The 57671-nt window shown below is 34.8% G+C and carries 57 protein-coding genes (1 of these 57 running past the window's edge); 53 read left to right on the top strand and 4 right to left on the bottom strand.

What is annotated here, in order from left to right:
- From LJ207_RS06835 to LJ207_RS06695, 29 genes are all read left to right on the top strand, one after another.
- Positions 1–949, top strand: partial view of an IGHMBP2 family helicase gene (locus LJ207_RS06835; RefSeq protein WP_229345472.1) — the end only. It extends 1301 nt beyond the left edge of the window; 949 of the gene's 2250 nt are visible here — the last part of the coding sequence; its start codon lies off the left edge, out of view; it ends in the stop codon at positions 947–949.
- Between the two features lie 103 nt (positions 950–1052).
- Positions 1053–1199 (top strand): hypothetical protein, encoded by a 147-nt coding sequence (locus tag LJ207_RS06830; RefSeq protein ID WP_229345470.1) that lies wholly within the window; start codon positions 1053–1055, stop codon positions 1197–1199.
- A gap of 41 nt (positions 1200–1240) precedes the next feature.
- Entirely contained in the window at positions 1241–1537 is a 297-nt protein-coding gene (locus tag LJ207_RS06825) for a CopG family transcriptional regulator (RefSeq protein ID WP_229345468.1), read from the top strand.
- Positions 1518–1868 carry a type II toxin-antitoxin system PemK/MazF family toxin gene (locus LJ207_RS06820; RefSeq protein WP_013406361.1) on the top strand — a complete coding sequence of 117 codons (351 nt, stop codon included), beginning with the start codon at positions 1518–1520 and terminating at the stop codon, positions 1866–1868. Before LJ207_RS06825 ends, LJ207_RS06820 begins: the two co-directional genes overlap by 20 nt.
- A gap of 159 nt (positions 1869–2027) precedes the next feature.
- Positions 2028–2390, top strand: a complete 363-nt coding sequence (locus tag LJ207_RS06815) for a hypothetical protein (protein ID WP_229345466.1) — start codon at positions 2028–2030, stop codon at positions 2388–2390.
- Between the two features lie 42 nt (positions 2391–2432).
- Positions 2433–2858, top strand: a complete 426-nt coding sequence (locus tag LJ207_RS06810; protein WP_229345464.1) for an ATP-binding protein — start codon at positions 2433–2435, stop codon at positions 2856–2858.
- Between the two features lie 19 nt (positions 2859–2877).
- Complete coding sequence (locus LJ207_RS06805) at positions 2878–3627, top strand: [Fe-Fe] hydrogenase large subunit C-terminal domain-containing protein (RefSeq protein WP_229345462.1); 750 nt, start codon at positions 2878–2880, stop codon at positions 3625–3627.
- 345 nt (positions 3628–3972) lie between these two features.
- Positions 3973–4215, top strand: a complete 243-nt coding sequence (locus tag LJ207_RS06800; RefSeq protein WP_229345460.1) for a (Fe-S)-binding protein — start codon at positions 3973–3975, stop codon at positions 4213–4215.
- The gene (locus LJ207_RS06795; protein WP_229345458.1) at positions 4205–4534 is read left to right on the top strand and encodes a DRTGG domain-containing protein; all 330 of its coding nucleotides are present in this window, start codon (positions 4205–4207) and stop codon (positions 4532–4534) included. The genes LJ207_RS06800 and LJ207_RS06795 overlap by 11 nt, the downstream gene beginning before the upstream one ends.
- On the top strand, positions 4535–5275 hold the full coding sequence (locus tag LJ207_RS06790) for a PHP domain-containing protein (RefSeq protein WP_229345456.1): 741 nt from the start codon (positions 4535–4537) through the stop codon (positions 5273–5275). It abuts the gene before it with no gap.
- A 21-nt stretch (positions 5276–5296) separates the two neighbouring features.
- The gene (gene nuoE / locus LJ207_RS06785) at positions 5297–5779 is read left to right on the top strand and encodes an NADH-quinone oxidoreductase subunit NuoE (RefSeq protein WP_229345454.1); all 483 of its coding nucleotides are present in this window, start codon (positions 5297–5299) and stop codon (positions 5777–5779) included.
- A 1-nt stretch (position 5780) separates the two neighbouring features.
- A complete protein-coding gene (locus tag LJ207_RS06780; RefSeq protein ID WP_229345452.1) occupies positions 5781–6338 on the top strand; it encodes an ATP-binding protein in 558 nt (185 codons plus the stop codon).
- Entirely contained in the window at positions 6338–6703 is a 366-nt protein-coding gene (locus tag LJ207_RS06775; RefSeq protein ID WP_229345450.1) for a (2Fe-2S) ferredoxin domain-containing protein, read from the top strand. Before LJ207_RS06780 ends, LJ207_RS06775 begins: the two co-directional genes overlap by 1 nt.
- A 22-nt stretch (positions 6704–6725) precedes the next feature.
- Positions 6726–8528 (top strand): NADH-quinone oxidoreductase subunit NuoF, encoded by a 1803-nt coding sequence (nuoF, locus tag LJ207_RS06770; RefSeq protein ID WP_229345448.1) that lies wholly within the window; start codon positions 6726–6728, stop codon positions 8526–8528.
- A gap of 27 nt (positions 8529–8555) precedes the next feature.
- A complete protein-coding gene (locus LJ207_RS06765) occupies positions 8556–10280 on the top strand; it encodes an NADH-dependent [FeFe] hydrogenase, group A6 (protein WP_229345446.1) in 1725 nt (574 codons plus the stop codon).
- A gap of 176 nt (positions 10281–10456) precedes the next feature.
- Complete coding sequence (locus tag LJ207_RS06760; protein WP_229345437.1) at positions 10457–10936, top strand: PTS sugar transporter subunit IIA; 480 nt, start codon at positions 10457–10459, stop codon at positions 10934–10936.
- 81 nt (positions 10937–11017) lie between these two features.
- Complete coding sequence (proB, locus tag LJ207_RS06755; protein ID WP_229345435.1) at positions 11018–12154, top strand: glutamate 5-kinase; 1137 nt, start codon at positions 11018–11020, stop codon at positions 12152–12154.
- Positions 12144–13400: a glutamate-5-semialdehyde dehydrogenase gene (locus tag LJ207_RS06750; protein ID WP_229345434.1), complete on the top strand. Its 1257-nt coding sequence runs from the start codon at positions 12144–12146 to the stop codon at positions 13398–13400. Before proB ends, LJ207_RS06750 begins: the two co-directional genes overlap by 11 nt.
- 18 nt (positions 13401–13418) lie before the next feature.
- On the top strand, positions 13419–14222 hold the full coding sequence (proC, locus tag LJ207_RS06745; protein WP_229345432.1) for a pyrroline-5-carboxylate reductase: 804 nt from the start codon (positions 13419–13421) through the stop codon (positions 14220–14222).
- Positions 14223–14708, top strand: coding sequence for a tRNA (adenosine(37)-N6)-threonylcarbamoyltransferase complex ATPase subunit type 1 TsaE (gene tsaE, locus LJ207_RS06740; RefSeq protein WP_229345430.1), 486 nt, complete (start codon positions 14223–14225; stop codon positions 14706–14708).
- On the top strand, positions 14689–15417 hold the full coding sequence (gene tsaB, locus LJ207_RS06735; protein ID WP_229345428.1) for a tRNA (adenosine(37)-N6)-threonylcarbamoyltransferase complex dimerization subunit type 1 TsaB: 729 nt from the start codon (positions 14689–14691) through the stop codon (positions 15415–15417). The genes tsaE and tsaB overlap by 20 nt, the downstream gene beginning before the upstream one ends.
- A gap of 4 nt (positions 15418–15421) precedes the next feature.
- Positions 15422–16462, top strand: a complete 1041-nt coding sequence (tsaD, locus tag LJ207_RS06730; protein ID WP_229345427.1) for a tRNA (adenosine(37)-N6)-threonylcarbamoyltransferase complex transferase subunit TsaD — start codon at positions 15422–15424, stop codon at positions 16460–16462.
- 8 nt (positions 16463–16470) lie between these two features.
- On the top strand, positions 16471–17820 hold the full coding sequence (locus LJ207_RS06725) for a DUF512 domain-containing protein (protein ID WP_229345425.1): 1350 nt from the start codon (positions 16471–16473) through the stop codon (positions 17818–17820).
- Positions 17821–18043: 223 nt separating this feature from the next.
- On the top strand, positions 18044–18337 hold the full coding sequence (locus tag LJ207_RS06720) for a co-chaperone GroES (RefSeq protein ID WP_229345423.1): 294 nt from the start codon (positions 18044–18046) through the stop codon (positions 18335–18337).
- Positions 18338–18550: 213 nt separating this feature from the next.
- On the top strand, positions 18551–20215 hold the full coding sequence (groL, locus tag LJ207_RS06715) for a chaperonin GroEL (RefSeq protein ID WP_229345422.1): 1665 nt from the start codon (positions 18551–18553) through the stop codon (positions 20213–20215).
- Positions 20216–20539: 324 nt separating this feature from the next.
- Complete coding sequence (locus LJ207_RS06710; protein WP_229345420.1) at positions 20540–21349, top strand: pyruvate, water dikinase regulatory protein; 810 nt, start codon at positions 20540–20542, stop codon at positions 21347–21349.
- A gap of 50 nt (positions 21350–21399) precedes the next feature.
- A complete protein-coding gene (gene ppdK / locus LJ207_RS06705; RefSeq protein WP_369414170.1) occupies positions 21400–24024 on the top strand; it encodes a pyruvate, phosphate dikinase in 2625 nt (874 codons plus the stop codon).
- Positions 24025–24187: 163 nt separating this feature from the next.
- The gene (guaA, locus tag LJ207_RS06700; protein ID WP_229345417.1) at positions 24188–25726 is read left to right on the top strand and encodes a glutamine-hydrolyzing GMP synthase; all 1539 of its coding nucleotides are present in this window, start codon (positions 24188–24190) and stop codon (positions 25724–25726) included.
- A 23-nt stretch (positions 25727–25749) separates the two neighbouring features.
- Positions 25750–26049, top strand: coding sequence for a YerC/YecD family TrpR-related protein (locus tag LJ207_RS06695; RefSeq protein ID WP_229345415.1), 300 nt, complete (start codon positions 25750–25752; stop codon positions 26047–26049).
- 57 nt (positions 26050–26106) lie between these two features.
- Here LJ207_RS06695 and LJ207_RS06690 read toward each other — a convergent pair whose 3' ends face one another.
- Complete coding sequence (locus LJ207_RS06690; RefSeq protein WP_229345413.1) at positions 26107–27507, bottom strand: NAD(P)/FAD-dependent oxidoreductase; 1401 nt, start codon at positions 27505–27507, stop codon at positions 26107–26109.
- A gap of 241 nt (positions 27508–27748) precedes the next feature.
- Here LJ207_RS06690 and LJ207_RS06685 point away from each other — a divergent pair, with 241 nt between their 5' ends.
- The 8 genes from LJ207_RS06685 (at position 27749) to hslO (ending at position 37453) form a co-directional block, all read left to right on the top strand.
- Positions 27749–28210, top strand: a complete 462-nt coding sequence (locus tag LJ207_RS06685; RefSeq protein ID WP_229345411.1) for a redoxin domain-containing protein — start codon at positions 27749–27751, stop codon at positions 28208–28210.
- Between the two features lie 146 nt (positions 28211–28356).
- Complete coding sequence (locus LJ207_RS06680) at positions 28357–28836, top strand: DUF456 domain-containing protein (protein ID WP_229345409.1); 480 nt, start codon at positions 28357–28359, stop codon at positions 28834–28836.
- A 10-nt stretch (positions 28837–28846) separates the two neighbouring features.
- Positions 28847–30826: a UvrD-helicase domain-containing protein gene (locus tag LJ207_RS06675; protein ID WP_229345407.1), complete on the top strand. Its 1980-nt coding sequence runs from the start codon at positions 28847–28849 to the stop codon at positions 30824–30826.
- 2 nt (positions 30827–30828) lie between these two features.
- Positions 30829–33039, top strand: a complete 2211-nt coding sequence (locus tag LJ207_RS06670; protein WP_229345406.1) for an ATP-dependent helicase — start codon at positions 30829–30831, stop codon at positions 33037–33039.
- Positions 33029–33832, top strand: a complete 804-nt coding sequence (locus LJ207_RS06665) for a PD-(D/E)XK nuclease family protein (protein WP_229345404.1) — start codon at positions 33029–33031, stop codon at positions 33830–33832. The genes LJ207_RS06670 and LJ207_RS06665 overlap by 11 nt, the downstream gene beginning before the upstream one ends.
- A 53-nt stretch (positions 33833–33885) precedes the next feature.
- A complete protein-coding gene (gene recJ, locus LJ207_RS06660; protein ID WP_229345403.1) occupies positions 33886–36186 on the top strand; it encodes a single-stranded-DNA-specific exonuclease RecJ in 2301 nt (766 codons plus the stop codon).
- A gap of 16 nt (positions 36187–36202) precedes the next feature.
- Positions 36203–36487: a DUF4359 domain-containing protein gene (locus tag LJ207_RS06655; protein ID WP_229345401.1), complete on the top strand. Its 285-nt coding sequence runs from the start codon at positions 36203–36205 to the stop codon at positions 36485–36487.
- 75 nt (positions 36488–36562) lie between these two features.
- Positions 36563–37453: an Hsp33 family molecular chaperone HslO gene (gene hslO, locus LJ207_RS06650; RefSeq protein WP_229345399.1), complete on the top strand. Its 891-nt coding sequence runs from the start codon at positions 36563–36565 to the stop codon at positions 37451–37453.
- On the opposite strand, the gene hflX is transcribed toward hslO, so the two are convergent.
- The gene (gene hflX / locus LJ207_RS06645) at positions 37450–38682 is read right to left on the bottom strand and encodes a GTPase HflX (protein WP_229345398.1); all 1233 of its coding nucleotides are present in this window, start codon (positions 38680–38682) and stop codon (positions 37450–37452) included. The two genes, hslO and hflX, sit on opposite strands and share 4 nt — an antisense overlap.
- A gap of 335 nt (positions 38683–39017) precedes the next feature.
- On the opposite strand from hflX, the gene LJ207_RS06640 reads away from it, so the two are divergent.
- From LJ207_RS06640 to LJ207_RS06600, 9 genes are all read left to right on the top strand, one after another.
- A complete protein-coding gene (locus tag LJ207_RS06640; RefSeq protein ID WP_229345396.1) occupies positions 39018–39479 on the top strand; it encodes a GIY-YIG nuclease family protein in 462 nt (153 codons plus the stop codon).
- Positions 39480–39500: 21 nt separating this feature from the next.
- Complete coding sequence (gene pcrA / locus LJ207_RS06635) at positions 39501–41648, top strand: DNA helicase PcrA (protein WP_229345394.1); 2148 nt, start codon at positions 39501–39503, stop codon at positions 41646–41648.
- A 12-nt stretch (positions 41649–41660) separates the two neighbouring features.
- A complete protein-coding gene (ligA, locus tag LJ207_RS06630; protein ID WP_229345392.1) occupies positions 41661–43673 on the top strand; it encodes an NAD-dependent DNA ligase LigA in 2013 nt (670 codons plus the stop codon).
- 1 nt (position 43674) lies between these two features.
- Positions 43675–43962, top strand: a complete 288-nt coding sequence (gatC, locus tag LJ207_RS06625; protein ID WP_229345390.1) for an Asp-tRNA(Asn)/Glu-tRNA(Gln) amidotransferase subunit GatC — start codon at positions 43675–43677, stop codon at positions 43960–43962.
- Positions 43963–43982: 20 nt separating this feature from the next.
- Positions 43983–45425, top strand: coding sequence for an Asp-tRNA(Asn)/Glu-tRNA(Gln) amidotransferase subunit GatA (gene gatA / locus LJ207_RS06620; RefSeq protein WP_229345388.1), 1443 nt, complete (start codon positions 43983–43985; stop codon positions 45423–45425).
- A gap of 21 nt (positions 45426–45446) precedes the next feature.
- A complete protein-coding gene (gene gatB, locus LJ207_RS06615; protein WP_229345386.1) occupies positions 45447–46892 on the top strand; it encodes an Asp-tRNA(Asn)/Glu-tRNA(Gln) amidotransferase subunit GatB in 1446 nt (481 codons plus the stop codon).
- A 39-nt stretch (positions 46893–46931) separates the two neighbouring features.
- Positions 46932–47552 (top strand): NUDIX hydrolase, encoded by a 621-nt coding sequence (locus LJ207_RS06610; RefSeq protein ID WP_229345385.1) that lies wholly within the window; start codon positions 46932–46934, stop codon positions 47550–47552.
- Between the two features lie 136 nt (positions 47553–47688).
- A complete protein-coding gene (locus LJ207_RS06605) occupies positions 47689–48024 on the top strand; it encodes an ArsR/SmtB family transcription factor (protein ID WP_229345383.1) in 336 nt (111 codons plus the stop codon).
- Positions 48025–48082: 58 nt separating this feature from the next.
- A complete protein-coding gene (locus LJ207_RS06600; protein WP_229345381.1) occupies positions 48083–49846 on the top strand; it encodes a CoA-disulfide reductase in 1764 nt (587 codons plus the stop codon).
- A gap of 203 nt (positions 49847–50049) precedes the next feature.
- Here the strand turns inward: LJ207_RS06600 and LJ207_RS06595 are convergent, their stop codons facing one another.
- Positions 50050–50352, bottom strand: coding sequence for a hypothetical protein (locus tag LJ207_RS06595; RefSeq protein ID WP_229345380.1), 303 nt, complete (start codon positions 50350–50352; stop codon positions 50050–50052).
- Between the two features lie 409 nt (positions 50353–50761).
- Here LJ207_RS06595 and LJ207_RS06590 point away from each other — a divergent pair, with 409 nt between their 5' ends.
- The 6 genes from LJ207_RS06590 to LJ207_RS06565 all read left to right on the top strand — a co-directional run bounded on the left by LJ207_RS06590 (position 50762) and on the right by LJ207_RS06565 (position 56454).
- Positions 50762–51469: a ribulose-phosphate 3-epimerase gene (locus LJ207_RS06590; protein ID WP_229345378.1), complete on the top strand. Its 708-nt coding sequence runs from the start codon at positions 50762–50764 to the stop codon at positions 51467–51469.
- Between the two features lies 1 nt (position 51470).
- Entirely contained in the window at positions 51471–52034 is a 564-nt protein-coding gene (gene hxlB, locus LJ207_RS06585) for a 6-phospho-3-hexuloisomerase (RefSeq protein ID WP_229345377.1), read from the top strand.
- Positions 52035–52047: 13 nt separating this feature from the next.
- A complete protein-coding gene (locus tag LJ207_RS06580; protein WP_229345375.1) occupies positions 52048–53220 on the top strand; it encodes a mannitol-1-phosphate 5-dehydrogenase in 1173 nt (390 codons plus the stop codon).
- 189 nt (positions 53221–53409) lie between these two features.
- The gene (locus LJ207_RS06575; RefSeq protein WP_229345373.1) at positions 53410–53850 is read left to right on the top strand and encodes a PTS sugar transporter subunit IIA; all 441 of its coding nucleotides are present in this window, start codon (positions 53410–53412) and stop codon (positions 53848–53850) included.
- Between the two features lie 58 nt (positions 53851–53908).
- On the top strand, positions 53909–55339 hold the full coding sequence (locus tag LJ207_RS06570) for a PTS mannitol transporter subunit IIBC (protein ID WP_229345371.1): 1431 nt from the start codon (positions 53909–53911) through the stop codon (positions 55337–55339).
- A gap of 134 nt (positions 55340–55473) precedes the next feature.
- Positions 55474–56454: an ATP-dependent 6-phosphofructokinase gene (locus LJ207_RS06565; RefSeq protein WP_229345369.1), complete on the top strand. Its 981-nt coding sequence runs from the start codon at positions 55474–55476 to the stop codon at positions 56452–56454.
- A gap of 58 nt (positions 56455–56512) precedes the next feature.
- Here LJ207_RS06565 and LJ207_RS06560 read toward each other — a convergent pair whose 3' ends face one another.
- Positions 56513–57262 (bottom strand): DeoR/GlpR family DNA-binding transcription regulator, encoded by a 750-nt coding sequence (locus LJ207_RS06560; RefSeq protein WP_229345367.1) that lies wholly within the window; start codon positions 57260–57262, stop codon positions 56513–56515.
- 146 nt (positions 57263–57408) lie between these two features.
- Here LJ207_RS06560 and LJ207_RS06555 point away from each other — a divergent pair.
- On the top strand, positions 57409–57671 hold a 263-nt coding region (locus LJ207_RS06555; protein ID WP_229345366.1), incomplete at its 3' end, for a class II fructose-bisphosphate aldolase.

Genomic DNA, 57671 nt, shown 5'->3' with positions numbered 1-57671 from the left:
TTTTAAGCAGATCGAGAGATTAGAAAAACAAGCAGTTGAAGCTGTTTTAAATAAGGCTGATGTGATCTGTTCGACAAATATAACTGCCGGTTCGGAAATACTGGAGGATTTTCATTTTGATTTAAGTGTGATAGATGAAGCAACCCAGGCAACTCAGCCTGCTGCTTTGATCCCATATTTTAAGGCAGATAAAAGCATTTTACTGGGAGATCATAAACAACTTCCCCCAACGGTTATCAATCAAAAAGCTGCTGGTGAAGGCCTTGCAAAATCCTTGTTTGAAAAACTCTCTGAGCTGCATGGAGATGATGCACTTTCAAGCTTGATTATTCAGTACAGAATGAATAGAAAGATTATGGGGTTTTCAAGTCTCAACTTTTATAATGATAGTTTAAGAGCTGACCCTTCTGTTGCAGATGCCGATTTAAGTGATTTAGGAATTAATCCTCAATCAGAAAAATGTTTCACCGAAAAAGCTCTAAAAGCAGAATTTCCAATGGTCTTTTTAGACACCATAGATATGGAGGCTGCGGAAAGATCACTGAAAGCTTCAAGTTCTTATGATAACCCGGTTGAAGCAGAAATAGTTTTGGATATACTTGATAGAGCAGTTATGCTTTCTATGGATGAACATCATATTGCTGTAATTACACCTTATAAAGATCAGGTTGATCTTTTAAATCAGCATAATAATTTAGCAGAAATAGAAATCGATACAGTAGATGCATTTCAAGGTAGAGAAAAAGAGATGATCGTCTTTTCTGCTGTAAGAAGTAATGATGAAGCCAATATTGGTTTTTTAAGAGACTTAAGAAGGCTAAATGTGGCTTTAACAAGGGCCAAAAGAAAAGTAATATTTATCGGTGACAGCAGCACTATTTGTGAACACCAAAGCTACAAAAATTTATTGACCTATATCAAAAGGGTTGGTTTATATTACAGGCTTTAAAAGACGGTTTTTTTATTGACAGCTTTTAAAAACTAATGTATAATTAAAACAGAATTAATTTAAGGCTTTTCTCAATCTTTTTTACAATGAGGTGGGGTAAACAGTGGAGAGGCTGCATCGGGAAAAAAACCTTAGTAAAACAGAAAAAGAAAAAATAATCAAAGCAATGATTAATGGTTACAAAAAGATGGCAGAAGTAAATGAAGATTTTATTAAAAAGGTTTCTCTACTTGAAGATGGGGCTAAATAGTCTCATCTTTTCGTTTAATCAATCAGGCGGAGGTGGAAGTGTTGGTAGAATTAAAGCAGCTAAAAATAGAGTTGCCGCAGGGGCTTGTTGAAGAAATAGAGAGTTACTGCAGTGAAAATAATGAACAGCGCAATAATTTTTTATTAAAAGCAGTAGAACTATATTTAAGAGAACTTAAAAAAGAAGAGGTTAGATCACTTCTTAAAACAGGATATCAAAAAATGGCCGGTCTAAATCAAAAATTAGCAGATGAAGGTTTATCTAGTGACTGCTATTCATATTTATGTTATGAGCAAAGACTGGTGGAGTGTGAAAAAATTGAAAGTAAAAAGAGGTGATGTTTTTTACGCAAATTTAAATCCGGTAGTAGGGTCAGAGCAGGGAGGTACTAGACCGGTTTTAATAATTCAAAATGATATCGGAAATAAATATAGTCCAACCGTAATTGTGGCAGCAATTACTTCCAGGATTAACAAAGCAAAGCTGCCCACTCATGTTGAAATCCCTGCTGATTACACCAACTTAGACAAAGATTCAGTAATTTTACTTGAACAGATTAGAACCCTTGATAAAAAACGTCTGCAGAGGCATATTGCTCATTTAGGTGATGATGTGATTGAGGATGTAAATACCTCTTTAGAAATAAGTTTAGGATTAATAGATCTTTAAAAAATTTATCTAAATACTTGACATTGTGAAAAAAATATCGTATACTCATAGTGTATATTTTTTGACAATTCAAGTGAATTAATTCACTAATCTTTTCCAATTTCTTTTTTATTGCAAATTTACTCAAAATAAGTTATTATTTTATTATGGAGGCTTAAAATGAAACTAAAAACACTTAAATCTCTTTTGCAAACAAATACCATATTTGAAGAAAGTGAGATAGCCGATGATTTTGATGTGGTCACAGCCTGTGGAGCTGATTTGATGAGTGATGTGCTGGCTCTTTCTAATGATAAAACTCTACTTTTAACCGGGTTAACAAACCCTCAGGTGGTTAGAACTGCTGAAATGGTAGGTATTAAAATTATAGTATTTGTCAGGGCCAAAGAACCCCAGATTGAAACTGTTGCTCTTGCAAATCAATTAGGTATTTTTCTTTATTCCACAGCCAAACCACTTTTTGAGGCTTGTGGAATTTTATATAACAATGGGGTTGGAGCAGAAGAGATCAATTATTTATAAACTCCAAATCTATTTTTGTTAGTCAGGAGCTGAGTTTTTTATATGAAAAAAGAGATATTGGAAAAGGAGATTGAAAGTTTTAATTTTCAAAGTGGTGGAGAAGCTTCAAGTGAACTGAAAAACAAGCTTAGAAAACTAGGTATAGATTCAAAAATAATTCGCAAAACTGCCATAGTGACCTATGAACTAGAAATGAATGTAATTATCCATTCTTTAGGGGGAAAAATCACGGCTGAGATCTCAGAAGATGAACTTGAAATTAAGGTTTCTGATCAAGGGCCTGGTATTCCCGATATTGACAAAGCATTAACCCCTGGTTTTTCTACTGCAAGTGATGAAATTAGGGAGATGGGCTTTGGCGCAGGAATGGGTCTTGTTAATGTTAGAAGATATGCTGATGATTTTTCAATAAAGTCAAATGAAGCAGAAGGTACAACTGTTAAAATAAAGATGATATTAGCTAATTAATTTTAGCAGGAGGGTTATAATGACAAAAAAGCATTCTGTGCTTCTAAAAGAAGAAAAATGTGAGGGCTGTACAAATTGTGTAAAAGGCTGCCCTACAAAAGCAATAAGGGTACACCAGGGTAAAGCCTGGATTAAAGAAGACCTTTGTGTTGATTGTGCAGAATGCATAAGGGTTTGTGAATATCATGCTAAATACAGCAACTCTGATCTACTTGAAGAAATTCTTAGTCATGATTATCCGGTCTTATTAATCCCACCAAGTTTTTACAGTCAGTTTTCAGCTGATATTTCTTCTGATAAAATAAAAGCTGCTCTTTATAAGCTTGGTTTTAAAAAAGTTTATGATGTAGCAGAAGCTGCTGCTGCTCTTTCCCGCCGAAGTTTAGAATTTCTTAATCAAAACTCTGCTAATTATATTTCTTCTTCCTGTCCTGTCATCGTCAGGTTGATTAAATCACAGTATCCGGATTTAATAGAGATGCTGCTGCCTATGAAATCTCCGGTAGAGCTAATTGCAGAAAAAGTAAAAAATGAACTTAAAAATGAGAACAATATTGCTGCTTCTCTATTTTTTTTAACTCCCTGTCCTGCAAAAATGACAACAGTTAATAGAGCTATCGGTCAGGAAAAAAGTTTTTTAGATGGGGCAATAGCGGTTGATAAGCTTTATCAAGAAATATACCCTCTACTGGGAGAAATAACTGAGGATGATATCAAAGAATCTGACAAGATTCCTTTATCAATAGCCTGGGGTAATCACGGAGGATAAGAAGGAATACTTAAATCATGGCAGGAAATTAACACATTAAGTGTCTCAGGGATTCAAGCTGTTAAAAAGCTCTTAGATGAGATAGAAAGGAATAATATTTCTGATGAGATATCTTACTTTGAGCTAACATCATGTGCAAATGGTTGTTTAGGTGGGATTCTAAATGTAATAAATCCTTATCAGGCGGCCTTTAATTTAGAAAGCAGAGTTAAAAAGTTAAAAAAAGAGCTGAATAAATGCAAATTAGATAGGGTTAATAAAGAAGACAAAGCATATAATTTCGAACTTTCTCAAGCAATAAAAGCAGATAATATTGTTAAGCTTGATAAAGACTTTAAAAAAGCAATGCAGAAATTAGAGCAGCTGCAAAAAGAAATAGAGCTGCTGCCTGGACTTGATTGTGCAGCTTGTGGTGCTCCAGACTGCAAAACATTTGCTGAAGATATAGTAAATGATCTTGCAGTAAGAACAGACTGTACATTTATGTTGAGAAAAAGAATTAGTGATCTTGCAGGTGATCTTTGTGAACTGGCAAATTCATTACCACCACTGATTAATGGTGAGAAGGAGGAAGATTATGAATGTTAAAGACCTAGTTGAAAAATTTAATCTCGAAGTAGTTGCTGGACCAAGTTTGGACAAAGAAATTGATGGTGTATATGTTGGTGATCTCTTAAGCAATGTTATGGCAAGAGCCTCACAAGATAATCTCTGGTTAACAGTACAGGGTCATCAAAATGTTGTTGCAGTTGCCTTATTGGTTGATCTTTCTGCAGTAATTTTAGTCGAGGATTTTGAATATGATGAAGCTGCAGTAAAAAAGGCCTGCCAAAAAGGGGTCAATCTTTTAAGAACTAAAAGAAAAGCTTATAAATTAGCCTGTAGTTTATGTGAAAGCAATATTTAAATGTTAAAATTTAAGTCAGATCTTCATCTTCATTCTGTGCTTTCTCCCTGTGCTGATTTATTGATGACACCAGCTGAGATAGTTAATAAAGCAAAACAAGAGGGAATAGAAGTTCTAGCCTTAACTGATCATAATTCTGCTGAAAATGCAGAGGTGTTTAAATATTTTTGTGAACAAAACGATATATTTTTTATACCAGCTATGGAAACTGAAACTCGAGAAGAAATTCACATATTAAGTTTTTTTCCTGACTTAGCTTCATTATTTGAGTGGCAGGAAATAGTTTATGCTAATTTACCTGAAATAGAAAATGATGAGGATTTTTTTGGTCCTCAAATCAAATGTTCTTTTTCAGATGAATTTCAAAGTAAAGTGGGGCGTTTTTTGGCTGGCTCATCTGAGTTGAGTTTAGAAAAGTGTTTAAAGACGATTTCATCACTTGGTGGGATAGTAATTCCATCTCATATGGATAGGAGAAATAGTATTATTAGTCAGCTGGGTTTCATACCACCAGAACTTGGAATTGAGACAATAGAAATCTCTAAAAACACTACAATAGAGGAAGTTTCAAAAAAGCAGCCTCAACTTCTTTGCTATCAGATGATTCAAAACTCTGACAGTCATTATCTAAAGGAGATTAGATCTTATCACAATTTAGTTATGGAAGAAAGAAGTTTTGCTGAATTTCTAAAAGCAGTTAAAGGAGAAAAAGGCAGAAAAATCATTTTAAGTGAAAATTAATTATCAAGGAGGCAATTATTGATGGCACATCTTAAAGGAGAAAAATTAGCAAAATATTTAAAACCTGTAAATGAAATTTTGGGAAGATATGAGAGCAAAGAAAGATATTTAATCCCAGTTTTACAGGAAGCTCAGGAAGAATATGGTTATTTACCTGAAGAGGTACTAACTGAGATTGCACTTGGTTTAAATCTTTCTTTAAGCCAGGTTTATGGAGTAGTAACTTTTTACAGTCAATTTCATCAGGAACCAAGAGGTAATAATATCATCAGAATATGTATGGGAACTGCTTGTCATGTAAGAGGTGCAGGCAAAATCATGGATGTACTCAAAGAGGAACTTGAAATTGATAGTGGAGAAACAACTGATGATCTAGCCTTTACATTAGAATCAGTTGCCTGTATTGGTGCCTGTGGTTTAGCACCTGTAATCATGGTCAATGATGATACCCATGGCCGCTTAATCCCAGAAGAAATTCCTTCAATTCTGGCAAAATATAAATAAAATGAGGGAACTATCACTACATATTCTCGATATTTTGGAGAACTCAAGAAAAGCAAAAGCAGATAAGATTGAGCTTCAAATCTCAGAGAATCCTGGGAAGAATTCATTTATAATTATTATTGCTGACAATGGTAAGGGTATCAAAAAAGAGCTATTAGAAAATATCACAGATCCTTTTGTTACTTCAAGGACAACAAGAGAAGTAGGACTTGGTCTTTCTCTATTTAAAAATGCTGCTGAAAGAACAAATGGAGATTTTGAGATCAAATCTAAAAAAGGCAGAGGAACAGTAGTAAGGGCTGAATTTGAATATGATAATATTGATCGAGCTCCACTTGGTGATATTGCTACAACTATCAGCAATTTTATTGCTGCTAATGGTGAAGAGTTAGAAATAATTTATGAACATTCTTTTGCAGACGAAAAATTTGAATTTGACAGCAGGGAAATAAAAAAAGAATTAGATGATCTTTCTATACAATCCTCAGCTATTGTAAGCTGGATCCAGGAATATTTAGCAGAAAATATCAAAGAAATCCGCGGAGGTGAAGCTTTTTAATGAAATCTTTAGCAGAATTAAAAGAATTGAGAGATAAAGTAAAAAAAGATATGAAAAAGCGTGATCAGGGAACAAGACCAGAAATAATTGTTGGGATGGGAACTTGTGGTATTGCTGCAGGTGCCAGAGAAATCCTAAAAGCAATTTTAGAAGAAGTAGAAACCAGAGATATTGATGTAAGGGTAACCCAAACAGGTTGTATAGGAATGTGTGAAAAAGAGCCTTTAATAGATGTAAGAATGCCTGGTAAAGAAAGAATAACCTATGGGAATCTAAGTACATCTGATGTAAAAGAAATTATCAGCAAACATGTAATAAATGGCAATGTCGTACAGGAATTAGTAATCGCTAGACATAGTGAATAATTTTAAAGGAGGCATTTTCTAAATGAATGAGACAATTTATCGTTCCCATGTTTTAGTTTGTACTGGAACAGGTTGTGTTTCTTCTGGTGCAAAAGATTTAAAAACTACCTTAGAAAAAGAGCTTACTGCTAAAGATATGAGCGGTGAGGTTAAAATAGTAGAAACTGGCTGTCATGGATTCTGTGAAAAAGGTCCAATAATGATCATTTATCCTGAAGGAGTATTTTACTGTGAGGTAAATGAAAAAGATGTGAAAGAAATCGTTGATGAGCACCTTCTAAAAGGAAGAACTGTAGAAAGACTGCTCTTTAAAGAGCCGATGACAGAAGAGCAGATTCCATCTTATCAAGATATAGATTTTTATAAAAAACAGCAGCGTATTTCACTTAAAAATTGTGGGCATATTGACCCAGAATCCATTGATGAATATATAGCTGTTGGTGGTTATGAAGCAGCAGGTAAAGCCTTAACTTTAATGGAGCCTCAAGAAATCATCGATGAGCTTAAAGAATCTGGCCTCAGAGGAAGAGGTGGAGGTGGATTCCCAACTGGTTTAAAGTGGCAGTTTGCCAGAAATACAGAATCAGACAAAAAATATGTGATTTGTAATGCAGATGAGGGAGATCCAGGAGCATTTATGGATAGAAGTCTGCTTGAGGGTGATCCCCATGGGATTATAGAGGGTATGATGATTGCTGCTTATGCTATTGGAGCAGATGAAGCTTATGTTTATGTAAGAGCTGAATATCCTTTAGCAATTACCAGATTAGAAAAAGCGATTCAGGACGCTGAAGAATATGGACTACTAGGGGAAAACATTTTTGATAGTGGTTTTAATTTCAAACTTCATATTAAAGAAGGTGCTGGTGCCTTTGTTTGTGGTGAAGAAACTGCTTTGATGAATTCTATCGAAGGAAAAAGAGGGATGCCTAAACCAAGACCACCTTATCCATCAGTAAGTGGTTTATGGGGCAAACCTACCAATATAAATAATGTAGAAACTTTTGCTAATGTACCATATATAATTAAAGAAGGAGCAGAAGCTTTTTCATCTATTGGAACTGAAAGTAGTGCAGGTACCAAAGTTTTTGCTTTAACCGGCAAAATCAATAATACTGGTTTAGTAGAAGTACCTATGGGAACAACTTTAAGAGAGGTAATCTTTGAAATCGGTGGTGGACTTGATAAAAATAAGAAGTTCAAAGCCGTTCAGACCGGTGGTCCTTCCGGAGGATGTTTACCTGAAGAATATTTAAATCTACCGATCGACTATGATTCTCTTTTAGATGCTGGAACTATGATGGGTTCTGGTGGTATGGTTGTAATGGATGAGGATTCCTGTATGGTCGATGTAGCACGTTTCTTTTTGAACTTTACCCAGAGTGAATCATGTGGTAAATGTACTCCCTGTAGAGAGGGTACAAAAAGAATGCTGGAAATATTAAATAGGATTACTGAAGGTGAAGGTAGAGAAGGAGATATAGAGTTACTAGAAGAATTAGGAGACCATATCAAAAGTACTTCTTTATGTGGACTTGGTAAATCAGCTCCTAACCCAGTTTTATCTACCATAACTCATTTTCGCAAAGAATATGAAGCCCATATAAACCATCAAAATTGTCCTGCTGGAGCCTGTCAGGATCTGCTCAGCACTTATGTAATAGCTGCTGAAGATTGTATAGGCTGTGGAAAATGTGCAAAAGTTTGTCCTGTTGATGCAATTAGTGGAGAAATCAAGGGAGTCTTTGCAATAGATGAAGATGTTTGTATAGCTTGTGGAGCCTGTGAGCCAGTTTGTCCGGTCGATGCGATTTCACAGGGTTAATCCTGATAATAGGAGGGAATTAAATTAATGGAGAACAAAGTTAAACTTCAAATAGATAAGCAGACAATAGAAGTTAGTGAAGGTAGTACGATTTTGGATGCTGCCAAGTCAGTTGGTATTGATGTACCTGTATTATGTTATCACCCTGATTTAAGCTTACACGGTGCCTGTAGGGTTTGTGTTGTTGAGGAAGAAGAAAGTGGAGAACTTCTCGCCTCCTGTGCTGCTCCGGTAAATGCGGGCATGAAAATTAATACCCGCAGTATTAAGGCCAGAAAAGCCAGAAGAAGAAATGTTGAGCTTCTTTTAGCAAATCACCCTAATGATTGCTTAGGTTGTAATCGTAATGGCAGCTGTGAACTGCAGGATATTACCTATGACCTTGGTATTACCAAAGAAGATATAGAAAGGGTTTCTGGTGCAGTAAGAGAACACGAAATTGATGATGTAGGACCTGCTTTAAGAAGAGATTTGAATAAATGTATTCTCTGTGGTCGCTGTGTTAGAATCTGTGAAGAAGTTCAGGGAGTTTCTGCTCTACAGTTTACTCAGAGAGGTTTTAATTCAGTAGTAACAACTGCTTTTGACATGCCGCAGAGAGATGTAAACTGTGCAAACTGTGGTCAATGTGCTTCAGTCTGTCCAGTTGGGGCAATTAATGAAAAAAGTGAAATCGAGAAGGTATGGTCTGCCTTAGAAGATGATGATATACATGTAATTGTGCAGACTGCTCCTTCTATTCAGGCTACCTTAGGTGAAGAGTTTGGTATGAGAGCTGGTTCTGTAGTAACCGGAAAAATGGTTGCTGCTTTAAGAAGACTTGGGTTTGATAAGATATTCTCAACCGACTTTGCAGCAGATCTAACAATATTAGAAGAGGGAAGTGAGTTCTTAAAGAAATTAGAAGGTGAAGGTACTTTACCTCATATCACATCCTGCTGTCCAGGCTGGGTTAAATATGCTGAGCATAACTATTCTGATCTTTTAAATCATCTTTCTTCTGCTAAATCACCGATGCAGATGTTTTCTGCCCTGGGTAAAACCTATTATCCTCAGCAGTCAGGAGTTAAAGCAAAAGATGTTTATACAGTTGCAATCATGCCCTGTACAGCTAAAAAGTTTGAAAAGAATAGAGAAGAAATCAATGCAACCCGTTTTAAAGATACAGATGCTGTTTTAACAACCAGAGAACTGGCCCGGATGATCAAAGAAATGGGGATCAACTTCTCTAAATTGGCTGATGAAGATTTTGATGAATTAATGGGAACTTCAACCGGTGCTGGAACTATTTTTGGTACCACAGGTGGAGTTGCAGAAGCTGCAGTTAGAACCGTAAAAGAAAAATTAACCGGGGAACCACTTGAGCAATTAAATCTTGGCTTTAGAGGGGTTAATTTTGCAGAGGTTGAAATTGGTGATAGAACTGTAAAAATTGCTATTGCTAATGGTCTTGGTAATGCAGAAAAACTTCTGGAGGCATGTAGAGAGGGAGACTGCGAGTGTGACTTCATAGAAGTTATGGCCTGTCCTCATGGTTGTGTTGGTGGTGGAGGTCAGCCCAGACCTGCAACCAAAGAGAAGAAAATTAAAAGAGGTACAGGTTTAAGTGGGATCGATGATAAAAGTGTTGTTCGTAAATCACACAAAAACCCACAGGTTATTAAACTATATAAAGAGTTCTTAGGTGAGCCAATGAGTGGAGAATCACATCATTTATTACACACCACCTATAAGAGCAGACCTAAAAACTAAATTAAAAAATTGATATTTGGCATTTTGATGTTGAATATTTAAATTGATTATCAAAAGCTGTGCTGTTTAAGCTATTAAATGGTACAGCTTTTTTTATATTAATCTGCCAATAATTATTTCTGTTAAATTGATTTGATTTGTATTATAATAGATAAAAGAGAGGGGGGGAGAGATAAATGTTGGATATCTTTAAGAAAAAAACAGAATATCTTGCTGCACCATTTTCAGGAAAAGTGATTAAATTACAGGATTTAAGTGATGAGACATTTGCCAAAAAGATCTTGGGAGATGGGATTGCAGTTGAGCCTGAAGATAAGGTGTTAAAATCTCCTTGTGCGGGTGAGGTAGTTCAGGTCTTTACTACCGGACATGCCCTGGGCATTCAAACAGATTTGGGCTTAGAAATTTTAATTCACATAGGAATCAATACCATTAGACTTAATGGGAAAGGCTTTAGTAAAAAAATAAAAAATGGGGATAAGCTCGAAGTGGGTACACCTTTAATTGAAATCGATCTTGATTATATTAAAAAAAATGCAGATGGGATTTTTACACCAATTGTGATTACAAATATGGATAAGGTTAAAAATATCAAATTCTTAAAAAGTGGCTGGGTAGAAAGTGGTGAAAAGCTGCTTGAGGTCGAACATTATTAAATGAGAAGGGTTTTAAGCTTTTTAATTCTTTTTAAATTTGATATAATAAATTTTAAAGTATAAAAGACAGGATGATATTTTATGGATTTTAAAAGAATTGTAGTAAAAATAGGGAGCAGTTCTCTAAGCAGTAAAAATGCCAAGCTTAATTTTACAAAAATTGATAATTTGACCAGACAGCTGGTTGATTTAAAAAACCAGGGTAGAGATGTAATACTGGTTAGTTCTGGTGCTATTGCTGCTGGAATGGGAGAATTGGGTTTTGTCAAAAGACCTAAATCTATTCCTGAACAACAGGCCTGTGCTGCTGTTGGTCAGGGACTATTGATCGGAATATATAATAAATTTTTTCGTGAATATGGGGAAAAATGTGCCCAAATTTTATTAACTTCAAGTGATTTAGAAAATAGAAGCAGATATTTAAATGCTTTCAATACCCTCACAGAACTTTTAGATTATGGGGTAGTACCTGTAATTAATGAAAATGATACTGTTGTTACAAATGAGATCAAGGTTGGAGACAATGATACACTTTCAGCTAGAGTTGCAGGGCTTGTTGAAGCTGATTTATTGATCAATCTTTCTGATGTAGAAGGCCTATATAATATCTCACCAGCAGATAATGAAAAAAATTTAAAGCTGATTTCTCTGGTTGAAAAAATTAATCAAGATATCGAGGATATGGCCGGTGGTAGAGGCAGTTCAGTTGGTACTGGTGGTATGCAGACCAAAATAGAGGCAGCAAAAATTGCTGTAAATTCAGGTATTGTAATGATTATTGGTCCTGCAGAAGATAAAAATTCTCTTTTGGATTTAGTTAAGATGGCTGAAAAAAAAGAATATAATATTGGTACTACTTTTTTAGCTGAGAAAGATAGCTTATCTAAAAGAAAACAATGGCTCAATTTTAATTTGCCCCCTTCAGGAAAGGTTTTTGTTGATAAAGGTGCTGCAGATGCTCTAATCAAAAGGGGTAAAAGTCTGCTGCCAGGTGGTATTACTGGAGTTGAAGCAGATTTTAATAGTGGAGAACTTGTTTTAATCAGTGATGGAGAGCAGACCATTGGTAGAGGTATTGTAAATTATAGTTCTGATGAGATCGAAAAAATCAAAGGAGCTCATTCAGAAGAGATCAAAAACATTCTTGGTTATTTTAATAAAAGCGAAGTAATCCATAGGGATAATATGGTAATAGGAGGAGATCATAATGAGTATTAGAGAAGAGTTGATTTCTCAGGCTGATGCTGCTAAAGAGGCTGCAAGGAAACTGGCTAAAGCTTCAACAGGAGATAAAAACAAGGCCTTAAATTTAATTGCAGACAAGTTAATCGAAAGACAGGCTGAAATACTGGAAATTAATGAAGAGGATATGAGTAATGGTAGAGCCAATGGTTTAAGTAGAGCCCTTTTAGACCGTTTAAAATTAAGTGAAGACAGGATTGAAGCAATGGCCCAGGGCTTAAGAGATGTCGCTGCTCAGGAAGATCCTATTGGTGAAGTTCCAAAAATGTGGAAACGTCCCAATGGTTTGCAGATTGGTCAGATCAGGGTTCCACTTGGAGTCATAGCCATTATTTATGAGGCTCGTCCTAATGTAACGGTAGATGTGGCAGGACTTTGTCTTAAATCAGGTAATTCTGTAATTTTAAGAGGTGGCTCAAATGCCTTCAACTCAAATCAAATTTTAGCCAATATTATTCAGGATGGCTTAAATGAAGCCGGTTTAGACAAAGATAGTGTTCAACTTATCTCAACAACCGACCGCAAGGCTGTTGATGTTTTATTTACATTAAGCGATTATTTAGATGTTTTAATTCCACGAGGGGGAGCAGGTTTAATTCAAAAGGTGGTTAATGAATCAAAGATCCCTGTAATTGAAACCGGGGTTGGTAACTGCCATGTCTATGTTAATAAAGATGCTGATATAACTAAGGCTAAAAAAATAGTCTTTAATGCTAAATACTCTCGTCCTGCAGTTTGTAATGCTGCTGAGAGCCTGCTTGTTGATAGTGAAATTGCAGAGGAATTTCTGCCTGAAATGGGGAGGATTTTTGCAGAAAGCAATGTTGAGCTCCGCGGCTGTCAAAAAACAAAGGCCATTCTTCCCGGAATAAAAGATGCTGTTGAAGAAGATTATTATAAAGAATATAAAGATTATATTATGGCTGTTAAGGTTGTGGATGACTATTCTGAAGCAGTTGAGCATATTTATAAATATGGAACAAAACATTCTGAAGCGATAATCACCGAAAATTATACTACAGCAAGGAAATTTTTAGATGAGATAGATGCTGCAGCTGTATATGTTAATGCTTCAACCAGATTTACTGATGGAGGTCAATTTGGTCTGGGAGCAGAAACAGGAATCAGCACCCAAAAACTTCATGCTCGTGGTCCAATGGGATTAAAAGAGTTAACAACTACAAAGTATATAATTATGGGTGATGGACAGATTAGAGAATAGTTTATTTAGGAGGTCAAGATGAAACTAGCTATTATTGGACTTGGTAATATGGGTCAGACTATTTTAGAGGGAATTTTGAATAATAATATCTTAGCTGCTGAGGATATTGCAGCAGCTGATAAAAAATTTGCAGCAGCTGATTTTGCTTTAAAAAATAAATATCCAGAAATTCATTTTACAAGTGATAATAAAGAAGCGGTGTTTGAAGCCGATTATGTTATTTTGGCTGTAAAACCTCAGATCTTTTCTCAGGTCTTAGAAGAAATAAAAGCTCTTAGTGCTGATAAGCTAATCATTTCTATTGCTGCCGGGATAAAAAGAGAATTTATTGAAGCTAAACTAAGTCAAAATAGCAGGGTTGTGAGGGTAATGCCCAATACTCCTGCCCTGGTTGGAGAGGGGATGAGTGCCCTATCCTTTGCAGATGATTTGGCTGAAAAAGAGAGACTATTTGTTAAAAAGGTCTTTAAAGCTTTTGGCAGGATTATTGAAGTTAAAGAAGAGCAGATGGATGCAGTTACCGCTTTAAGTGGTAGTGGGCCTGCTTTTGTTTACCTTTTTATTGAGGCTTTATCTGATGCAGGTGTATTAAAAGGCTTGGACAGGCAAACCGCCCTTAAACTTGCTGCTCAAACCCTTAAAGGTGGAGCAGAGATGGTTTTAGAGAGCCAAAAACATCCTGCTGAGTTAAAAGATATGGTTACATCTCCAGGTGGGACAACCATTGCTGGGGTAGCTTCTTTAGAAGAATCTGGCTTTAGATCAGCAGTTATTAAAGCTGTTTCTGCAGCAGCAGAAAGATCAGAGGAGCTGGGCAAATAAATGACAAGAGAAGAGCTTAAATTTATCAGCAGCTCTGCTGAGCAGAGCATTGAATTCGCAAAAAAAATAGCTGCTTACTTAGACCCCCCAAGCCTGATCCTGCTTAAGGGGGAACTTGGTTCAGGTAAAACTTTAATGGCCCAGGGTATAGCTTCTGCTTTAGGTTATGAAGATGAGGTTACAAGTCCGACCTTTAATCTTGTTCAAGAATATCGAGCTGCTCAGGAAATAATTCATATGGATTTATACAGGCTTGATAAAAGTGAAGAATTGATAGAAATCGGTTTTGAAGATTATTTAAACAGAGATGCTGTTATATTAATAGAATGGCCGGAAATTGCTCTATCTTTAATTCCGGCTGATTTTATTTTTATAGAGATTATTAAAAAAACAAATGATAAAAGAGAGATAATTATCAGTGGTGAAGGAAAAAAGGCAGAGAGATTAGTGGAAAGGTTGTTTAAAAATGTTAATTCTAGGGATTGATACTTCAACAGATTATTTAGCTTTATCTCTTTTAGAAGATAATCTAGTTAAAGCAGAATATAATTTGAGTTTAAAAAGACAACACAGTGAAAAATTACTCCCCTTAATGGAAGAACTTTTTCAAACTTTTGCAATTAAAGCTCAGGATTTAGATGCAATTGCAGTTTCTATCGGGCCGGGTTCATTTACCGGACTCAGAATAGCTATTACAACTGCTAAAATGCTTGGTAGAATTTTTGATATCCCTGTTAAGGGTATTTCTACCTTAGAGATTATGGCTGCCGGACAGAGGGCTGATTATATATTAACAATGCTTGATGCTAGAAGGGCTAGGGTCTATTATTCTTTTTACAGCAGAAAAAAAGCTGATTTTAAAACTGATTTAGAAAAGAAATTAAATTTAAAAGAGCTTTATCAGGCTTCCAGCATTAAAATAGAGCAATTAGCAGAGCTTTTATCAGCTTATAAAGGTGAAGAGATACTGCTGCTTGGTGATAAAACTGATAAAGCAGCCGAAATATTGAAGAGAGAGAATTTTAATGTAATAACTGCAGACCCAGAAAATAATTATCCCAGGTCTGCAGTTTTAGCGAGATTGGGTAGAGATTATATTAACTTGGGACAGGAAGATGATATTTATCAGCTTAAACCGGCCTATTTAAAAAAACCACAGGCAGAGTTAAATTGGCAGCAGAAATATGGGGGTTAATAATTTGAATGCTAAACGGAATTATAAAAATAAAGAAGATGACATTTTCATATTGGCTTTAGAAAGCTCCTGTGATGAAACCGCAGCTTCTGTTAATAAAAACGGTTTGGAAGTTCTAGCAAATGTGGTATCTTCACAGGTAGAGCTGCATCAAAAATTCGGGGGAGTAGTACCCGAAATAGCTTCGCGTAAACATTTAGAACTACTGCTGCCGGTGATTGATGAGGCTTTAGAAAAGGCCGGCCTTGAATTTAGAGATTTAGATGCGGTTGCAGCTACTTATGGCCCGGGCCTTGTTGGAGGACTCTTAGTTGGTTTAACTGCTGCTAAGGCTATTGCTTTGAGCTTAGAGATACCATTAATAGCTGTAAATCATATTGCAGGCCATATCTATGCTAATTTTATTGATAATCCTCAAATTAAAAAACCATTAATCTGCTTAACTATTTCTGGTGGTCACACTGATCTCCTTTATTTTGAAGACCTTAAAGGTTATGAAATTTTAGGTAGAACAAGAGATGATGCTGCTGGAGAGGCTTTTGATAAAATCGCAAGATATATGGGTTTAGGATATCCAGGTGGTCCTGCGATTGAAAAAGCTGCTGTAGAGGGAGATCCTCAGGCTATTGATTTTCCCAGAGCTGTAATGGCTGATAATAGCTTTGATTTCAGTTTTAGTGGTCTTAAAACAGCTGTAATGAATTATATAAATAATCAAAAACAAAAGGGTAAAGAAATAGATCAGGCTGATCTTGCTGCAAGTTTTCAGGAAGCTGTAGTTGACAGCTTAAGTTCAAAACTACTGGAAGCAGTTAAAAAATATGATATCAAAAGTGTTGTTCTTTCAGGAGGAGTTGCAGCAAATAAAAGGCTGAGAGAGGTAGTTGAAGCTGAGCTGAAGGAAGTAGAAATTGAATTTTATTATCCTTCTCTGGAGCTTTGTACTGATAATGCTGCCATGATCGGTGCAGTAGCATATTATCAATATCTTGACAGGGATTTTGCCTCACTTGCCATCAGTGCAGATCCTTCTTTAAAGCTGTAGGTGAAAAGATGCTAAAAAATAAAAGAGAAATCTTATTTAAAACTGTCAAAGAAAATAATATTTTACCTATAACTTCTATCTGTAAATTAAACTGTATTTTCTGCAGCCATAAAAATAATCCACCTGAAATTGAGACATATAGTTTTGGCCACTTAGATTTTGAACTGATTAAAACTATGCTGGAGTTTCTTGATCATAAAGAAGCCGTTATTATAGGTGAATCAGCCAGTAAAATAATTGAAGGTGAACCTTTTACCCATCCTAAAATAATGGAAATACTAAAACTCTTAAGGAAAAAAAGGCCTGAAGCAGAAATTAAAATAACCACCAGTGCTTCTTTTATCAAAGTAAGAGAACTACAGCAATTAGCAGAATTAAAACCACTGGAGTTAAATATTTCTTTAAATGCCCCGGGTCCAGAGGAACGGGTTTTTTTGATGAATGACCCTCAAGCTGATAATGTTTTTAAAATAATCAAAGAGCTAAAAGATTATCCGATTGATTTTCAAGCCAGTATAGTATCAATGCATCATCAGCTGGGTTTTGAAAGTTTAGAAAAAAGTCTCGACTTTCTAGAAAGATATAACCCTCCACTAAGTTTAAGAATATTTTTAGCAGGATTCAGTAACTTTGCCGAAGGAAACAATGAGGCTCAGCCTGGATTTTATTTCAAATTAAAAGAATTTATCAACAGCAGAGCTGATAATTATTCTTATCCGATTATAATTGAGCCCCAGATTATCACCGATTTAAAAGCTGAGCTAGAGGGTATTATTAAAGAATCTGCAGCTGATCAGGCTGGCCTAAAAAAGGGAGATATAATCTTAGAAGTGGCCGGACAAAAAATCAAAAGCAGGGTTGATGCATTCTATAAAATCAAGGCTTGTGCAGATCCTAAAATAATTTTTAAGAGAGAAGGACGGAAAAGAACTGTTACTTTAACTAAAGTGGCAGGCCAGAAATCGGGAATTATTATCTCCTATGATATTTCTGCCAGAAAAAAAGCAGAGCTTTTAGCTTATCTTGAGCAGAGCTCTAAAGCTGGCAAAAATATTTCTACTACAGCAATCAGCTCGAAAATTGCCTTTACTCTTTTAAATAATATCAGCCAAAAATATTTAGGAGAAGGATATAATTTTACTTTATTAAAAGCTGAAAACGAATTTTTTGGTGGTAATATATTTGCAGCCGGCTTATTATTAAACAGTGATTTGAAAAAAGTTATTGAAAAAAACAATCCTAACTGCCAAAGGTTGATTTTACCGGAAATAATTTATGATTATTATGGTAATGATTTAGCCGGAAATCACTATACAGAACTTGAAGATAAATATGATTGTGAAATTATTTTATTATAATTTTTATCTATAAACATAAAATTAATAATTTAAAAGATATTAAAAGAATAAAAGAGCTAATTAACTCTAATAGTCTTTAATAATAATTTAAAGCAATTATTGGCTCTTTAGCGAGCTTGATTTTAATTTCCTTCTTAGATATTATATTTACAGTGCTTGTTAGCACTCACCTCAATTGAGTGCTAATCATAAATGAAAATAAAAAGAAGGGGGTTATTTTTTAATGAGTATTAAACCATTGAATAACAAAGTTGCAGTACAATATCTAAAAGATGAAAAAGAAGAAAAAACCACAGAAGGTGGAATTGTAATTCCTGATTCAGCTCAAAAGGATGAAAAACCACAACAGGGTAAAATAGTTGCTGTGGGAGATAATATCGCTGAAGAAGGAAAAGAAGATCCTGTAGTAGTTGGAGATCTGGTTGTATTTGATAAATATGCCGGAACTAAAGTAGAAATTGATGAAGAAGAATATATTATTCTTGAAATCAAAGATGTTTTAGCAGTAATTAGCTAAATATCAATTAAATTTAAGAATCAGCATTTTCTGATTTAAATTTACATTACTTAGAGATTTTTTTATTGTCTAGAGAGCTTGTTTTCTTTAGGATTGGAAATGAAATTTAAAATGCACTTTACTTTTAGATCGTTGTTTGATGATCGATTGATCTATCAACTTTAATTAACAATATTAAAATATAACTCAGTTTTATCATAGGAGGTTTAAATAATGCCAAAAGAATTAAAATTTGGTGAGGAAGCTCGCCGTAAATTAGAAAGTGGAGTTACAACTTTAGCTAATGCTGTTAAAGTTACACTTGGACCTAAAGGACGTAATGTTCTTTTAGAACAGAGTTTTGGTGCTCCAACAATTACCAATGATGGAGTAAGTATTGCTAAAGAAATCGAAGTTAAAAATCATTATGAGAACATGGGTGTCCAGGCAGTAAAAGAAGTTGCAACCAAAACTAATGATGTTGCTGGTGATGGAACTACTACAGCAACTGTATTAGCAGAAGCAATATTTAAAGAAGGAATTAAAAATGTTGCTGCAGGTGCAAATCCAATGCTGCTCAAAAGAGGAATACTTAAAGCAGTTGAAACATTAACTGAAGAAATTGCTTCAGTTTCAAGACCGGTTGAAGGCAAAGAAGCTGTATCACAGATAGCTACTATTTCTGCTGGAAACGATGATGAAATCGGTCATTTAATTGCAGAGGCTATGGAAAAAGTAGGACAGGATGGAGTAATCTCTGTTGAAGAATCAAAAAGCATGGGAACTTCTTTAGAAGTTGTAGAAGGTATGCAGTTTGATCGCGGCTATCTTTCTCCATATATGGTAACAGATACAGATACAATGGAAGCTTCATTAGAAGATCCATATATTTTAATTACAGATAAAAAGATAACCAGTATTCAGGATATCTTACCACTCTTAGAACAGGTTGCTCAGTCAGGTAAAAGCTTATTAATTATCGCAGAAGAGGTTGAAGGAGAAGCATTAGCTACCCTTGTTGTTAATAAAATTCGGGGAACCTTTAATTGTGTAGCTGTTAAAGCACCTGGATTTGGAGAGCGCCGTAAAGCAATGTTAGAAGATATTGCTGTATTAACAGGTGGTACTTTAATCACTGAAGATCTTGGTCTTAAACTTGAAAATGCAAGTGTGAATGATTTAGGTCAAGCACATAAAATTACTATAACTAAAGATGATACCACTATTGTAGAAGGTAATGGTGATAAAGATAAAATTCAGGATAGAATCAATCAATTAAGAAAGCAAATTGAAGCTTCTACTTCTGAGTTTGACAGTGAAAAACTACAGGAAAGACTTGCTAAGTTAGCCGGTGGAGTTGCAGTAATTCAGGTTGGTGCTGCTACAGAAACCGAATTAAAAGAAAAACAGCATAGAATCGAAGATGCTTTATCTGCTACTAGAGCGGCTGTAGAAGAAGGTCTAGTTGCAGGTGGAGGAACCACTTATTTAGAAGTTATGTCAGCTTTAGATGATCTCAATTTAGAAGGTGACATGGGTACAGGAGTAGATATTGTTAGAAAATCTCTAGCTGCTCCAATCAAACAAATCGCTTCAAATGCTGGTTTTGAAGGCTCAGTTATTGTAGAGAGAGTAAAAGAAAAAGGAGCAGGAATTGGCTTTGACGCTATGAAAGGCGAATATGTTAATATGATCGAAGCCGGAATTATTGATCCTGCTAAAGTTACTCGCTCAGCCTTACAAAATGCTGCTAGTGCAGCTGCCATGCTCTTAACCACCGAATGTCTAGTTGCCGATAAAGGTGATGATGATGACGATAATGGTGGCGGAATGCCCGGAGGTATGCCCGGAGGAATGGGCGGAATGGGCGGCATGGGTGGAATGGGCGGTATGATGTAAGCCTGATTCCATTCAATAATAAAAGACTGATTATAAAGTGCATCCCGTTGGGGTGCACTTTTTTAAATTTTTAAAAGGTTTTTTAGTTCTTTTAGAGAATAACATAATAAGAGAAATTCATTAAAATAAATTATAATAAAATTTAACTAAAGGTTCAGTCTAAAAATACAAATCATTTTAAGCTCGCTCAGCTTGCTAATTATAGCAATTATTTCCAAATAACATTAATTTTCTAAATATTGAATTTTTTTCTGAGCAGTGTTATAATATAAATGGATTAAATTAAATATTTAACAATAAAATGCTGTGGGATAGGGTGGTTATATGATAAAAGATTATGATATTTATATTATCTCTGATTCAGTTGGTGATACGGCTGAACAGGTGGCACGGGCGGCAGCAGAACAGTATAAAGATGCAGATTATGAAATTAAAAAACATCCGTATGTAGAAAGCAAAGCTAAAATAGATGATATTTTTGAGTCTATTCCGAATAAAGAGTCTCTGGTTGTATATACCATTGTTAGTGAAGAAACAACCAAATACTTAAAGAAAATTTGCAATGAAAAAGGATTACCCTGTATTGATATTATGGGGCCCTGTCTTTCAACTTTTAGTGATTTTATTGGTCAAGAACCAGCTAGAGAATCGGGGGTGATAAGGAAGTTAGATGAAGACTATTTTAAGCGAGTTGAGGCAGTAGAATTTGCTGTAAAGTATGATGATGGCAAAGATCCTAGAGGAATCCTAAAAGCAGATATAGTCCTCATAGGTGTATCTCGTTCTTCAAAAACTCCTTTAAGTATGTACCTGGCTCATAAAAATTATAAAGTGGTTAATATTCCACTTGTTAAAGGAGCCAAGGTGCCTGAACAGGTTTATGAGGCTCCCAGAAAAAAAGTGATTGGTTTGACAATTGATCCTTCAGATTTAATAGAAATTAGAAGAGAGAGGATCAGGGTGCTGGGACTAGATAGTGGAGTTGATTATGTTTCAATAGACAAGATCATTGAAGAATTAGATTATGCCGAAAAAATTATGCGGCAGGTAGGCTGTCCGGTAATAGATATGACGAAAAAGGCTGTTGAAGAAGCAGCTAATTTGATTATTGATATTATTAATGATTTAAATTAATTTTGGTGGTAAATTTTAATATCACTAAGTATATTATACAAGGAGGGGTTTTGTTGAAAAAGTATATCTACTCATTTGACGAAGGTAAAAAAGAAATGAAGTCATTGTTAGGTGGTAAAGGTGCCAATCTTGCCGAAATGAGCCATATAGGTTTGCCGGTACCTCCAGGATTTACAATTACAACTGAAGCATGTCTCAAATATCTCGAAATGGGTGAAGAGCTTGAAGATCAGATTAAAGAAGGTATTTTTGACTATATTGAAGAGCTGGAAGAAAAGCAGAATAAAAAGTTTGGTGATCTGGAAGACCCCTTGTTAGTTTCTGTTCGTTCAGGTGCGGTAATTTCTATGCCTGGTATGATGGATACTATTTTAAACTTAGGTTTAAATGATAAAAGTGTTGAGGGTCTTGCCAAAAAAACATCAAACCCAAGATTTGCTTATGACAGCTACAGAAGACTCATTCAGATGTTTGGTAATGTTGTTTTAGGTATACCCGCTTATGAATTTGATAATTTCCTAGAAGATAGAAAAGAGAAAAATGGTTATGATAATGATACAGAACTTGAAGTTCAAGATTTAAAAGATATAATTGAAAAGTTCAAAAATCTGATTAAAAAACGTAAAAACATAGAGTTTCCACAAAAACCTGAAGAACAGCTATTAATGGCTGTTGAAGCTGTTTTTAGTTCCTGGAATAACTCCCGGGCCAGATCATACAGGAATATTAACGATATTCCTCATGATTTAGGTACAGCGGTTAATGTACAGACCATGGTTTTTGGTAACATAGGGGAAAATTCTGGTACCGGAGTTGCTTTTACCAGAAACCCAGCAACTGGTGAAAACAAGGTCTTTGGCGAATTCTTACTCAATGCTCAGGGTGAAGATGTTGTAGCAGGAATAAGAACTCCTAAAGATATCAGTGAACTTAAAAGATTAATGCCTGAAGTATACGAAGAATTCGTAGAATTAACCGAAACATTAGAAAAACATTATAAAGATATGCAGGATATCGAGTTTACCATTCAAGAGGGAGACTTATATGTACTGCAGACCAGAACAGGTAAAAGAACCGCAGATGCTGCAGTTAATATTGCAGTAGATATGGAAGAAGAAGGTTTAATTGATAAGGAAACAGCTATCTTAAGAGTAGATCCTGAAGATATAAGCCAGCTGCTTCATCCTAATTTCAAAAAAGATGAATTAGAAAAAGCTGATATGTTGGCTAAAGGACTGGCTGCTTCTCCTGGAGCAGCAACAGGTAAGGTTTATTTTACCTCTGAAGATGCCGTACAAGCTGCAGAAGATGGAGAAGATGTGATTCTGGTTCGTAAGGAAACATCACCTGAAGATATTGAAGGTATGGTTAAAGCAGAAGGTATTTTAACTTCCCGTGGTGGTATGACTTCTCATGCTGCAGTTGTAGCAAGAGGTATGGGTAAGTGCTGTGTTGCAGGAGTTGGAGATATTAGAGTTGATGAAGACGCTAAAAAATTCTATGTTGATGATAGGGTCTTTAGTGAAGGTGACTATATTTCTCTCAATGGTAGCTTAGGTGAGGTCTATGCAGGTGTAATAGAAACCACAGATGCTCATTTAAGTGATAATTTCATGATGCTGATGGAATGGTCTGATGAATACAGACAACTTGGTATTTATACAAATGCAGATACTCCCAAAGATGCTGGAGTTGCCCTTGATTTTGGTGCAGAAGGTATAGGCTTATGTAGAACAGAGCATATGTTCTTTGAAAGCGGTAGAATTATTTCGGTTCGAGAAATGATAGTTGCCAATACCAAGAAAAAACGGAAAAAAGCTCTAGATAAGCTTTTCCCTTATCAAAAAGATGATTTTAAAGAGATATTTAAAGTTATGGAAGATAAAGCTGTAACAATTAGATTATTAGATCCACCCTTACATGAATTTTTACCTCAAAATGAAAATGATATTAAGTCATTAGCAAAGGAACTTTCAATTCCAGTTGAAAGCCTCAAAAGAACGATCGAAGATCTGGAAGAAATGAATCCTATGTTAGGCCATAGAGGCTGCCGCTTGGGTATCAGCTATCCTGAAATTTATAAGATGCAGGTAAAAGCGATCATTTCTGCAGCTTTAGAGGTTAATGAAGAAATGGGTTATGATGTTCAGGCAGATATTATGATTCCTTTAATTGGTACCGAAAAAGAGCTTGTCATTTTAAGAGAGCAAGCATTAGAGGTAGCAGAAGAATTGATAGATCAAGCAAGTGTTGATCTCAGTTATACTATTGGTACCATGATCGAGATTCCAAGAGCAGCCTTATTAGCCGATGATATTGCTAAACATGCTGACTTCTTCTCCTTTGGAACCAATGATTTAACCCAGATGACCTATGGATTTTCTCGTGATGATGCCGGTAAATTCATTAATCAGTACATGGATAAAGAAATATTCCAAAAAGATCCTTTTGCAACCCTTGATCAAAAAGGAGTTGGGAAATTAGTAGATATGGCTGTTAAACTTGGCAGACAAACTAAAAAAGACTTAAAAATAGGAATTTGTGGTGAACATGGTGGAGAGCCTTCTTCAATAGATTTCTGCCACAGAGTAGGTTTAGATTATGTTTCCTGCTCACCATATAGAGTCCCTATTGCCAGACTTGCAGCTGCTCAGTCAGCAATAAATAATGATTAAAGGTTAAAGAAAAAAATGAATATTAAGCAGTAATTATTAGCTCCCCTCTGGAAAAATAATTTTTAAGCAGGGGAGCTTTTAGCTTAATATCTTAATTTTCTACCTTGACAAAAGTGTATTTTAAACTGTATACTTTAGTAAATAAAAGCGGAAGGGGAATTAGATGGAATACGATAAAATACTGATCCTTGATTTTGGAGGACAGTACAGTCAGTTGATCGCAAGAAGAATAAGAGAATTTAATGTATATTCGGTAATAAAAGCACATAATATTTCTTTAGCTGAAATTAAAGAAATTGATCCAGCAGCAATTATTTTATCAGGAGGTCCTGATAGTGTAACTTTAGCTGGAGCTCCAGGTGTTAATCAGGGTATTTTTGAACTGCAGATACCAATTATGGGAATCTGCTATGGGATGCAGTTAATGGCCCAACTTTTAGAAGGTGGAGTAGTAGAGAAAGCTGAACATGGTGAATATGGTAAGGCCAACTTAGAGATTTTCTCCGGCAGGGAGATATTTAAAGATATTGATAGCAATACTCAGGTTTGGATGAGCCATGGTGACCATGTAAAACAGCTTCCCGATGGTTTTGAAAGAATTGCCCAAACCGATTTAACCGAAACTGCTGCAATGGCAGATTTTGAGCGGGATTTTTATGGTCTTCAATTTCATCCCGAAGTAAATCATACTTTAGAAGGAAAAACAATGCTCCATAACTTTCTCTTTAAAATAGTAAAGGCTCAGGCCAGCTGGAATATGGCAGATTATATCAATGAAGAAATAGAAGCAATTAGAAATCAGGTAGGCAAAGGGAAGGTCATCTGTGGACTTTCTGGAGGGGTAGATTCTGCTGTGGCTTCTGCAATTGTGCATAAAGCTATTGGTGACCAATTAACCTGTATTTTCGTAGATCATGGTCTGCTGCGTAAGGGTGAAGCTAAACAGGTTAGAAGGACCTTTGGTGAGGAATTCAATATCCCATTAATTTATGTAGATGCTAGAGAACGTTTTTTAGATAAATTAAGTGGTGTTAGTGAACCTGAAGAAAAACGCAAAATCATTGGGGAAGAATTTATAAAAGTATTTGACGAAGAAGCAGAAAAACTTGAAAATGTGCGTTATCTGGTTCAGGGGACAATTTATTCCGATGTTATTGAAAGTGGAGGTACCGAAAAATCTGCTACTATCAAAAGTCATCATAATGTAGGTGGACTTCCAGATGAGATGAATTTAGAATTGGTTGAACCACTTCATTTTTTATTCAAAGATGAGGTAAGAAAAATTGGTGAGGTTTTAGGTTTGCCGGAAGAAATCGTCTGGAGACAGCCATTTCCTGGTCCAGGTTTAGCGATTAGAATTATCGGTAATGTAGATAAGGCTAAATTAAATATTTTAAGAAATGCTGATGCAATCATTCAGGAAGAAATTAGAGATGCAGGCCTATACAAAGAAATATGGCAGTCTTTTGCTGTACTACCAGATCTGCGCAGTGTTGGAGTTATGGGGGATGAAAGGACTTATGGTTATCCAATTATTTTAAGAGCTGTAAACAGTGATGATGCAATGACTGCTGACTGGGCGAGATTACCTTATGAATTAATGCAGTCTATTTCGAATCGAATTGTAAATCAGGTTGCTGAAGTAAACAGAGTTGTCTATGACATCACTTCTAAACCCCCTGGAACTATTGAATGGGAGTAAATAAGAGAAAAGGGGTGTAAACTTTGTCAAGAAAAGTAGATGATAAATTTACTGATCAGTTGTTTAAAGCAATTTTATTGTTAGAAGATGAAAAAGAATGCTATGACTTTTTTAGAGATATTGCTACAGTTGGTGAGATTAAAGCTCTTGGGCAAAGGTTAGAAGTAGCAAGGATGCTTAAAAAAGGCCATACTTATGATCAGATAGTAGAAGAAACCGGGGTCAGTACAGCTACTATTAGTAGAGTCAAGCGTTCTTTAGAATATGGGGAAGATGGTTATAATTTGATTTTAGCAAGATTAAATAATAATAAAAGTGAGTAAATTAAAAAAGCCGGCTGCGGTTATTCTGCAGTCGGCTTTAAGAATTGAAAAGAAATTTTATTCAATATTTTCTTTTTCCATAATCGAACGGGCAATCACTATTCCAGAAACTGAAGCCTGCATTAAACCTCTTGTTATACCGGCTCCATCACCACCGAAATAAAGATTATTTATTTTACTTTCTAAATTATTTTTTACGTCCAGACGGGAAGAATAAAATTTAACTTCTACCCCATATAAAAGGGTATCCCGGCTGTATAGACCCGGAGCTAATTCATCTAAGGCCTCTAACATCTCAATAATTCCTGTCAAATGTCTGTGGGGAAGAACTAAAGACAAATCACCTGGAGTAGCATCTTTGAGAGTAGGCTCGGTAATAGATCTTTTAAGCCTTTCTTCAGTAGTTCTTCTGCCATCTAAAAGATCTCCAAGTCTCTGGACCAATACTCCACCGGCAAGTAAATTTGCCAGTTTAGCTATATCCTTACCATAGGTAATCGGCTCATGAAATGGTTCGGTAAAGGTTTTACTAACCAGAAGGGCAAAGTTAGTATTATGAGTTTTTATATCAGAATGACTGTGTCCATTAACGGTAATTAAACCCTGATTATTTTCACTAACAACCTCTCCATAGGGAGACATACAAAATGTCCTAACCTTATCATCAAAAGTAGGAGTATGATAGATCAGCTTTGTTTCATATAAATTATCTGTTAAATACTCGGTAATTGCAGCTGGACATTCAACTCTAACTCCGATATCAACCGGATTAATGGCTGTTTTAATGCCAAGCCTTTTTGCTTGATTTGTCAGCCATTCTGCATTTTCTCTTCCGGCTGCTGCCATCACAAATTTTGCTTTAATAACTTCACCTTCAGCAGTTTTAACAGCTTTTATTTCTTCCTCTTCAACAATAAACTCCTTAACATTTGCGTTGAAGCGGATTTCAACCCCCTCTTTTTCTAAATAATCCTGCATATTTTGTAAAACTACCTGGCTGTAGCCAGTTCCTAAATGCCTTAATCTAGCAGGAATAAATTTTAATTTTGCTCTAACCGCTTTTTTGCGGATTTCATTTTGTTTATCTTTTGGGACTCCAAAAACCCTATCTGGAGCTCCAAATTCCATATAGATATCATCTACATAAGAGATGTTTTCTGTTAAAGCCTGTCTGCCGATATATTTTTCTAGGTTACCACCGATATCAGGAGATAAAGATAATTTACCATCACTATAAGCACCAGCACCTCCCCAACCGGAAACAATCGCACAGCTTTTGCAATTTACACAGCCTTTGCCCGGGTTTTCTTTCATGGGGCAGATTCTTTTTTCCAGGTCAGTACCTTTTTCTAAGATAAGAATACTTAAGTCTGCATCTTTTTTAATCAATTCCATTGCAGTAAAGATACCAGTAGGACCAGCACCAATAATTATTACATCATAATCATTTTTTGTCATTAATATTAAACCTCCAGGTTTTAATTATGTCTAAATTATTAGACAAACCACTTAATACTATTCTTGACAGCTGCTAAAAGTCCTGCTTTATTTCTTAATAAATTGCCATTAATTAAAAATAATTAAAATAATTCTTGTTTATTGCGTTGAATGTAAAATCATAACTTGAAATTAAAAAGGAAATAAATTAAACTTTATTTAATGAGTCAAGTTTATAATAATTTATTTGGAGGAGATAGAGATGAAATTTGAAGTAGGAGAAAAAATTCCTGATTTTAAACTTAGTGACCATAATGGTGAAGAACTCAGCTTAGCTGATTTTGAGGGTAAAAATATATTATTATCATTTCATCCTTTAGCCTGGACAAGAGTTTGCAGAATGCAGATGGAATCATTAGAAGATAATCATCAAGTATTTAAAGAAAATAATACTGTGCCTCTGGGATTAAGTGTTGACCCTGTTCCTGCCAAAAAAGCCTGGGCAGAAGAACTTGGCTTTGAAAATCTTAAATTGCTCTCTGATTTCTGGCCCCACGGAGCTTTTGCCTCAGAACTTGGTATTTTTCTGGAGAAAAAGGGTATTTCCGGTCGGGTTAACATTTTAGTTGATGATCAAGGAGAAGTACTCTGGTCTAAAGTCTATGATATGCATGACCTACCAGATATCGAAGAGGTTTTAAAAGAGGTTAAAGCAAATCGCTAATTTTTAAGAAAATATTTTAAATATAAAGCAGGCAGAAGGCGCTTAATCTAAAAAGCCTTTTTGCTTGCTCTTTGTTTTTTATGGTATAATTTAATTTAGAATCTCAATAGCTTGATTTTTTGATTTTAAGGACTGGAGGCTAATAAATGGAAGCTCTGCTCTATCTATTTATAGTATTATTATTTATTTTAGAATTGGCAGCTATCTTTATACCACTGTTGCCTGATTCAATATTTTTTTGGACAGCTGTTATTTCCTACAGATTGATTATTCCGGAATCGGAATTTTCTCTTTTCTTTTACACAGGTGCTGTTATAATAACAGTCCTGGTTTTTTTGGCTAATTATCTTTCTAATGCATATTTTGTTAAAAGACAGGGTGGAAGTAATAAAACTGTTATTGCTGCTGGACTGGGGATTTTTCTGGGGGCCCTGCTTTTAGGTCCACTTGGCTTTATAATCGGTCCTTTTATATTGATCTTTGTGGTAGAATATTGGCAGAGCAAAAACAGAGATAATGCTTTTCGCCTGGCTTTAAGCAGTCTTAGTGCTTTTTTTGCCAGTACTTTGGCCAGATTTCTTATGCAGCTTTTTTTGATAATCTGGTTCTTTATAGAAATTTTTTAGGAGGAAGCTTATGTATAAAATTTATCTCGGTGATACTGGTACCGGCAAAAGTACAATCTTAAAAGAAAAATATCAAACTATAGCCCAGGCTAATTTAAGTGAAAAAATCTTATTCTTTTTAAAAAGTGCTAAAGCAGTAAATGCCTACCGGGAAGAATTGGATTTAGATTTACTGGGTAATTTAAATATATATACCTATTTTGGTTTTGTGAATCAAGAATTAAATAAGAATTGGCCTGCAGTAGAAAGAAAATATAGTGGAGAAAACAAAGTGGTAGAAGCTACCTTTATGAATATAGAAACCTCCCATTTTTTGATGAGCAATTATGTAGCAAAATATAGGCAGGAAAAATCATATTTTAGGGAAATTAAAGCTAAACCGGTGCAGATTGCAGTCCAACTGATAGATAATCTTAATTTAGCTGCTTTTAATAGGCTCGAATTTGATCAACTAAAAAAGAGGCTATTTCTCTGGACAAATGATGATGCAAAGCGGAGAGAATATGCAGAACAGTCGGTAGAGATCATGGCTAAATTTCGTGATTTTTGTCTGCGCTATAGACTCTTAGATTACTCTGCAGCTGTAAGCATTTTTAATCAATATCTATTAACAGACCCTAAGTATCTAGATAATTTGAATTCCAGATTTGACTATCTTTTAGTAGATGATCTAGAAAAACTTATCCCTGCCGGTCAGAAATTGATTAAAAAATTAAGTGCAGAAAATATAGAAGCTTATTTTGCTTTTAATCAAAGTGGTGGTTTTAATAGATTTTTTGGTGGTAATCCGGCAGCAGCAAAAAAAATGTTTTTTCCTGATGCTCAGGAGATCATTAAACTTGAAAAAAGCTATACCTCTGCAGAAGAAAGCAGTAGATTGGCCGAGAATATTAAAAGTGTGGTTAAAAAAAGAGAGGGCAAATTAATTCAGTCACCTCTACTTAAAGCAGAAATAGATAGTGAATTAAGGGGAGAGATGCTGATCGAGGTAGGGCAGAAAATTATTAGCCTTTTGAAAAATGGAGCAGCTGAAAGTTCAATTGCCGTTATTTCTCCTCAGATTGATAAGGTTTTAAGTTTTAGTTTAGAGAGGATTTTGGAGAAAAACGGTTATAATTTAAGTAATTTTAATCGCTCAAAAAGATTGGTCGATATCCCTTTTGCCAGAGCTTTATTGATCCTTTATCTTTTTTACTCAGATAAAACTGAAATGATCGGGGTTTCTTCTCTTCAGCAGAGTTTAAGCTTATTATTAGAGCTAGATCCCCTCAGATCATATATTTTAGCAGAAGAAATTGCAGCAGCAGGAATGAGCTTTATTGAGCTGGAAGAAAACAAGCTGCGCTTAAAGATAAATTTTGCCGCTGCAGAAAAATATGATTATTTAAAAGCCTGGCTGGAAGATAAAAAAAGTGAGGAGCTAACAATAGATAGTTTTTTTCAGGCTGTATTTAGTGAGCTATTGGCTCCCTTGAATCCTTCTCAAGAAGATATTTTTGCCTGCAGACAGATGATCGAATCTGTAGCCCGTTTTCGTTCTGCAGTGGAAAACTTTCATAAAAGAAAAGAAGATCTAAGCAGCAGATATATTGATATGATCTATGAAGGTACTTTAGCAGCTGAAACACTTTTTAAAGGTCAGTCAGAGGATAAAGGGGTTATTTTGGCCTCCCCATATAAATTTTTATTTTCACCAGAGCTTGAAGGAGTTGAGCATTTATTTTTGCTCGACATATCAAGCAGTCACTGGTTAAGAAGTATTGCTAAAGAACTTGTAAATCCCTATATATATTCAGAAGGCTGGCAGGAAGAGCAAGAATGGAATGATAAGGTAGATCAAAATATCAGGTTAAAACAATTAAGTGATTTCCTTGTTAGCCTTGTTTATAAAGTAAATGATAGTATTTATATAGCAGATAGTTTTTTTAACAGCAGTGGTAGAGAACAGGATGGTCCATTATACCGCTGGCTTGATGTGAGAGGAGATTAAAGATGGAATTTAAAGCAAGACCAGGACAAAAAGAGGTATTAGAATACCGGGGTGGCCAGCTTGCTGTCCCGGCAGTACCGGGAGCAGGCAAGACAACGGTACTAGCTCACCTGGCAGCTGATTTAATAACAGAAGAACTTAACAGCGGCCAAAAAATACTGATTGTAACCTATATGAATTCAGCAGTAGCAAATTTTAGAAAAATGATCGGTAACTGCCTGGCAGCAAAGGGTCTGCCCAGAAGCAGGGGTTATAGTGTTAAAACCCTTCATTCACTTGCTTTAGAAATAATTAAGCAAAAACCAGAAGCAAGACTTATTAATCAAGATTTTGAGTTAATAGAAACAGGGAGACGTTTTCGCTGGATAAAGCAGTTATGCAGCAAATGGGCTGCCGAAAACAGTGATCTATTGCTGGGCTATTTTAATCTGGAAAAAAACAGCTATCACTTCAATAAATATTCTAAAAAGTGGAAAGAAGATGATTTTCCGGCTTATGTGGCCTCCATGATATCCTATTTTAAACTCAAGCTTTTAGAGGCCGATGAATTAAGAGAGATGATCAAATATTCCAATTTAAGAAAAAGAAATATTTTAACTCCTGCAGCCGATATCTATGCTGAATATCAATTTAAGCTGGCCCAGTCTGGACTCCTAGATTTCGATGATCTGGTTCAGCACAGCTTAAAACTGCTCAAAGAAGATTCTGATTTTGCCCAAAGAATTTCTGAGCAATATTCTTATGTTTTTGAAGATGAGGCTCAGGACTCAAATCAGGCTCAAGAAGAAATGCTCTACTTATTGGCCGGAGAAAGCAAAAATTTATTGCGGGTTGGTGACAGCAATCAGGCGATCACAGGCAGTTTTACCCTTTCTGATCCCGAAATTTTTCGCAATTACTGCCGTTCAGATGAGGTTGAACTTCAAACAATGTCTGTTTCCAGCCGCAGCAGTCAGGATATTATTGATTTAGCTAATTTTTTGGTTGATTGGAGTCAAAGTGAATTTGAAGCAAGAGACTTAGATGCCTTAGAAGAAAAATATATTGAGCCAGCTGCAGAAGATGATCCTGTTTCAAACCCTCAGCCTAAGGGCTACAGAATTGGCATTCGTTGCTTTAAAAATTGGCAGGAAGAAAAAAAGTTTTTAGCCAGACAGGCACTCCGTAAAGCAGAGGAAAACACAGATAAAACTACTGCTGTACTGATGCCAATCGGCAGACAGTTAGAAGAAATAGGGGCAGCAATAAATAAATTAGGGGGAGAATATCAGCTTGCCGGAAGTACTGCTGCCAATGTATTTTTAACAGAAATCGAAGTTATTTTAAAATTCTTAACCTCACCTAATTCTGCCAACAATTTAAAACTGCTTTTGAATGAGCTTTTTTTAGAGGCTGATCAAGAAGCTAAAGATCTCTTAGAAGAGCTATTAGCAGAAAAAGGGCTAGCAGAAATTATTTTTCCTACTGCAGGTTTAAACAGAGATAGCTTTAAGCTAGAATTTAGGAAAAAAGAAGCTTTTAATCAAATCTTTAAGGCCTTAACAAAAGTTCAGGGTTGGCTGGAGGCTTCACAGCAAATACCAGCAGATGAACTGGTCTTATTTTTAGCTGAGAGAATAGAATTAAGTGGAAAAAAACTGGCCCTTGCTCAGAATCTTTCTTTAGAATTTGGACGGCTCTTAAAAGAAAATCCCACCTGGCGGCTTGATCAACTTACTGCAGAACTGCCTGAAATAAGGGATAGATTAAAACAGTTTGCTGAAACTTTAACAGAGATGGAGGGTTTTGAAACAGCTCCGGATAAGGTTAGTTTATCAACCATGCATAAGGCAAAGGGTATGGAATGGGATACTGTTTTTATCGGTGGCCTAAGTTCTGATCAATTTCAGCACAGTGATGATGACTATTTTATGGGGGAAAAATTCTATTTAAGTGAGGAAATTAAAAACCCCAAAGCTGCTGCTAGAGCAGAATTAGAATATTTATTAAATGATAAAAAAGAAAAAAATGCCGATAAAAAAGCCAGACAGCAGTTAATCGCTGAAAGGATCAGGCTGCTTTATGTAGCAATCACCAGGGCAAAAGAGAACCTCTTTTTGAGCACTCATAAAAAACGGGGCAGCTGGGATAAATCACCTGCTTATGTTTTCAATGATTTAAAAGATTTTATAAAGGAAAAAGAAAGAGAGGCATCAGTTAAAAATGACAGCTAGAAATTTATCAGACTTATATTTTTCTCAATCTGCTCTGGCCATTTTCAATAAGTGTCGGCGAAAGTTCAGATATCGTTATCTTGATGGACTGTACTGGCCCTCTGAATGGGGGATGAAAGAGGAGTTTAAAGAAGATATTGAGCGGGGAAGGAAATTTCATCTTCTGGCAGAAAGATATTATAATAAGAGTATTGCTGATACTGTTTTAAAAGACAATGATCAGCTTCAGGCCTGGTTTATGCGGCTGAAAAAATATTGTCCTTTTAATGAAAATATCATAGCTGCTGAACAAGAAATTCGTTTTAAAGAAAAAGAACTTAAATTTCTTGCTAAATATGATCTTTTAGCATACAATTCAAATAATAAAAGCATAAGTATTTATGATTGGAAAACAGATCAGAAAAGCTTATATCAAAAAGATATTAAAAACTCTATTCAGAGCCGCTTTTATTTATATTTAATGTTTGAAGCAGGCTATCAATATTTTGCTGATAGTTATGATTTAGAAGGAATGCCAAAACTAATTTATTGGAATCCTCGCTACCCCAAAGAAGAAATTTCAATCAACTACGATCAAGCTAAATATCAAAGGGATAGTGATTTTTTTAAAGCTTTGCTTGAAGCAATCCTGGCAGAAGAAGAATTTGCCTTAACAGAAGATCTCAACCTCTGTCGTTTTTGTGAATACAGGCCGATTTGTAGATCGAAAAAACCTGAGGGCAGAGAGTTAGTAGAAGAAGATCTAGATCTGGATTTAGACTGGGAAGTGGTAGAAGAAATGGAATTTTTATAATAACTTTTTTAAAAAGATTTTAAAGAGATTAGAAATATTACCGGGGTGAGATAATGCAGATAAAAAAACCAAAAAAAGTTGAGCCAAAAGCTGAAATTATAGATTATCTTCAAGATGAAAAAATAGCTGCTATAGCTGCTGCAAGGAATTTAAACAATAAAGATGAGCTGAAGGCCTTTCTCCAATTAGATGATTATGAGGAACTAAAAGTGGAGGCCTTTCCTCAAATGATGGCAGCAGTAGATTTTATCTTATCTTATGTAAAAGCTGAGAAAAATATTTTGATCTATGGTGACTATGATGTTGATGGTATTAGCTCTACTTCGATTTTAGTAGGAGCCTTAGAGAGCTTAAGTGAGAATATAGAATACCATATTCCCGATCGTTTTAAAGAAGGTTATGGTTTAAATAAAGAGGTTTTAAAATCATACTCAGCAGAGATCGATTTGGTTATCAGCTGTGATTGTGGGATCAGCAATTATGAGGAAGTAAAGTTTGCCAAAGAAATGGGAATGGCTTTTGTGCTAACAGACCATCATGATCTACCAGAAAAATTACCCCCGGCTGATTATATACTTTCTCCCCGCTTATTAGCTGAAGATGATCAGGGTTATTGGCTGCCTGGAGCAGGTATGGCATTTTTTCTGGTCAAGGCAATTTATCAAAGAATTGATCGGGCCGGTGAAGAAAAAGATTTTTTGGATTTGCTTTCACTGGCGATTATTGCAGATGTAGTTCCCTTAATCGGTGAAAATAGATATTTATTTAAAACAGCTCTGCCCAAACTTCAGCAGAGTCAAAGAATAGGTTTAATTGCCCTTTTTAATGAGCTTGAGATTAATGCCAATGAGATCAACGAAAAGGTACTTGGCTTTAGAATAGCGCCAATATTAAATGCGGCGGGTAGGATTGACAATGCCGAAAAAGCTTTAAAGTTACTTCTGGCAGAAAACAAGACTCAAGCTGCTTCTCTGGCTGCTCAATTAAAAGATATTAATCAGCAGCGAAAAAAACTAAGTCAAGAAATTTATTTAGAAGCTGAAAAAGCTATCGATAAAGACCAAAGAAAAGCATTGATAATCTATAATAAAGATTGGCATCAGGGTGTAATAGGAATTGCAGCCGGTAGAATAGCTGAAAATTATCAAATTCCGGTTGTTTTGATGAGCTATAATAAAGACAAAGATTTGATTACAGCTTCTGCCCGTTCAATTGAAGGGGTTAATATTAATAATTTGATCTCTCAATGTTCTTCTCTTTTGGAAAAACACGGCGGCCATGCTGCAGCTGCTGGTTTTTCATTGCAAAAAGATAGACTGGAAAAATTCAAATTAAGATTAAAAAGATTAATTAATCAAGAGCTGGAAAATTTAGAGTCAAAGTTGCTGCTTGAAACCGATCTAGAAGTGGAATTAGCTGAGCTTGATCAGGATTTTTACCAAAAACTTAGACAATTTGCTCCTTTCGGAGAAGCTAACCCTGAGCCCATCTTTTATACAGAAGCAAAGATATTAAACAGCAGGGATATATCTGAAGGTAGACATAAAAAATTGGTGGTCTCTGATGGCAGCCATAAAATAACAGCTCTCTGGTGGTGGGGAGAAGAGGTTAAACTACAGCAGCAACAGGAGATTGCTTTTAAATTAAATCAAAACATTTATCAAGGCAAAAGCAGTCTGCAGTTAGAAATCAAAGCATTAAAGCCTTTAAAAGAGAAAAAAGCTGAGATAGTAGATATCCCTTCTCAAAAGAGCAGAGATCCTATAAAAATATTTGATTACAAGCACAAAACGGCAGCAGACTTAAAGGCCGGAGAAAAAAATACCGCCTATTTTTTAGAAGGTAGAGAAGATTTTTCCCTTTATCCACTGCTAAATAGAGATTATCAAAAAAAGATAAAAAAGCTTGTTTTCTTAACTATTCCACCTTCACTTGATATAATAAAAGAAATGGTCATTTTAACTGAAGCAGAAGAGCTATATATTAGCAGTCTCCATCCAGCTGCAAAAAACTTTAAAGAGTTTATCAAAATGCTGATGGCTTTAATAAAATATCAGCTCAATCATGAAAATGGAGTCTTTAATCTTAGAAAAGCAGCAGTAAACTTAAGTGAAAAAGAGATCACAATTAAAAGAGGAATTCAATATTTAGCTGCAAAAGCAATGCTCAACTATGAATATATTGCTTATGAAGAATTATTAATTTCCAAAGGGGGAATTGAAGATAGGGGATTGAGCAATTTAAGGGCTCAACAGGTAGATAATTTATTAAAAGAAAGCTCTGCTTTTAGGCGTTTTATTTTAAAGAAATCGACTGAAGAGCTAGAGAAAGTGCTCAATGAATTAGAATTCTAATCAGGAGGGATAGAAAATGAATAAACTTTTAGTTTTTACAGTTATTATATTAGTTCTGCTCTTAGCTGCTGCAGTTAGCAATCCTTCACGTAGTCAATTTATAGACTGGAGTGTGGAAGAAATAGCTTCTGAAGCGGAATCTGATCTGCAGAGGTTTTTTGAAGGAGCTCTTTCCAGACCGATGTTAGAACTGCGGACTAGTGAACGTGATTATGTATTTTTCAGTATTTTTACTGTGGAGACCTCTGACTCAGAAAATTCTTATTTAGGGATATTTAATAATTTCTTTAGTTTGAACTAAGTAAAGTTAAATTTAATTTGAATAATTTTTAACAATAAACCTGAAAGAAGGCTGTTTAATTAGGAGGTATTGAGAGTGGAAGATTATTTAATCAGAGCAATTACAACAAATAAAGAACTGCGGGCTTTAGCCCTCAGATCTACCAAGCTGGTAGCTGAAGCACAAAAAAGGCATCAAACTACACCGGTGGCTACTGCAGCCCTGGGAAGAGTATTAAATGGAGCGCTTTTAACTGCTTCTCTGGTCAAATCAGGTGAAGAGATTGTGTTAAAAATAGATGGCACAGGTCCTGCCAAAAAAATAATTGCAGAGGCAAATCAAAAAGGTGAGGTAAGAGGCTATATTGCTAATCCCCAGCTGGAATTTAATACTACTGATCAGGGTAAGCTTGATGTGGCCAGGGCTGTAGGTGCAGGAGAGCTTTCTTTAACTAAAATTATGGATATGAAAGAACCATATACGGGAAGTGTTCCTCTGGTTTCCGGGGAAATTGGAGAAGACCTGAGCTATTATTTTACTGCCTCAGAACAGATTCCCTCAGCAGTTGGTTTGGGAGTAATGATAGATAAAGATCTCAGTGTTAAGGCAGCAGGAGGATTTTTAATTCAGCTCTTACCTGATGCTTCAGAAGAAACTATAGAACTATTAGAAAAAAATCTGGCTGAATTAAAATCTGTCAGCAGTTTAATTGAACAGGGTTTTAGCCCCGAAGAAATCTTAGATACTTTACTGGGAGATTTAGATTACAGGATTATGGCTAGAAAAGAACTTGAGTTTAAATGTAAATGCAGCAGAGAGAGAAGTTATGAATTGATCACAGGTTTGGGAAGAGAAGATATTGAAGAAACTATAGAAAAAGAAGGTCAAATAGAGCTAAAATGCCATTTTTGTGGTGAGGCATATATCTTTGCCAAAGATGAAATAGAAAAATTATTAAAAGAAATGGATGAAGCAGAAGAGCACTAACCATGCTCTCTGCTGTATTTCTGCAGTCGAGATGCTGTTTCTTCAGAAATTAAGGCTTTCAGATAAATATTATTTTTTTGGTATTCTTCTTTAATTACCTGACCATTATTGTGTATTTTTTCTATCCATTTACCTTTAGAATAGGGGAGATCAAGCTCTATTTCCACCATTTTTTGTCTGATTATTTGGTTGATCTTATTCAATAATTTATTTTTACCGAGACCTTTTAAAGCAGATATAAAAATGGCATCTGGATAAATAAGCTTTAGATCATCAAGCTCTGATTGGCTAATTAAGTCAATTTTATTAAAGACTTTTATTTCTCTGCTTTGTTTAGAACTTAAATTTCTTAGTTCTTCTTCAACAACTTTAATATTTTTATCCATTTTAGGATCTGAGCTGTCGATAACATGCAGGATTATATCTGCATTCTCTATTTCTTCTAAAGTGGTTCTAAAAGAAGCAACCAATTGGTGGGGTAATTTGCTGATAAAACCAACGGTATCACTTAAAATTATGCTTCTTCCCACAGGCAGCTCCAGCTGTCTCATTGTAGAGTCAAGTGTAGCGAATAGCTGGTCTGCAACATGGCTGTCTGCACCGGAAAGCAAATTCATTATGGTTGATTTGCCAGCATTGGTATAACCAACCAGGGCAGCAAGAGGATCTTTTCTTTTACTGCGCTGTACTTCACGGCTTGATTTAATGGCCTTTAATTTTTCTTTGAGGCGGTGAATCTTTTTTTCGATTCTTCTTCTATCAACCTCAAGCTTACTTTCACCAGGACCTCTGGTTCCTATTCCACCTGCCAGGCGAGACATTTCTACCCCGCGTCCTCTCAACCTGGGAAGGCGGTATTCTAATTGGGCTAATTCTACCTGGATTTTACTTTCTTTGCTGTGAGCATGTCTGGCGAAAATATCCAGGATTACCTGGGAACGGTCAATAACTTTGACCCCAATGTAATCCTCAAGGTTACGCTGTTGAACCGGTGAAAGTTCATTATCAAATACAATTAAATTTATATCAGTACTTTCAGCTGTGTTTTTAATTTCGTTTACTTTGCCTTTGCCAATATAGAAAGCTGGATCAATTTTCCGATCATGATAGGTCATGGTTATTTTTGCTTCTGCACCTGCAGTGTCTACAAGTAATTTTAATTCTTCTAAATCACCTTCATCAACACCAACAAGCAGAGCTTTTTCTTTGAGTTGATCAACTTTATACATCTCGTTTTCCTGGCTAAGCTCAAAATTATTATTAATAAATATTACCTCCTTGTTTTAGCAATTGCTAATTATATTATAACATTTTTTAAAACTTTCTAAAATACTTTAGAGAAATAATTTTTTCAAGAGCTCTAGCTATTCGATAAGCTTATTAAAAAATAAATTATTTAAAGTGGACAATAATTGATAAAAGTTCTTAAATGTATTATAATTGATTTGCCGGATTGCCGGCATTTTTCTCTTAAATAGAAGGGTTTTAAAAACTTTTCGGGAAATATAATTTTAGGTGTTTTTTAATTATTTTAAAAAAGCCCAAAATTAAGCTGGAGGTCAAGATGGAAAAGAGTAGTGAGAAAGAATATCCAGAAGGTGGAGTCTATTTACTTAAAATAAAATTGGCTCAAAAGAGTAAAATTAAGGTTGGAGCTCTGGGGGAAAAGTTGTTCCCGGCCGGCTATTATTTTTATGCAGGTACTGCTCAGAGAAACTTTGAATCCAGGCTTAAAAGGCATTACAGCCAGCAGAAAAAAATGCACTGGCACATAGATTATCTGCTTAAAAAAGCTGAACTTGAAGCTGATTATGCTTTTGAATTTAAAAAACAGGGAGAATGCTTTTTAACAGAAATTTTAAATGCAGCTGGGGCTAAAACTATTGTCAGTTCTTTTGGAGCAAGTGACTGCAGTTGTAATAGTCATCTGCTATATTTTGACTTTAAAAAAGGCGCTAAGATAGTTGAGAAGATAATAAAAAATAGAGATTTAAAAAGTGAATTCAGTAATTATATAAAAGATTAAAATTTAAGAGGAGGTCAAGGTGTGGAAGAAAGTGAAATTATAAAAGATTTAAATAAAGCGCAAAAAGAAGCAGTTCAGCATAATAAAGGACCTCTGCTTTTACTGGCAGGTGCAGGTAGTGGAAAAACTAGAGTTTTAACAAGGAGAATAGCTTATTTGATCAAAGAGAGAGGTGTTTCCGCCTATAATATTTTAGCTGTTACCTTTACCAATAAAGCAGCTGAAGAAATGAAAAACAGGGTAAAGAAAATGGCTGATGGGGTTGATAGGGGTCTTTTGATCAGCACTTTTCATTCTTTCTGTGTTAGGATTTTAAGACGGGAAGCGGAAAAATTAGGTTATCAGAGCAATTTTGTCATTTTTGATAGTCTTGATCAGCGTAAATTAATCAAAAAAATTCTTAAAGAAGAAAATATCGATCCCAAAAAAACAAAGCCGGCTTCAGTTTTAAATAAAATTAGTAATGCCAAAAACGAATTAAAAACTCCTGCTCAATTTAGAAATTCTGCCGGAAGTTTTTACGCAAAAAATATTGCAGATCTTTATGAAAAATATCAAAAACAATTAAAAGCAAATAATGCTGTTGATTTTGATGATCTAATCCAGCTGACAGTCCAGCTTTTTAAAAATTTTCCCCTGGTCTTAGAACATTATCAGGAACGTTTTAAATATATTTTGGTAGATGAATATCAGGATGTTAATCATGCCCAATATCAGCTGGTAAACTTACTTGCTGAGCGCTATCGTAATGTTTGTGTTGTTGGAGATCCTGATCAGGGTATTTACGGCTTTAGAGGAGCAGATATTAGAAATATCCTTAATTTTGAAGATGATTATCCAGATGCTAAAACAATTAAACTGGAACAAAATTATCGATCTAAAGGTAATATCTTAAAGGCTGCCCAAGCTGTGATCAAAAATAATAGTTCACGTAAAGAAAAAAGTCTCTGGACAGAAAAGGAATCAGGTCCCGAAATTGAATTATATGAAGCTGAAAACGAAAAAGATGAGGCTGATTTCTTCTGCCGAATGGCCAAGGAATTGAAAAAAAATAAGGATTATAGTTATGATGATATGGCAGTCTTATATAGAACCAATTCTCAGTCAAGAGCCTTTGAAGATATGTTGATGAAATATGGAATACCTTATCAGATAATCGGTGGGGTAAGATTTTACGAAAGAATGGAAATAAAAGATATTATGGCATATCTGCGTTTGATCTATAATCCAGCTGATGATATTAGCTTTTTAAGGATCATAAATAGGCCGAAAAGAGGAATCGGAGCTGGTACACTGGCTAAAATTCAGCACTATGCTGAAAATGAATCACTCAGCTTATATCAGGCAGCACTACAGTCTAAAAGCAATCCTGCCTTAAGCGGCAGCTATCAAAAACGGGTCTTAGCTTTTACAAAAATAATTGAAGAGCTTAGAGCAGAAAAAGATGAAATAGCTTTAGCCAGATTAACCGAAAAATTACTTGAAAAAAGTGGTTACAGAAAAGACCTTGTAGAAGAAAAAACTAATAAAGCAGAAGCAAGGTTGGAGAATATCGAAGAACTTTTTTCTGTTATCAATGATTATATGAAAAACAGCTCTGAAAATAGCTTAGCCGGATTTTTAGAAGAAGTTACTTTGATGTCAGATATAGATAATTTGGAAGAAGAACAGTCTGCTGTTACTTTGATGACCATTCACTCTGCAAAGGGTCTCGAGTTTCCGGTCATATTTTTGGTAGGTTTAGAAGAGGGGATTTTTCCTCATGCCAATTCTCTTTACGAAAGAGATGGAATCGAAGAGGAAAGAAGGCTCTGTTATGTTGGTATGACAAGAGCTATGGATAGGCTCTTTTTGAGTAGAGCCAAAATAAGGCTGCGGTTTGGAGAAAGGCAGATCAACCCTCCTTCACAGTTTTTGAGTGAAATTCCAGCTGAATTACTGGTTGATCCTCAAAAAGAAAAAACTGATATAGCCAAAGAAGCAAAACTAGTTAATGATAATAATTCAGCCACAGAATATGTGATCGGTCAAAAGGTTGTGCATCCCCGCTGGGGAATTGGAATCATCTTATCGATTAGAGGCAAAGATAACACAGAACTTAAAATCTCTTTTCAAGAGGGAAAAACTAGAACACTTTTAGCGGAATTTGCTCCAATCCAGAAAGTTTAGGTAGGTGAAAAGGTGAATAATTTAAATAAAGAGAAAGCAAAAAAGAAAATTGCGGCTTTGAGAGAAAAAATTAGAGAAGCAGAATATAGATATTTTGTCTTAGATGATCCTCAAATATCTGATGCAGAATTCGATAAATTAATGCAGGATTTAATAAAATTAGAAAATCAATTTCCAGAATTAATAACAGCTGATTCTCCAACCCAAAGAGTTGGAGGAGAGGTTTTAGATGAATTTGAAAAAGTTGAGCATTCAACTGAAATGTTAAGTCTGGATAATTCATTTAATGCAGAAGAATTAAGAGATTTTGAGCAGAGAATTGCCAAAAATACAGCTCAAAAAGATTATCAATTTGTGGTAGAACACAAAATAGATGGACTTTCTGCTGTAATAAGATATCAGGATGGAAGTTTTCAGCTGGGAGCAACCAGAGGTAATGGAGAAGTTGGGGAAAATATTACTGAAAACATGAAAACAATTAGATCTTTACCACTTAAGATCAAAGATAAAGCAGAGCTGGAATTAAGAGGTGAAATTTATTTAAGCAAAAGTGAATTTGAAAGGATCAATCAACAAAGACTGGAAAATGATGAAAAAGCTTTTGCCAACCCCCGCAATGCAGCTGCAGGTTCGATGAGACAGCTTGATAGTAAAATTGCGGCTTCCAGACGCTTATCAATTTTGATCTATGATTTGATATCTCATTCAGAAAAAGAATTTGCAACTCATCTTGAGGTATTTTTCTATTTAAAAGAACAGGGTTTTAATGTTAACTGGCATAAAAAAGCAGCAGGGATCGAAGAAGTAATCGAGATTTGTCAGGAATGGGAAGAAAAAAGGGAAAGTCTTGATTTTGAAATAGATGGACTTGTTGTCAAAATAAATGATCTTGCTTTAAGAGAAGAGCTTGGCTCTACTGCAAGAAGTCCCCGCTGGGCTATAGCCTATAAATTTCCTGCCCAACAGAAAACTTCAAGGGTTAAGGATATAGAAATATCTCTGGGCAGAACAGGTGCTTTAACACCTACTGCAGTCCTTGAAGCTGTTGAATTAGCTGGCTCAACTGTCAGTCGGGCTACCCTCCATAATGAGGATGAAATTAAAAGAAAAGATATTAGAATTGGAGACACAGTACTTGTGCAAAAAGCTGGAGATGTTATTCCAGAAGTTGTTAAAGTTATTAAGGAAAAAAGAGATGGCAGTGAAAAAGAGTTTGAAATGCCAGAGCACTGTCCTGTTTGTGGGTCTAAGGTAAAACGCCCTGAAGGTGAGGCGGTAACTCGCTGTACAAATATAAGCTGTCCCGCTCAGCGCAAAGAAAAGATACTTCACTTTGTTTCCCGTGATGCAATGAATATTGAGGGAGTGGGTCCTGCTTTAATAGACCAACTTTTAGAGCATCAATTAATTGATGACTATGCAGATTTATATTTTCTTAAACAGCATCACCTTAAAGATCTAGAAAGAATGGGAGAAAAATCCTCCCAAAATGTGACTGAAGCTATCAGAGCAAGTAAAGATAGAGAATTTTTTAGGGTTATTTATGCCTTAGGAATCCGTCATGTTGGCCTTGGAGCTGCCAGGACTTTAAGTAATAACTACAGTTCAATTGAGCAGTTGAGAGCGGCTTCCAGTCAGGAGCTGGAAGAGATTGATGAAATCGGCCCAGTTATTGCAGATAGTATTATTAACTTTTTTGCCGAAAAACAAAATAGGGATTTAATCAGCCGTTTAAAACAGGCAGGGATAAATCTCAGCCGAGAAGAGAGTGAAGAAAAAGAAGAATTTCTGGCTGGTTTAAAATTTGTTTTTACCGGTTCTTTAAATGACTTTACCCGCTCAGAAGTTAAGGACTTAGTTGAAAAAGCAGGAGGAAGATCGGTTTCTGCTGTTAGTTCTAAAACAGACTATTTAGTAATTGGAGATAATCCGGGCTCAAAATACCAAAAGGCCCAGGAATTAGGAATAGAAATATTAACAGAATCAGAATTCAAGCAACTATTAGAAAATAAGGAGGAAAAATAAGATGATTGATAAAAAAGATGTTGAATATTCTGCTGATCTAGCTCATTTAAAATTAAGTGAAGAAGAAAAAGAACTTTATACAGAACAAATTGCTAAAATATTTGATTATGTAGAAAAGTTAAATGAACTTGATACAGAAGATGTTGTGCCCACAGCATATACTGTACCAATGAAAAACGTAATGCGTGAGGATAAAGTTGAAGAATCATTAGACCGTGAGAAGTCACTTGCCAATGCACCTGATAAAAAAGAAGGGCAATTTAGAGTACCAAAAATTATGTCTGAATAACTTGATAGGAGGTAGTTAAATTGAATTTATATGATCTTACAATTCACGAATTAAAAGATAAATTGAATAAAGGTGAAACCACAGTAGCTGAAATCAGAAAAGCTTTTGCTGATAGAATTGCTGCTGTAGAAGATAAAGTTAAATCTTATCTAACACTTACAGATGATTTAGCAGCTAAAAATGCTGCCAAATACGAAGAAAAAAAGGATGAACTGCTGGCAGGGATTCCAATCGCTATTAAAGATAATATTTCAACCGAAGCTATTAAAACCAGCTGTGCTTCAAAAGTATTGGAAAATTATAAGCCGCCTTTTAATTCTACAGTAGTTGATAAATTAGATGCAGCTGGGGCATTAATAATAGGTAAAACTAATATGGATGAATTTGCAATGGGTTCTTCAACCGAAAACTCGGCCTTTTTTAATACAAATAATCCTTGGAATTTAAATCATGCTCCAGGTGGCTCAAGTGGTGGCTCAGCTGCTGCAGTTGCTGCCGGTGAATGTGCAGCTGCATTAGGTTCTGATACAGGAGGTTCAATCAGACAGCCTGCTTCTTATTGTGGTGTGGTAGGTTTAAAGTTAACTTATGGGATGGTTTCCCGTTATGGTCTGGTAGCTTTTGCCTCATCTCTTGATCAGATCGGTCCAATTACAAAGGATGTTGAGGATTGTGCCATTATGACAAATGTTATCACCGGTTATGATGAAAAAGATTCTACATCAGTTGCAGATAAGGCAGAAGATTATAGAAAATATTTAAAAGAAGATGTCAGTGGGATGAAAATTGGTATTCCAGAAGAATACTTCAATTTAGATTTTGATCAAGAGGTTAAAGATAGTGTACTGGCAGCTGTTAAAGAATTAGAAAAAGCAGGGGCAGAAGTGGAAACAGTACATATTACCGATGCTGCCTATGCTCTGGCCGCTTATTATATTATAGGTCCAGCTGAGGCAAGTTCAAACTTAGCCCGTTATGATGGGGTTAGATATGGACTGCGCAGTGAAGAAGCTGATGATGTAAGATCAATGTTTTTTAACACAAGGTCTGAGGGGTTTGGTGATGAGGTAAAAAGAAGAATAGTTATTGGAACTTATGCCTTGAGTTCCGGCTATTATGATGCATATTATCTTAAAGCCCAAAAGGTAAGAACCCTGATCAAAGATGACTTTGATAGAATTTTTAATGACTTTGATCTGATTGTAACTCCAACCGCACCTACAACAGCTATAGAACTGGGAACAAAAAGTGATCCTCTAGAAATGTATTATACAGATATATTTACAGTACCAATCAATATAGCAGGTGTACCGGCGATGTCTATTCCCTGTGGATTTGACAGTAATAATATGCCGATCGGTCTACAGTTAATAGGGCCTCATTTTGGGGAAGGAAAAATTATTCAGGCAGCATATACACTTGAAAAAATTCTTGATTTAAAAGATAAAAGAGCAGAATTATAAATTTTTGAGAGAGGTGAAAAAATGTCCACTAAATATGAAACAGTTATTGGACTTGAAGTCCATGTTCAATTGTCAACAAAATCTAAAATATTTTGCGGGTGCAGTACTGAGTTTGGTAAAGCACCAAATATAAATACCTGTCCGGTCTGTCTTGGTTTACCAGGATCTTTACCGGTTTTAAATAAAAAAGTGGTTGATTATGCTATGCTGGCAGGAATGGCTTTAAGCTGCGATATTGCTGAATACAGCAAGTTTGACCGTAAAAATTACTTTTATCCAGATTTAGCAAAAGCATATCAGATTTCACAATTTGATTTACCTATTGCTGAAAATGGCAATATAGAAATAGAAACAGATAATGGGATCTTTAATATCGGAGTTACCAGGGTTCATTTAGAAGAAGATGCAGGGAAATTGGTCCATGAAGGAAGTATCGATAAATCAGAGGCCAGCCTCGTCGATTATAATCGTTCAGGAGTGCCTTTAATTGAAATAGTATCTGAACCTGATATTAGAACTCCAGCTCAGGCTAAAGCATATTTAACTGAGCTAAAATTAATTCTGGAATACCTTGAGATATCTGACTGTAATATGGAAGAGGGTTCTCTGCGCTGTGATGCCAATGTTTCTTTAAGACCTGAAGGTCAAAAGGAATTCGGAACAAAGGCAGAACTTAAAAACATGAATTCATTTAGTGCAGTTGAAAAGGGCCTCGAATATGAAGTCAAAAGACAGCAAAAACTTTTAGATGAAGGCCAAGTAGTTGTTCAGGAAACAAGAACCTGGGATGAAGATTTAAATAAAACTATCTCGATGCGGGGTAAAGAAGAAGCTCATGATTACCGCTATTTCCCCGATCCTGATCTGCTTCCCTTAGAAATAAATCAAAGCTGGAAAAAAGAAATTAGAGAAAGATTACCGGAACTACCAAGAGAAAAATATAAACGCTTTATCTCCGAATTTTCTCTACCTGCTTATGATGCCGGTGTAATCACTGGTAATAGGGAAATGGCAGAATTCTTTGAGACAGTGCTTAAAGATTATAATGATCCTAAAAATATAAGCAACTGGATGATGGGAGAATTTTTAAGGTTACTAAATGAAAATAATGAAGGCCCTTATGATTCTGGGGTTTCACCGGAAAATCTCTCAAAAATGCTTAAAATGATAGATGAAGATGTTATAAGTGGTAAAATTGCCAAAAAGGTCTTTGAGATAATGTATGAAAGTGGTAAAGATCCAGAAAAAATTGTTGAAGAAGAAGGTCTAAAACAGATCAGTGATGAAGATGAATTAGAAAGCCTGGTTGACCAGATAATAGCAGCTAATCCTGATGCCGTGGAAGATATTAAAAACGGTAAAGATAGAGCCATCGGTTTTTTAGTTGGACAAATAATGAAGGAAACACGAGGCAAGGCAAACCCAGGTCTGGTAAATCAAATGTTAAGAGATAAATTGATGGATTAAAATAATAGAGCCCGTGTAAAAGCGGGCTTTTAATAAAGGATGATTTTTTTGAATATTAAAACAATCCAGAGAAGGATCGAAAATCGCATTCCTGGTCCCACCAGAATTCAATCTTATTATTCGGTTTTAATCCCCATTATAGAATTAGATGATAAATTACACCTGCTTTATGAACTTAGAGCAAGTGATCTTTCTACTCAACCGGGGCAGATATCTTTTCCCGGGGGCAAAGTAGAAAGAGGTGAAGAATTTTCGCAAGCAGCTGTTAGAGAATGTGCGGAAGAACTAATGATAGACCAGCAAAAGATAGAATTATTAGGTGAGATAGATTATTTAATTACACCTTTTGATTTTATCATTTATGCTTTTATCGGCTGTTTGAAAATAAATGATTTATCTGAAATCAAGCCAAATAATGAAGTAGCAGAAGTATTTGCTGTTCCCCTTGAATATTTTTTAGAGAATCAACCAGAAAAATATGGAGCCCATTTAAAAAGTGAATTTGATGAAGACTTCCCCTACCACTTACTACCTGATGGTAAAAACCATAAAAAGTTAAAAAGTGAGTATGAGATTTATTTTTATCGCTACCAGAATAGGGTTATCTGGGGTATAACTGCCGAGTTAAGCAAGAATTTTATCGATATAATTAAAAATTAGCCCCATATAATACTTAAGTTTATAAAATAAGTTTATAAAAAAGCTTGTTAAAAAAATCATAAATATACTTGACAATTTAATAACTATATCGTATTATTTAAATAAAACAATATAATTCAGATTAGGAGGTTTGAAAATGACTTTTTTCACAAGCGATAAGTCATCCAAAATCATAGAAAAAAATAGTGCTGTTTTAGAAGAAGAAGCAGAATTACTAAAGGCACTGGCCCATCCTGTGCGTCTGACCATTGTTAAGGGTCTTTTAGCTGAGGAAGGTTGTAATGTTTCTGAAATGCAGCAGTGTTTGGACATACCTCAGTCCACACTTTCTCAACATCTGGCTAAACTAAGAGATGCTGGAATACTTAAAAGTGAAAGAAATGGTCTGGAAAGACATTATTTTGTGGTAAATGATAAAGCTAAAAAAATCATTAAAGTTTTAGCTGAATTAAAATATTCAAAAGAAAAGTAAAGGCAATGATTGCTTAAATTTAAAAAAATAGCTTAAATTTAAAAAAGGGGAGAAAAAAATGGCGAAAAAAGTTGTTATTGTTGGGGGAGTTGCCGGTGGAGCAAGTACTGCCGCTCGGTTAAGAAGAGTTAGTGAAGCTGCTGAAATTATTATGCTCGAAAAGGGTGAACATATTTCTTTTGCCAATTGTGGTTTGCCCTATCATATCGGAGAGGTAATTGAAAATAGGGAAGAATTATTGGTCCAGACTCCAGAGGCTATGCAGGCCCGCTTTAATATTGATGTGAGAATCAAGCATCAAGCTGTGGAAATTGATAGAGAGACTAAAAATATCAAGATCAAAAATTTAGAGAATGGAGAACTATATACCGAAAGTTATGATAAACTTGTTTTATCTTCTGGTGCAGATCCGATCAGACCACCATTACCGGGCCTGGATATTGAAGAAGTTTATACACTGAGAAATATTAGAGATATGGATTTGATCAAAAACTATCTTGACAACAACAGAGTAGAACATGCTGTAGTTGTCGGGGGAGGTTTTATCGGTTTAGAAATGCTTGAGAACCTTCACCATAGAGGTTTAGATGTTTCCCTGGTGGAATTAAGTGACCAGGTAATGAGAACCCTTGATAAAGAGATGGTCTCAATGGTTCACAACCATATGCGCACAAAAGGGGTAGACCTTAACTTAAGTGATGGAATTGCAGCAGTAGAAAAAGAAAATGACAAAAAGTTTGTGGTCTTAGAAAGCGGTAAAAGGATTGAAACAGATTTAGTAATACTTTCAATCGGGGTAAAACCCAAAACAGAGCTGGCAGAAAAGGCTGGTTTAGAGATCGGAGTAACCGGTGGAATAAAAGTTAATCAGTATTTAGAGACAAGTGATGCAGATATTTATGCAATTGGGGATGCTATAGAAGTTAAAGACTTTGTAAGCAAAGAGCCCAGTCGAATCCCCCTGGCCGGTCCGGCAAATAAGCAGGGGAGAATAGCAGCTAATAATATTATGGGCAAAAAGGAAAAATATAAGGGAACTCAGGGAACTTCAATCGCAAAAATATTTGATATTGTTCCTGCTTCAACAGGAGCAGCAGAAAAAGATTTAAAAGCAAAAGATTTTTCCTATCAGGTTGTGCATATTACTGCCAATAATCATGCTGGCTATTATCCTGGTTCTCAACCAATGATGTTGAAATTAATCTATCAAAAAGATGAGGGAAGAATATTAGGAGCCCAGATTGTTGGCTTTGCAGGTGTAGATAAAAGAATAGATGTGCTTTCTACAGCAATAAGGCATGAAATGAATATTTTTGATCTTCAGGAATTAGAACTTGCTTATTCCCCTCCCTTTGGCTCGGCAAAAGATCCGGTTAATATGCTGGGTTTTGCTGCAGGGAATATTTATAATGGGCTGGTCGAGCCGGCTTTTTGGCAGGAATTAGCAGAGCTTGATCCTGAAGAAAGTATTTTACTTGATATTAGAGAAGAGATAGAGCTCGAATTGGGACAAATAGATAACTCGCTTCATATTCCCTTAAATTCTCTAAGGGATAACTTAGATAAACTTGATAAAAATAAGGAATATATCACATACTGTGCAGTTGGCTTAAGAGGTTATATTGCTGCCAGGATTTTAATGCAGAATGGCTTTGATAAAGTACGCAATTTAAGTGGAGGCTATAAACTCTATAAAGCTGTTTTAGATGATAAAAACGAGGTTATTGAAAAAGAGAAAGAAGCTGAGCTGCAGTCACTTCTCACTCCTGAAGATGCGGAGATGATCGCTAATTTGATCATTGAGAATATCAAAAACAAATAAGAAAGCAAAGGGAGGGAGATAATTATTTATTTCTCTCCCTTATTAATTTAAGAGCAGAAAAAGGCAGTTAATTAACTGCCTTTTTTTGCGTTCTGCAAATCATTTCAATATTATGAGAAACTTTTTTAAAATTTAAAATTAGTTGATTTAGACTAAGTCAGTGGTGACTGTCAAATACTTAAGTCAGAAATTAGCTTAATAAGTTAATCAATCTTTTGTTTTTGAATAATATAGTTTTGACGGGCAAAATAAAATACAGTCATCCAGATACCCATCGGAAATAAGCTTAGTATAACTAAAAAAACTATTAGCCAAATATTTGTTTTTAAATATTTGGCATAATATATTAATGCAATAAAATATATAATTACAGAAATAGTACTAATTATATATAAATTAGTATTTGCACTAGTTATGATATTTGAAAAAATTAAAATAGCAATGGAGATCAAATATAGTTTACCTGCCTTATTTGAAGTAAAACCTTGAAAAATCAATTTAAGCATTACCCTCCTCCTTTCTTCATTCCCTCAACTTCTCTTCTTGATTTATTAAATTTTGATCGATTTAAAAGTTATATTTTCATTAAATTGGGTGATTACTTGCAACAAATTTAATAATTATCTAAGTCCTATATATTCTTTTATAGTTGAAAAGCCAAAGTCCTTCATAAAAAAATAAAAAAAATATATAAACTTTATATTTATTATTAATTATATTTATTACATTTTATGTTAATAAATACCATTAATAAATTAACAAATTTACCAATATAAACAAATAAAGATTATAAAAACGATAAAAAACGCATAAATTAGTTAAAAAAATGCGTTTTTATACTTTACTTTTGCATGTTTGTGGTTTATAATATATTTGTACTCAATATAACAGAGTAAAAATATAAGGAGGCAAATAATGAAAAGTCAAGCAGTTTTAATTAGTCCATCGATTATGTGTGCAGATTTATGCAATTTAGAAGACAGTGTAAGAAAAATTGAAAATGAGGGAATAAATACATTGCATATTGATGTACTAGATGGTTATTTTAGTCCTAGTATGCCGTTAGGTTTAGGGACCATTAGGGCACTAAGAAAGATTACAGATATGGATTTTGATGTTCATATTATGTCAAATAATAATGAATTTTTTATTAAAGAAATGATTGATATAGGAGTTCAACAAATTACATTTCATTATGAAAGTAGTACTCATATTGACAGACATTTAAAATTGATAAAGAAAAATGGAATTAAAGCAGGTATAGCTCTAAACCCTGCTACCTCACTTAATGATTTAGATTATATACTTCCTATGTGTGATACTGTAATGCTGATGTTAATGAATCCTGGTTTTGCAGCAGATAAAAATGAAAAGCAAGTAGCTTATGCTGAAGAAAAAATTAGTGATTTATATAAAATGATTAAGAAAAAAGGTTTAGAAACAGATATCGAAGTAGATGGAAGGGTTTCACTTGAGGTTATTCCCAAACTGGTAAAAGCAGGAGCAAATATATTGGTGGCTGGCAGCACTAGTTTGTTTAGATCTGAAAGAAGTATCGCTGAGAACAAGAAAATCATGGAAGAAGGAATAGCAAAAGGATTAAAATTAAGGGAGGAAAATTAAGATGTCAAATTATCATGTGGCGCAAAAAGATATTATTACCGAATTAGACCAAACTTTAAGCAGGATTAATAGTGAAGATGTGCAAAAACTAATAGAAGAAGTAAAAAAAGCAGATAAAGTTTTCTTTGCAGCTGTGGGAAGGGTAATGCTTTCTCTAGAATCAGTAGCCAAGCGTTTAGCACACCTTGGAGTTGATTGTTACATAGTTGGTCAGATTACTGAACCTGCTATTACAGAAAATGACTTACTTATTGTAGGATCAGGAAGTGGAGAAACTGCTTTTCCCTTAGCAATTGCTAAAAAAGCAAATCAATATGATGCCACTATTTTTCATATAGGAAGAAATCCAAATTGTTCAATGGCTGAATACTCTGATTTTTTTCTCAGAATTCCAGCTAGTAAAGAAGCTGATTTAGAAGTTGAAGGAGTAGAATCTCTTCAGCCTATGACAAGTCTTTTTGAGCAAGCTTTACTGCTGCTTGGTGATACTATAGCATTAATGATGGTTAGAGAAAGAGATATTGAAATGGAAAGTCTCTGGCAATATCACGCTAATTTAGAATAGAGGAGGAAGTATAATGCAAGCACTTCATTTTGGTGCTGGAAACATAGGAAGAGGCTTTATTGGTTATTTATTAAACAAGACAGGCTATAATCTTTGTTTTGTGGATGTCAATGAAGAAATTATTAAAGCTATTAATGATACTAATAGTTATAAAGTTGAATTGCTGGATTCAGACTCGACTCAAGAAACTGTTTCACCTGTTACTGCTTTAAATAGTATTAAAGAGAGAAAAAAGGTGATCCAGGCTATAACAGACGCTGATTTGATAACAGCTTCAGTTGGAATTGAAAATTTAGAAAAGATCGCAGGGATTATATTTGAAGGCTTATTAAAAAGACTAGAAAAAAACAAAACAAAGCTAGATCTTATAGCAAATGAAAATGCTGTTAGAGCTTCTTCCACTTTAAAAAAAGAGATTGAAAAAAAAGCATCCAAAAAAGAAATGAAGCAAATATGCAAATATGTTGGATTTCCAAATTCAGCAATTGATCGTTTAGCTTTATCAAGGGAAAGTGAAGATGGTTTAGTTGCTTTGGTTGAGCCATTTTATGAATGGGTAATAAACAGATCAGAAATGATAAATTTAGAGCTTCCTGAGATTGAAGGAGTTATTTATGTTGATGATTTAGATCCATATATTAATAGAAAGTTTTATCTAATAAATATGGCCCATGCTGCTACAGCTTATATTGGTTTTGCAGCAGGAGAAGAGACGATCCAGAGTACTTTAGCAGAGCCTGAGATGGAGAAATTTATAAGAAGAGTTCTAAATGAAGTTAAGAAATATATTATTAAAGACTTTGACTTCTCTTCTGAAGATATCGAATCCTATATTGACAAAACGATAAAACGTTTTAAAAATGAAAACATTAGTGATAATGTTTTACGGGTTGGAAGAGCTCCAATAAGAAAATTGAGTTATGAGGAACGCTTAATAAAACCCCTGAGGAATTTATTTGAATTAGACTTAGCAGCAGATAACTTGAGCATAGTTATTGCAGCAGCATTTTTATTTAAAAATAAGGATGATCAAGAGGCTGTTAAACTAAATAAATATATTCAAGCAAAAGGAATAGAAAAGGCAATCCTTAAATTTACTGGTATTGAAAACAAAGAACTTATTGATAAAATCACAAAAGAATATTATAAATTAAAAGAACAGAGCATAAAAAGTGTAATTAAATAAGATAAATATTTTCCAATAGATAATAAAGTTAAATTTCCTGGTCTGTTTAATATTAAATAGATCAGGAGCAAAATTTTTTCAAAAATATTTTGAATTGCTAATATAGTATGAAAAATATAATATTAATCATATATTAAATATAATTTTGATAATGGTCTATATATTTTTAAAAGAAAAGGGGGGGAGAAAATGCTTAGTCAATACTTAAAAGGGAATATTAAATTTATAGAAAGAGTTTCATCCTGGGAGAAGTCTATAAAACTAGCTGCAGAACCATTAGTCAAAAATAAATATATAAAAGAAAAATATATAGATTCTATGATTAATAATGTTCATGAGTATGGATCATATATAGTTTTGGTCCCGGAGATTGCGATGCCTCATGCAAAAGATGCAGAAAATGTTAAAAAAACTGGTATGTCTTTTTTGAAGTTAGAAAACTCGGTGCTTTATCCAGAGGAGAAGGAAGTAAAAATAATCTTTATTTTAGCTGCAAAAGATAATTCAGAACATCTAGAATTAATTGCAGATTTATCTTCAATTTTAGCAGATGAAGATGTTTTAAAACAATTTAAAAACGTTGAGAATGAAGAAGAGTTAATTAAACTTATCGAATCAATAGAGTCTTAAGCACAAAATATAATAAATAATCTTTAAAAAAACACTTACACATGAAAGGGGATAGAAAATGTTAGATAATATAGGTCCACAAGGAGACGCAACAGGAATGCGGGCTAGAGTTCAGGCTTTTGGTGGTTTTTTAACAAATATGGTTTTACCGAATATAGGAGCTTTTATTGCTTGGGGTATTTTAACTGCTTTAGTTATTCCAACAGGATGGCTTCCAAATGAAAACTTAGCAACTATAGTAGGACCAGCAATAGATTACTTACTTCCTTTACTCTTAGGTTATACTGGTGGTAAAATGATTGGTGGTAAAAGAGGTGCAGTAATGGGTGCAATTGCAACCTTTGGTTTGATAGTAGGTGCTGATATTCCAATGTTTATTGGGGCAATGATCATGGGGCCATTAGGTGGCTGGGTAATTAAAAAGTTTGATGACTCTGTCAAAGGAAAAATTCCAGCTGGTTTTGAAATGATTGTAAATAACTTTTCTTTAGGTATTTTAGGCTTTTTATTGATGATTTTTTCTTTCCTAGTTACAGGTCCAGCAATACAGTTTGCAAATAATTTAGTTGCTTCTGGTATTCATGTTTTGATTGATACGGGTCTTTTGCCTTTATTATCACTTATCAATGAACCTGCCAAAGTTTTATTTTTAAATAATGCGATTGACCAGGGTATATATTATCCTTTAGGTATGCAGATTGCTGCCGAAGCTGGAAGATCTATTTACTTTACAGTAGCTTCTAATCCTGGACCTGGTCTTGGTTTGTTATTAGCTTATACATTTTTTGGAACCAAAAAGGCTAGAAGAACAGCTCCGGGTGCTATAATAATTCACTTCTTTGGTGGTATTCATGAATTATATTTCCCATATGTTTTAATGAATCCTGTTACAATTGTAGGGATGATAGGTGGAGCAATGTCAGGTATAGCGACTTTTCAGTTATTTGATGTCGGTCTTGTAGCAGGTCCCAGTCCTGGCTCAATATTTGCATATCTGGCTCTTACTCCCCGAGGGAATTATTTAGGTATTATTTCAGGGGTGCTGGTAGCTACTGTTGTTACATTTTTAATTACATCATTTATATTAAAATTAACTGTAACTGCAGCTGAAGGTGATGAGGATGATTATGAAAAATCTTTAGAAAAATCAAAATCAATGAAAGCAGAAGGTAAAAAAGTATTAGAATCAAAGAATGATACTATTTCTGCTGAAAATATTAGTAAAATAGCTTTTGCTTGTGATGCCGGAGCAGGTAGTAGTGCTTTAGGAGCAACAACTTTTAGAAAGAAACTGCAGAAAAATAACTTAGAAGATATTGAAGTAGAACATTATAATATTGAAGATGTACCTGAGGATGCAGATATTATTGTTGTTCATAAAAACTTAGCGGATAGAGCTAGACGTTCACATCAAAACAAAAGAATTGTTACAATAGAAAATTATATAGGTGATCAGAATCTTGAAAGATTACTTGATGAGTTAAAATAATAAAATGGTCAAATGACCACCCTGCTAAATATATTGTCTTAAAATATTTAGTGGGGTTTTCTTTTAATTTAAATTAAGCTAAAAAATTCAAGAGCCAATTAGAAATTTAAACTTAATAATTTGGAGGAAAGATAATGAAAAGAATTGCAGTATTAACAAGTGGTGGTGATGCTCCAGGAATGAATGCAGCTATAAATGCTGTTGTAAATAAAGCTGATGATTTAGGAATCGAAGTTTTTGGAATTAGTAGAGGTTATCAGGGACTAATTAATAATGAAATTTATCCATTAAATACTAAGAAAGTTCAAGGAATTTGCAGAAAAGGGGGAACAGTTTTAGAGACTGCTCGCTCTCAGGAATTTAGAACTAAAGAAGGTAGAAAAAAAGCTGTTGAAGTTTTGAAATCTCATAAGATAGAAGGGCTTGTTGTAATAGGAGGTAATGGCTCTTTAAATGGAGCTAAAGTACTTTCAAAGATGGATAGTGAAATTAAAGTTATTGGCATACCAGCCTCTATAGATAATGATATTTCAGGAAGTGATTTTAGTATAGGTTTTAATACTGCTTGTGATGTTGTAACAAAAGCTCTAGATAATATTAAAGATACTGCTCTTTCTTTTCATACCAGTAATGAAGCAAGAATTTTTGCAGTAGAGACAATGGGTAGAGAAAGGGGCTGGATTTCTATCTTAGCTGGGATAGCAGGAGAAGCAGACCTGGTTATAGTACCTGAAAAGAGGTCTTCTTTTGCAAAAGTAGTAAACAGAATAAAAGAAATAATCAAAGCGAAAAATGACTGTGTTATATTATTTTCTGAAGGTATTACAAATGCTGATAATTTTGTTGATCAATTAGAAGCAAAATTAGGTCATAGAGTAAGGAGTACACTGCTTGGTTTTCAGCAAAGAGGAGGGGTTCCTACTATTACTGATAGAATTTTAGCCTTGAGAATGGGCGTAAAAGCAGTTGAGAGTCTTAAAGCAGGAGAGTCAGCTAAGATGATAGCTATTAAAGGAGATTCAGTAAAAACAGAGTTATTGGAAAATAATGATATAGGTACGGGCTCATATGATTATTATTTAGATATGTTTAAGCATAAGGTTATGGGCTTGTAAAAAAATATAGTCAAAGCTTTATGGTTAAAAGCAATGACTATATACAAATTTAACTTTATTAAGTAACTACAACAATACCCTGTTCTAAATATAAATCTTTGATAGAAGAATCAATATCTTCAGTAACCAAATAAGTTAGATCTTCAGAAGGACAGATAATTTGACTAGAAACTGTACCTAGTTTATCTGCGGTAACAAGGCCAAGTATTTCAGTTGAAATTTCAACCATTTTTCTTTTGACCAGGCATTCTGACAGGGTTGGTACACTTATGCCCATTTCTGAATCAATATTATAGATACCCATGATATATAAGTCAGCTACCATTGTGTTTAAAGATTGTACAGTTTGGATTCCAAGGTTTACCATAGATTGTTTATACAAAGAGCCCCCTAGCATTATAACTTCAACATCTTTATGACTGGCTAACTCCATACTAATAGGGGGGCTATTGGTTATTACGGTTGCATTTAAATCAAGTGGTAATTGGTTGACAAGATGTAAATTAGAAGTACCTCCATCAATTAATAAAACCTGGCCATCTTCTATAAAACGCAGTGCTTTTTGAGCTAACTTTGTTTTTACTTCACTTGCAACATTTTTTCTGGAGAAAAAATCAACCACTGGAGGACCTTTTCTAAGAGCACCACTATATACTCTTCTAATTAAACCTTGATTATCAAGTTCTTTTAGGTCACGACGTATGGTATCTTCAGAAACAGAAAGTCTTTCGCTTAGATCACTTGTAATAACTTTTTGCTCATTATTTAATATTTTTAAAATTTCTTGTTGTCTTTCTTCTTTTAACATTGGCACCATCCATTCTAAATTAGTAAAATAATTGATTTTATAGAATACAATTATAATTTTTATTAACTTTATTATAGCATAAAAATTAATTAAAACAAAGAACATAGGTTTTATGATAGTCTAATAAAAAATAGGAGTGATTAATTATGAATTTAGTTCCAATGGCTGATATTCTTCAGGATGCCCACAAAAGAACTTATGGTGTAGGTGGCTTTAACATTAATAACATGGAGTTTCTCCAGGGTATAATAAGGGGTGCTGAAGAACTTAATTCGCCATTAATTCTCCAGGCAAGTGAAGGAGCTATTCGCTACATAGGAATGGATTATCTAATCAAGATGGTTGAGGCAGCTACTGACAAGACTTCAATACCGGTAGCACTGCACCTTGATCACGGAAGTAGTTTTGA

Origin of the sequence: Halanaerobium polyolivorans (assembly GCF_020711195.1) — a bacterium.
Lineage (GTDB): Bacteria > Bacillota > Halanaerobiia > Halanaerobiales > Halanaerobiaceae > Halanaerobium > Halanaerobium polyolivorans.
This window is presented reverse-complemented; position numbering and strand designations above follow the sequence as displayed.

What these genes read in the sequence shown, in the direction of transcription:
- LJ207_RS06800 (WP_229345460.1), top strand. Translation starts at nt 3,973, where the DNA reads ATGCAGAAATTAGAGCAGCTGCAAAAAGAAATAGAGCTGCTGCCTGGA.
- hflX (WP_229345398.1), bottom strand. Translation starts at nt 38,682, where the DNA reads ATGTATAAAGTTGATCAACTCAAAGAAAAAGCTCTGCTTGTTGGTGTT.
- tsaB (WP_229345428.1), top strand. Translation starts at nt 14,689, where the DNA reads ATGTTAATTCTAGGGATTGATACTTCAACAGATTATTTAGCTTTATCT.
- gatC (WP_229345390.1), top strand. Translation starts at nt 43,675, where the DNA reads ATGATTGATAAAAAAGATGTTGAATATTCTGCTGATCTAGCTCATTTA.
- LJ207_RS06590 (WP_229345378.1), top strand. Translation starts at nt 50,762, where the DNA reads ATGAAAAGTCAAGCAGTTTTAATTAGTCCATCGATTATGTGTGCAGAT.
- recJ (WP_229345403.1), top strand. Translation starts at nt 33,886, where the DNA reads ATGCAGATAAAAAAACCAAAAAAAGTTGAGCCAAAAGCTGAAATTATA.
- nuoE (WP_229345454.1), top strand. Translation starts at nt 5,297, where the DNA reads ATGGCACATCTTAAAGGAGAAAAATTAGCAAAATATTTAAAACCTGTA.
- LJ207_RS06595 (WP_229345380.1), bottom strand. Translation starts at nt 50,352, where the DNA reads ATGCTTAAATTGATTTTTCAAGGTTTTACTTCAAATAAGGCAGGTAAA.
- LJ207_RS06775 (WP_229345450.1), top strand. Translation starts at nt 6,338, where the DNA reads ATGAAATCTTTAGCAGAATTAAAAGAATTGAGAGATAAAGTAAAAAAA.
- LJ207_RS06575 (WP_229345373.1), top strand. Translation starts at nt 53,410, where the DNA reads ATGCTTAGTCAATACTTAAAAGGGAATATTAAATTTATAGAAAGAGTT.
- proB (WP_229345435.1), top strand. Translation starts at nt 11,018, where the DNA reads ATGGATTTTAAAAGAATTGTAGTAAAAATAGGGAGCAGTTCTCTAAGC.
- LJ207_RS06780 (WP_229345452.1), top strand. Translation starts at nt 5,781, where the DNA reads ATGAGGGAACTATCACTACATATTCTCGATATTTTGGAGAACTCAAGA.
- LJ207_RS06640 (WP_229345396.1), top strand. Translation starts at nt 39,018, where the DNA reads ATGGAAAAGAGTAGTGAGAAAGAATATCCAGAAGGTGGAGTCTATTTA.
- LJ207_RS06605 (WP_229345383.1), top strand. Translation starts at nt 47,689, where the DNA reads ATGACTTTTTTCACAAGCGATAAGTCATCCAAAATCATAGAAAAAAAT.
- LJ207_RS06655 (WP_229345401.1), top strand. Translation starts at nt 36,203, where the DNA reads ATGAATAAACTTTTAGTTTTTACAGTTATTATATTAGTTCTGCTCTTA.
- LJ207_RS06805 (WP_229345462.1), top strand. Translation starts at nt 2,878, where the DNA reads ATGACAAAAAAGCATTCTGTGCTTCTAAAAGAAGAAAAATGTGAGGGC.
- nuoF (WP_229345448.1), top strand. Translation starts at nt 6,726, where the DNA reads ATGAATGAGACAATTTATCGTTCCCATGTTTTAGTTTGTACTGGAACA.
- LJ207_RS06685 (WP_229345411.1), top strand. Translation starts at nt 27,749, where the DNA reads ATGAAATTTGAAGTAGGAGAAAAAATTCCTGATTTTAAACTTAGTGAC.
- hxlB (WP_229345377.1), top strand. Translation starts at nt 51,471, where the DNA reads ATGTCAAATTATCATGTGGCGCAAAAAGATATTATTACCGAATTAGAC.
- groL (WP_229345422.1), top strand. Translation starts at nt 18,551, where the DNA reads ATGCCAAAAGAATTAAAATTTGGTGAGGAAGCTCGCCGTAAATTAGAA.
- LJ207_RS06810 (WP_229345464.1), top strand. Translation starts at nt 2,433, where the DNA reads ATGAAAAAAGAGATATTGGAAAAGGAGATTGAAAGTTTTAATTTTCAA.
- LJ207_RS06760 (WP_229345437.1), top strand. Translation starts at nt 10,457, where the DNA reads ATGTTGGATATCTTTAAGAAAAAAACAGAATATCTTGCTGCACCATTT.
- LJ207_RS06560 (WP_229345367.1), bottom strand. Translation starts at nt 57,262, where the DNA reads ATGTTAAAAGAAGAAAGACAACAAGAAATTTTAAAAATATTAAATAAT.
- LJ207_RS06610 (WP_229345385.1), top strand. Translation starts at nt 46,932, where the DNA reads ATGATTTTTTTGAATATTAAAACAATCCAGAGAAGGATCGAAAATCGC.
- LJ207_RS06795 (WP_229345458.1), top strand. Translation starts at nt 4,205, where the DNA reads ATGAATGTTAAAGACCTAGTTGAAAAATTTAATCTCGAAGTAGTTGCT.
- LJ207_RS06570 (WP_229345371.1), top strand. Translation starts at nt 53,909, where the DNA reads ATGTTAGATAATATAGGTCCACAAGGAGACGCAACAGGAATGCGGGCT.
- LJ207_RS06600 (WP_229345381.1), top strand. Translation starts at nt 48,083, where the DNA reads ATGGCGAAAAAAGTTGTTATTGTTGGGGGAGTTGCCGGTGGAGCAAGT.
- LJ207_RS06690 (WP_229345413.1), bottom strand. Translation starts at nt 27,507, where the DNA reads ATGACAAAAAATGATTATGATGTAATAATTATTGGTGCTGGTCCTACT.
- guaA (WP_229345417.1), top strand. Translation starts at nt 24,188, where the DNA reads ATGGAATACGATAAAATACTGATCCTTGATTTTGGAGGACAGTACAGT.
- LJ207_RS06815 (WP_229345466.1), top strand. Translation starts at nt 2,028, where the DNA reads ATGAAACTAAAAACACTTAAATCTCTTTTGCAAACAAATACCATATTT.
- LJ207_RS06665 (WP_229345404.1), top strand. Translation starts at nt 33,029, where the DNA reads ATGACAGCTAGAAATTTATCAGACTTATATTTTTCTCAATCTGCTCTG.
- LJ207_RS06670 (WP_229345406.1), top strand. Translation starts at nt 30,829, where the DNA reads ATGGAATTTAAAGCAAGACCAGGACAAAAAGAGGTATTAGAATACCGG.
- gatB (WP_229345386.1), top strand. Translation starts at nt 45,447, where the DNA reads ATGTCCACTAAATATGAAACAGTTATTGGACTTGAAGTCCATGTTCAA.
- LJ207_RS06720 (WP_229345423.1), top strand. Translation starts at nt 18,044, where the DNA reads ATGAGTATTAAACCATTGAATAACAAAGTTGCAGTACAATATCTAAAA.
- proC (WP_229345432.1), top strand. Translation starts at nt 13,419, where the DNA reads ATGAAACTAGCTATTATTGGACTTGGTAATATGGGTCAGACTATTTTA.
- LJ207_RS06750 (WP_229345434.1), top strand. Translation starts at nt 12,144, where the DNA reads ATGAGTATTAGAGAAGAGTTGATTTCTCAGGCTGATGCTGCTAAAGAG.
- LJ207_RS06680 (WP_229345409.1), top strand. Translation starts at nt 28,357, where the DNA reads ATGGAAGCTCTGCTCTATCTATTTATAGTATTATTATTTATTTTAGAA.
- LJ207_RS06675 (WP_229345407.1), top strand. Translation starts at nt 28,847, where the DNA reads ATGTATAAAATTTATCTCGGTGATACTGGTACCGGCAAAAGTACAATC.
- tsaE (WP_229345430.1), top strand. Translation starts at nt 14,223, where the DNA reads ATGACAAGAGAAGAGCTTAAATTTATCAGCAGCTCTGCTGAGCAGAGC.
- LJ207_RS06580 (WP_229345375.1), top strand. Translation starts at nt 52,048, where the DNA reads ATGCAAGCACTTCATTTTGGTGCTGGAAACATAGGAAGAGGCTTTATT.
- LJ207_RS06765 (WP_229345446.1), top strand. Translation starts at nt 8,556, where the DNA reads ATGGAGAACAAAGTTAAACTTCAAATAGATAAGCAGACAATAGAAGTT.
- LJ207_RS06725 (WP_229345425.1), top strand. Translation starts at nt 16,471, where the DNA reads ATGCTAAAAAATAAAAGAGAAATCTTATTTAAAACTGTCAAAGAAAAT.
- LJ207_RS06790 (WP_229345456.1), top strand. Translation starts at nt 4,535, where the DNA reads ATGTTAAAATTTAAGTCAGATCTTCATCTTCATTCTGTGCTTTCTCCC.
- LJ207_RS06710 (WP_229345420.1), top strand. Translation starts at nt 20,540, where the DNA reads ATGATAAAAGATTATGATATTTATATTATCTCTGATTCAGTTGGTGAT.
- LJ207_RS06565 (WP_229345369.1), top strand. Translation starts at nt 55,474, where the DNA reads ATGAAAAGAATTGCAGTATTAACAAGTGGTGGTGATGCTCCAGGAATG.